Source organism: Wylensekiella montiformis (genome assembly GCF_009697385.1).
Taxonomy (GTDB): domain Bacteria; phylum Bacillota; class Negativicutes; order Selenomonadales; family Selenomonadaceae; genus Selenomonas_A; species Selenomonas_A montiformis.
Genome location: NZ_VUNL01000006.1, coordinates 57,121 through 114,791, shown reverse-complemented (window position 1 = coordinate 114,791; position 57,671 = coordinate 57,121). Strand labels below are relative to the sequence as shown.

The 57,671-nt window shown below is 51.5% G+C and carries 41 protein-coding genes, 2 tRNA genes and 1 other RNA gene (2 of these 44 only partly in view); 37 read left to right on the top strand and 7 right to left on the bottom strand.

Annotated features, from left to right (window positions below; translation table 11 throughout):
• From FYJ78_RS06805 to addA, 7 genes are all read left to right on the top strand, one after another.
• On the top strand, nucleotides 1-36 hold the final stretch of the coding sequence (locus tag FYJ78_RS06805) for an Hsp20/alpha crystallin family protein (protein ID WP_328597666.1). It extends 423 nt beyond the left edge of the window; only the last 36 of its 459 coding nucleotides appear in the window; its start codon lies off the left edge, out of view; the stop codon is at nucleotides 34-36.
• A gap of 219 nt (nucleotides 37-255) precedes the next feature.
• Complete coding sequence (locus FYJ78_RS06800; protein ID WP_154620644.1) at nucleotides 256-1,044, top strand: CheR family methyltransferase; 789 nt, start codon at nucleotides 256-258, stop codon at nucleotides 1,042-1,044.
• A gap of 59 nt (nucleotides 1,045-1,103) precedes the next feature.
• Nucleotides 1,104-2,054, top strand: coding sequence for a phenylacetate--CoA ligase family protein (locus FYJ78_RS06795; RefSeq protein ID WP_235899915.1), 951 nt, complete (start codon nucleotides 1,104-1,106; stop codon nucleotides 2,052-2,054).
• Between the two features lie 116 nt (nucleotides 2,055-2,170).
• On the top strand, nucleotides 2,171-3,325 hold the full coding sequence (locus FYJ78_RS06790) for an exonuclease SbcCD subunit D (protein WP_154620642.1): 1,155 nt from the start codon (nucleotides 2,171-2,173) through the stop codon (nucleotides 3,323-3,325).
• Entirely contained in the window at nucleotides 3,322-6,390 is a 3,069-nt protein-coding gene (locus tag FYJ78_RS06785) for an SbcC/MukB-like Walker B domain-containing protein (RefSeq protein WP_154620641.1), read from the top strand. The genes FYJ78_RS06790 and FYJ78_RS06785 overlap by 4 nt, the downstream gene beginning before the upstream one ends.
• Nucleotides 6,365-9,970, top strand: coding sequence for a helicase-exonuclease AddAB subunit AddB (gene addB, locus FYJ78_RS06780; protein ID WP_235899913.1), 3,606 nt, complete (start codon nucleotides 6,365-6,367; stop codon nucleotides 9,968-9,970). Before FYJ78_RS06785 ends, addB begins: the two co-directional genes overlap by 26 nt.
• 1 nt (nucleotide 9,971) lies before the next feature.
• Entirely contained in the window at nucleotides 9,972-13,814 is a 3,843-nt protein-coding gene (gene addA / locus FYJ78_RS06775; RefSeq protein WP_154620639.1) for a helicase-exonuclease AddAB subunit AddA, read from the top strand.
• A 165-nt stretch (nucleotides 13,815-13,979) separates the two neighbouring features.
• Here addA and ssrA read toward each other — a convergent pair.
• Nucleotides 13,980-14,332: a transfer-messenger RNA gene (gene ssrA, locus FYJ78_RS06770) on the bottom strand.
• A 278-nt stretch (nucleotides 14,333-14,610) separates the two neighbouring features.
• On the opposite strand from ssrA, the gene FYJ78_RS13080 reads away from it, so the two are divergent.
• The 8 genes from FYJ78_RS13080 (at nucleotide 14,611) to ftsY (ending at nucleotide 23,375) form a co-directional block, all read left to right on the top strand.
• Entirely contained in the window at nucleotides 14,611-14,742 is a 132-nt protein-coding gene (locus tag FYJ78_RS13080) for a hypothetical protein (protein ID WP_268878431.1), read from the top strand.
• Nucleotides 14,726-15,679: a magnesium transporter CorA family protein gene (locus FYJ78_RS06765; protein ID WP_328597665.1), complete on the top strand. Its 954-nt coding sequence runs from the start codon at nucleotides 14,726-14,728 to the stop codon at nucleotides 15,677-15,679. Before FYJ78_RS13080 ends, FYJ78_RS06765 begins: the two co-directional genes overlap by 17 nt.
• Nucleotides 15,680-15,697: 18 nt before the next feature.
• On the top strand, nucleotides 15,698-15,922 hold the full coding sequence (locus FYJ78_RS06760; RefSeq protein ID WP_154620637.1) for a hypothetical protein: 225 nt from the start codon (nucleotides 15,698-15,700) through the stop codon (nucleotides 15,920-15,922).
• 71 nt (nucleotides 15,923-15,993) lie between these two features.
• Nucleotides 15,994-16,449 (top strand): Rrf2 family transcriptional regulator, encoded by a 456-nt coding sequence (locus FYJ78_RS06755; RefSeq protein ID WP_154620636.1) that lies wholly within the window; start codon nucleotides 15,994-15,996, stop codon nucleotides 16,447-16,449.
• A 112-nt stretch (nucleotides 16,450-16,561) separates the two neighbouring features.
• Nucleotides 16,562-17,746 (top strand): pyridoxal phosphate-dependent aminotransferase, encoded by a 1,185-nt coding sequence (locus FYJ78_RS06750; RefSeq protein ID WP_154620635.1) that lies wholly within the window; start codon nucleotides 16,562-16,564, stop codon nucleotides 17,744-17,746.
• A 210-nt stretch (nucleotides 17,747-17,956) separates the two neighbouring features.
• A complete protein-coding gene (locus tag FYJ78_RS06745) occupies nucleotides 17,957-18,865 on the top strand; it encodes a LysR family transcriptional regulator (protein ID WP_154620634.1) in 909 nt (302 codons plus the stop codon).
• Nucleotides 18,866-18,881: 16 nt separating this feature from the next.
• Nucleotides 18,882-22,427 (top strand): chromosome segregation protein SMC, encoded by a 3,546-nt coding sequence (gene smc, locus FYJ78_RS06740; protein ID WP_328597664.1) that lies wholly within the window; start codon nucleotides 18,882-18,884, stop codon nucleotides 22,425-22,427.
• A gap of 36 nt (nucleotides 22,428-22,463) precedes the next feature.
• A complete protein-coding gene (gene ftsY / locus FYJ78_RS06735; protein WP_154620633.1) occupies nucleotides 22,464-23,375 on the top strand; it encodes a signal recognition particle-docking protein FtsY in 912 nt (303 codons plus the stop codon).
• A gap of 148 nt (nucleotides 23,376-23,523) precedes the next feature.
• On the opposite strand, the gene FYJ78_RS13130 is transcribed toward ftsY, so the two are convergent.
• On the bottom strand, nucleotides 23,524-25,611 hold the full coding sequence (locus tag FYJ78_RS13130) for a methyl-accepting chemotaxis protein (RefSeq protein WP_154620632.1): 2,088 nt from the start codon (nucleotides 25,609-25,611) through the stop codon (nucleotides 23,524-23,526).
• Nucleotides 25,612-25,762: 151 nt separating this feature from the next.
• A complete protein-coding gene (gene mutY / locus FYJ78_RS06725; RefSeq protein ID WP_154620631.1) occupies nucleotides 25,763-26,881 on the bottom strand; it encodes an A/G-specific adenine glycosylase in 1,119 nt (372 codons plus the stop codon).
• Between the two features lie 354 nt (nucleotides 26,882-27,235).
• Here mutY and ilvN point away from each other — a divergent pair, with 354 nt between their 5' ends.
• From ilvN to rfbB, 9 genes are all read left to right on the top strand, one after another.
• A complete protein-coding gene (ilvN, locus tag FYJ78_RS06720; protein WP_154620630.1) occupies nucleotides 27,236-27,766 on the top strand; it encodes an acetolactate synthase small subunit in 531 nt (176 codons plus the stop codon).
• Nucleotides 27,747-28,763: a ketol-acid reductoisomerase gene (gene ilvC, locus FYJ78_RS06715; RefSeq protein WP_154620629.1), complete on the top strand. Its 1,017-nt coding sequence runs from the start codon at nucleotides 27,747-27,749 to the stop codon at nucleotides 28,761-28,763. The genes ilvN and ilvC overlap by 20 nt, the downstream gene beginning before the upstream one ends.
• Before the next feature lie 152 nt (nucleotides 28,764-28,915).
• Nucleotides 28,916-30,178 (top strand): 3-isopropylmalate dehydratase large subunit, encoded by a 1,263-nt coding sequence (gene leuC / locus FYJ78_RS06710; RefSeq protein WP_154620628.1) that lies wholly within the window; start codon nucleotides 28,916-28,918, stop codon nucleotides 30,176-30,178.
• 1 nt (nucleotide 30,179) lies between these two features.
• Nucleotides 30,180-30,668, top strand: a complete 489-nt coding sequence (locus FYJ78_RS06705) for a 3-isopropylmalate dehydratase small subunit (protein ID WP_154620627.1) — start codon at nucleotides 30,180-30,182, stop codon at nucleotides 30,666-30,668.
• 15 nt (nucleotides 30,669-30,683) lie between these two features.
• A complete protein-coding gene (gene leuB, locus FYJ78_RS06700; protein WP_154620626.1) occupies nucleotides 30,684-31,751 on the top strand; it encodes a 3-isopropylmalate dehydrogenase in 1,068 nt (355 codons plus the stop codon).
• A gap of 38 nt (nucleotides 31,752-31,789) precedes the next feature.
• Nucleotides 31,790-33,454: a biosynthetic-type acetolactate synthase large subunit gene (gene ilvB, locus FYJ78_RS06695; RefSeq protein ID WP_328597663.1), complete on the top strand. Its 1,665-nt coding sequence runs from the start codon at nucleotides 31,790-31,792 to the stop codon at nucleotides 33,452-33,454.
• Nucleotides 33,455-33,641: 187 nt separating this feature from the next.
• Nucleotides 33,642-34,514, top strand: a complete 873-nt coding sequence (gene rfbA / locus FYJ78_RS06690) for a glucose-1-phosphate thymidylyltransferase RfbA (protein WP_154620625.1) — start codon at nucleotides 33,642-33,644, stop codon at nucleotides 34,512-34,514.
• Nucleotides 34,515-34,530: 16 nt separating this feature from the next.
• Nucleotides 34,531-35,091, top strand: coding sequence for a dTDP-4-dehydrorhamnose 3,5-epimerase (gene rfbC, locus FYJ78_RS06685; RefSeq protein ID WP_154620624.1), 561 nt, complete (start codon nucleotides 34,531-34,533; stop codon nucleotides 35,089-35,091).
• Nucleotides 35,092-35,122: 31 nt separating this feature from the next.
• Nucleotides 35,123-36,166 (top strand): dTDP-glucose 4,6-dehydratase, encoded by a 1,044-nt coding sequence (gene rfbB, locus FYJ78_RS06680; RefSeq protein ID WP_154620623.1) that lies wholly within the window; start codon nucleotides 35,123-35,125, stop codon nucleotides 36,164-36,166.
• 115 nt (nucleotides 36,167-36,281) lie between these two features.
• Here the strand turns inward: rfbB and FYJ78_RS06675 are convergent.
• Nucleotides 36,282-36,357: transfer RNA gene (locus FYJ78_RS06675), tRNA-Ala, on the bottom strand.
• A gap of 259 nt (nucleotides 36,358-36,616) precedes the next feature.
• Between FYJ78_RS06675 and FYJ78_RS06670 the strand changes: the two genes are divergently transcribed.
• The 4 genes from FYJ78_RS06670 (at nucleotide 36,617) to FYJ78_RS06655 (ending at nucleotide 40,939) form a co-directional block, all read left to right on the top strand.
• Nucleotides 36,617-38,125 (top strand): IMP dehydrogenase, encoded by a 1,509-nt coding sequence (locus FYJ78_RS06670; protein ID WP_154620622.1) that lies wholly within the window; start codon nucleotides 36,617-36,619, stop codon nucleotides 38,123-38,125.
• Nucleotides 38,126-38,322: 197 nt separating this feature from the next.
• Nucleotides 38,323-39,000: a response regulator transcription factor gene (locus tag FYJ78_RS06665; RefSeq protein ID WP_154620621.1), complete on the top strand. Its 678-nt coding sequence runs from the start codon at nucleotides 38,323-38,325 to the stop codon at nucleotides 38,998-39,000.
• Entirely contained in the window at nucleotides 39,000-40,325 is a 1,326-nt protein-coding gene (locus tag FYJ78_RS06660) for a sensor histidine kinase (protein ID WP_154620620.1), read from the top strand. The genes FYJ78_RS06665 and FYJ78_RS06660 overlap by 1 nt, the downstream gene beginning before the upstream one ends.
• Before the next feature lie 173 nt (nucleotides 40,326-40,498).
• Nucleotides 40,499-40,939: a hypothetical protein gene (locus FYJ78_RS06655; RefSeq protein ID WP_154620619.1), complete on the top strand. Its 441-nt coding sequence runs from the start codon at nucleotides 40,499-40,501 to the stop codon at nucleotides 40,937-40,939.
• 155 nt (nucleotides 40,940-41,094) lie between these two features.
• Here FYJ78_RS06655 and FYJ78_RS06650 read toward each other — a convergent pair whose 3' ends face one another.
• Nucleotides 41,095-42,255, bottom strand: a complete 1,161-nt coding sequence (locus FYJ78_RS06650) for an FprA family A-type flavoprotein (protein ID WP_154620618.1) — start codon at nucleotides 42,253-42,255, stop codon at nucleotides 41,095-41,097.
• 220 nt (nucleotides 42,256-42,475) lie between these two features.
• Between FYJ78_RS06650 and FYJ78_RS06645 the strand changes: the two genes are divergently transcribed.
• The 4 genes from FYJ78_RS06645 to nifJ all read left to right on the top strand — a co-directional run bounded on the left by FYJ78_RS06645 (nucleotide 42,476) and on the right by nifJ (nucleotide 51,057).
• The gene (locus tag FYJ78_RS06645; RefSeq protein WP_154620617.1) at nucleotides 42,476-43,732 is read left to right on the top strand and encodes an efflux RND transporter periplasmic adaptor subunit; all 1,257 of its coding nucleotides are present in this window, start codon (nucleotides 42,476-42,478) and stop codon (nucleotides 43,730-43,732) included.
• Nucleotides 43,729-46,821, top strand: a complete 3,093-nt coding sequence (locus FYJ78_RS06640) for an efflux RND transporter permease subunit (RefSeq protein WP_154620616.1) — start codon at nucleotides 43,729-43,731, stop codon at nucleotides 46,819-46,821. Before FYJ78_RS06645 ends, FYJ78_RS06640 begins: the two co-directional genes overlap by 4 nt.
• A 48-nt stretch (nucleotides 46,822-46,869) precedes the next feature.
• Nucleotides 46,870-46,946 (top strand) — tRNA-Pro (locus tag FYJ78_RS06635).
• Between the two features lie 586 nt (nucleotides 46,947-47,532).
• Nucleotides 47,533-51,057 (top strand): pyruvate:ferredoxin (flavodoxin) oxidoreductase, encoded by a 3,525-nt coding sequence (nifJ, locus tag FYJ78_RS06630; protein WP_154620615.1) that lies wholly within the window; start codon nucleotides 47,533-47,535, stop codon nucleotides 51,055-51,057.
• Between the two features lie 111 nt (nucleotides 51,058-51,168).
• Here nifJ and FYJ78_RS06625 read toward each other — a convergent pair whose 3' ends face one another.
• Both FYJ78_RS06625 and FYJ78_RS06620 read right to left on the bottom strand, forming a co-directional pair.
• Nucleotides 51,169-52,473, bottom strand: coding sequence for a hemolysin family protein (locus tag FYJ78_RS06625; RefSeq protein WP_195847897.1), 1,305 nt, complete (start codon nucleotides 52,471-52,473; stop codon nucleotides 51,169-51,171).
• A 91-nt stretch (nucleotides 52,474-52,564) separates the two neighbouring features.
• Nucleotides 52,565-53,158 carry a BsuPI-related putative proteinase inhibitor gene (locus FYJ78_RS06620; RefSeq protein WP_154620613.1) on the bottom strand — a complete coding sequence of 198 codons (594 nt, stop codon included), beginning with the start codon at nucleotides 53,156-53,158 and terminating at the stop codon, nucleotides 52,565-52,567.
• 271 nt (nucleotides 53,159-53,429) lie between these two features.
• On the opposite strand from FYJ78_RS06620, the gene FYJ78_RS06615 reads away from it, so the two are divergent.
• The 5 genes from FYJ78_RS06615 to FYJ78_RS06595 all read left to right on the top strand — a co-directional run.
• Nucleotides 53,430-54,059: a lactate utilization protein gene (locus FYJ78_RS06615; RefSeq protein ID WP_154620612.1), complete on the top strand. Its 630-nt coding sequence runs from the start codon at nucleotides 53,430-53,432 to the stop codon at nucleotides 54,057-54,059.
• A gap of 185 nt (nucleotides 54,060-54,244) precedes the next feature.
• Nucleotides 54,245-55,135: a pyridoxal 5'-phosphate synthase lyase subunit PdxS gene (pdxS, locus tag FYJ78_RS06610; RefSeq protein ID WP_154620611.1), complete on the top strand. Its 891-nt coding sequence runs from the start codon at nucleotides 54,245-54,247 to the stop codon at nucleotides 55,133-55,135.
• A 10-nt stretch (nucleotides 55,136-55,145) separates the two neighbouring features.
• Nucleotides 55,146-55,736, top strand: coding sequence for a pyridoxal 5'-phosphate synthase glutaminase subunit PdxT (gene pdxT / locus FYJ78_RS06605; RefSeq protein ID WP_154620610.1), 591 nt, complete (start codon nucleotides 55,146-55,148; stop codon nucleotides 55,734-55,736).
• 103 nt (nucleotides 55,737-55,839) lie between these two features.
• A complete protein-coding gene (locus FYJ78_RS06600) occupies nucleotides 55,840-57,387 on the top strand; it encodes a purple acid phosphatase family protein (RefSeq protein ID WP_154620609.1) in 1,548 nt (515 codons plus the stop codon).
• A gap of 79 nt (nucleotides 57,388-57,466) precedes the next feature.
• Nucleotides 57,467-57,671: the 5' portion of a YibE/F family protein gene (locus FYJ78_RS06595; RefSeq protein WP_154620608.1), read on the top strand. The gene runs 560 nt beyond the window's last position; only the first 205 of its 765 coding nucleotides appear in the window; it begins with the start codon at nucleotides 57,467-57,469; the stop codon falls past the right edge of the window.

Sequence of the window (57,671 nt, the reverse complement as noted above, 5' to 3'; positions counted from 1 at the left end):
GAGAAGGACAATCGGACGGTGTTTACGATCGAATGAACACATATCCGGCTCCTGCCGGAAGGATTTATGGCTGTCGGCGGCCTTTTCGGGCTGTGCGGCAGCCTGTTTTTCTTCTTTTTATCAGGAGGGTCGGGCGAAACTCTTGATTTTCGGTCCTTTTTGCAGGACTTTTTGTATCGTGTCGGGAATATTATTCTATAGCATATTTATCGGCCTGCTGGTTTTTGAGCAGGAAAGAGCAGGAGGGAAATGGTCATGACGGAGGATAAGGACTGGATTGCTTTCAAACAAAAATTGAAACGGAAAACGGAAATTGATCTGGATCTCTACAAGGAACCGCAGATGAAGCGGCGCATTGGCAATCTGGTAAATCGCGCAGGGATGAATTCTTATAGTGCGTATTTTGACCGGGTGGTCGGGGATAAAGATGCCTTTGCATCTTTTATTGAATATCTGACCATTAACGTATCGGAATTTTTCCGTACGCCAGAGAAATTCGGCAAGCTGGAAACGGATGTCATTCCCGATCTTTTGCGGCGGACGCCTAAGCTGAATATTTGGAGCGCGGGCTGTTCCATCGGCGCTGAGCCTTATTCTTTGGCCATCATATTAAAGGAGATGACGCCCCGGGTTCGCCATCGTATTTTGGCTACGGATCTGGATGTCGAGATTCTGGCCAAGGCAAAGTGCGGGGTTTATACGGAAAATGAACTGAAGGCGATGACTCCGGAGCGGCGGGCACGCTATTTCGATAAAACAGACGGAGAGAAGTATGCCGTTAAACAGGAGATTAAGGACTGTATTGAGTTTCGCCGGCACAATCTGCTTAAAGATCCGTTTGAAACCGGTTTTGATCTGATTCTTTGCCGGAATGTGGTGATTTATTTCACGGAAGAGGCAAAGGATCAGCTTTATGCTCATTTCTTTCAGGCGCTGAAGCCGGGCGGGATCTTATTTGTCGGCGCGACGGAAGCCATTTTGAATTTCCGCAAACTTGGTTATACGAGTTTTCAGCCCTTTTTTTACCAGAAGCCTTTCGAATAGAAAAACAGGCAGTGAATGGAGTCAGAAAATAGATGTATGCAAATCCGCAGATTGAACAAATGAACAGGTCTTCGCTACAGCGGCTTCAGCTGGAACGGTTGAAGAAACAGGTGAAGTGGGCGCAGGAGAAAAGCCGTTTTTATCAGGAGCGCTTTCGGTCCGTCGGAGTATCGTATACGGATATTCATACGCTGGAGGATATTTCCCGTCTTCCGCTGACCGAACGCAGTATGCTGGCGCGGACGCATTTTATGGACTGGATGACCATGCCGCTGTCCGGCGTCTTGCGTGTTCAGGCTTTGCCTGAGGAGGGAGAGAGCCTGACCAGAGCTTATACCAATGGCGATATCGCTCATAACGTGGAGATGATGACCCGCTGTCTGACAGCCGCAGGGGTTATGAACGCCTCTCTGGTCGCAGTGCAGGGGGACCTTTCGGACAGCCGCCTGCTCGATATTCAGTATGCGCTGGAGATCCTTGGCGCAGCCGTCGTACCTATGGGTACGGATTATCATCAATGGCTACGGATGCTGGATATGGTTGGCGCAGATACGCTGGTCAGTACGCCGCATTTGGTCCTGCAGCTGGTCATCCAACTGCAGACAGCCGGGCGCAATATCGTCGATTCTCCTCTGAAGCGCATCCTCTGCTGGAGCAGGCAGGGCGTTCAGGATCCTTTGCGCCGTCATATACAGGAGCGCACGCAGGCGCGGCTTTATGACCTCTATGGACCGGCCGAGCTGGGAACGGCCGGTATTCTGTATCAATGTGAAGCGCATAACGGCTATCATATTCAGGAGGATTATTATTATCCGGAGATTGTTGATTTTCATAGTGACCATGTGATTCATGAACCGCAGCATATGGGTGAACTGGTGCTGACGTCGCTTGCCGCAGAAGCCATGCCGCTGATCCGGTATCGTACCGGGCAGGCTGCCATGCTGGAAGAAGAGCCGTGCTCCTGCGGGCGGACGCTGCGCCGGATTATTACGCCGCTCTCCGCCGTGTGACGGAGCCGTGGCGATAGGGTTCAGATTGTTGCTGACAAGGATAAGCCTCCTCTTTTCAGGAGGCTTATTTTCTGGGAACAGGTCGGAAAGACAACAAGGGGAAAGGACGACAAGGTATGCGATTTATCCATACAGCAGACTGGCATTTGGGCAGATATTTTCATGGCATGCATCTCACGGAAGAGCAGCGCGTTCTGCTGATGCAGGAGTTTCTTCCTTTAGTCCGGGATGAAAAGGTGCAGGCGGTCGTCATTGCCGGCGATATTTACGACCGCGGTATTCCACCTGTGGAAGCCGTGGATTTGTTTGATGAGATTCTTACCCGCTTGACGGAAGAGAAGGTACAGGTTCTCTTTATTGCCGGAAATCATGACAGTGCCCGCAGGCTGGACTTTGGACGCCGGCTTTTGAGAAATGCGGGTGTATTTGTGCGCGGTGAGCCGGAGGCGGAAATGGAACCGGTTGTTTTGCAAGATGAATATGGCCCTATTGCTTTCCAGCTTTATCCGTATGTGGAACCGGCGGAGATCCGCACGCTCTTTGGTGAGACGGAATCTATGGACTTCGATCAGGCAACTGCCCGGCTTATCGAGGCCGGTCGGGTTCGTATACCGGACAGAATGCGCGCTGTGGCCGTGGCGCATGCTTTTCTGGCAGGCGGAAGTGGTTCGGATTCCGAGCGCCCGCTGGCGGCAGGCGGGGCTGGGAATGTGTCGCCGTCCCGTTTCCGTGATTTCCAGTATACCTGTATGGGACATCTTCATAATCCGCAGCAGGCCGGCAGCGCGAATATTCGTTACAGCGGTTCTCTGATGAAATACTCCTTTGATGAAGCGGAGCAGCATAAGGGCGTGAATATTGTCGAAATCGATGGGACGGGGCGTGCAGCACAGCGGTTTCAGGAACTGAAACCGCGTCATGACGTGCGGCGCATCCGCGGGATGTTCGAGGCGATTCAAAGGGATGAAACGGCTTATCCGCCCAGTGATGATTTTATCGAGGTAGATTTATTGGATAAAAAACCGGTACTTGATGCGTTTAATCAGCTGAAGCTGCGCTATCCGAATCTCATGCAGATTCTGCGACCGAATATCATGGTGCAGCAGGATCATTGGCAGCTTCAGGGGCAGGAGGCTATGCAGAAAAGCAGACAGGATCTGTTTGAGCAGTATTATCAGCAGATGAAGGGGGAAGGGATGAGCCCGGAACAGCAGGCTGTTTTGTCGGAATGTATCAGGGAAATCGATCGTGAGGAGGCAGAACGATCATGAGACCGCTTCGTTTGGAATTCTGTGCATTTTGCCCTTATGAAAACAGGCAGGTGCTGGACTTTTCTTGTTTGAAAGGGCAGTCGTTTTTTTTGATTCACGGAGCCACAGGGGCGGGAAAGACAAGTGTTTTTGACGCCATTTGCTATGCACTGTACGGAGAAGCGGCAGATGAATCGCGGCGCCCGGGAATGCTTCGGAATCGGGAAGCGGCACCTGACGTGCCGACGTACGTGGATTTTATTTTTGCTCTGCGGGAGGAAGTGTGGCATATCCGCCGCAATCCGGAATATACGCGCAAGGCCAAGCGTGGGACGGGAACGGCCAGAGAAATGGCCTCTGTGATTTTGGAGCGCATAAAAGACGGGGAGCCGGTGGAGCGATGGAAAAACGACGGCGAGGTGCGGAGAAAAATTTATTCGCTTATCGGCTTTGAGTGCCGCCAGTTCCGGCAAGTCGTTCTGCTGCCGCAGGGCGAGTTTCGGCGGTTCCTAATGGCTGATACGGCAGAACGCAAGGAAATCATGCGGGTGCTGTTCAATACGGATGTGTATCAGGAGATGGAGGAACGCCTGAAGCGGAAGGCCGCAGATCTGGCGGCACGCTATGAAAAAATCCGGGCCAGACAGGAGTTCTTTCTGCAGGATGCGGAGATGCCGGATATTCAATCTCTGCAGGAGGCGGTCGAAAGCTGCAGAACGGAAACGGAACTGCTGCGCCGGGAGGCCGGAACGCGGGAAGAGCTGTACCGCAAATCGCTGCAGGAAAAAGAGGCCGGCCGCGCTGTTTCTGAAAAATTTCAGGCTCTGGAGCAGGCGCTCCGGCGCGAAGCAAAGGAACGGCAGCAACAGGAACGGGATAAAGAGACAAAAAAATTATGGGAACAGGCTGAGCGGGCGGCCGCTCTGACGGATCTGAACGCCCAATGGGAACGCGACAAAGCGAATGCCCGGCAAAAAGCAGCTGATTTAAAGTCTCTTTACGCGAAAGGAAAACAGGCCGCGGCAGACGAGCAAAAGGCAAGGGAAATATGGCGCGGAATAAAGGACGGGGAAAGCGGACAGAAACAGCGTCAGGAGGAGCTGGGGCATCTCCGTAGTCTGCTCGGTACGGCGGATTCGCTGGCGGAGAGTATTCGGGCGGCGGAGCAGTGCCGCAGGGAAGAAGAGGCCAGCCGGAAACAGGCAGAGGCCCTGAAACAGACGCTGGAGCGCGGAAGAACGGAATATAAGGCTTGTCAGGAGTGCATAGAAGTCTTGCGGAACAAGGCTGCTGATGCCAAAGCGGTCGGACTTCGTGTGAAAACACTGGAACAGGAAGCTGAAACGGTCCGCAGGATTGCCTTGCTGCAGCAGGAAATTGCCGGGGCAGAAGAGCAGTTCCGCAAGCAGAAAGAAGAGGCGGAGCTTAGCCGGAGAACATGGCAGCAGGCTGACCAGAAGCTGCGGAATATGCGGGAGCTGGCTGGTCAGGCTCAGGCCGCTCTGCTGGCCGGGAAGCTGGCAGAAGGCGATCCCTGCCCCGTTTGCGGTTCCCCCCATCATCCGCGGCTGGCGCAAATGGTAGGGCGATGCCTGACGGAAGAAGATTTGGAAAAAAATCAGAAGAAAACCGACCAATATCATCAGCATTGGGAAGAACTGCAGGAAAAAGCGGCTGCAGCGGAACGCGCCTGGCAGGAAAAGTGTGCGGCCAGAGACGCTTTGGCCGGTTCTGCGCAGGAATGGCGTCCGCAGATTGATATACAGAACGAACTGAATGTGTATCGCCGCAGGCTGCAGGAGGATCAAAAGGCTTGCGCGGAGCTTTCTGAACAGGAAGCGCGTTCCGGCCGGCTGGAAAAACAAATGGAAGAATGGGAGAACAAGCGCAGCCGTCAGCAGGAACTGAGCCGTCAGGCCGCTGTTTCTGCTGCTGCCGCCCAGAAATCCGTTGAGGAGAAAAAAAGCCATTTGCCGGAGACCTTTTGGGAGCCGGATCAGATGCGTGGGCATATTGCCCGGTTGGAAGCGGAGATCCGGGAATGGGAGAAAAGATCTGATCAGGCTGAGAAACGTTTTCGGGAAGCCGTGACATGCTATGGAAATTTGAAGGGGAGCTGGTCCTCTTGTCTGCAGGAGTGCCGGCAGCTGAGCCGACGGGCTTTTGACAGCCGGGAGCTTTTTATGCAACGGTGCCGGGAAGCTGGTTTTCTGGACCGAAACGATTATGAGCGGGCGATTGCCGGCCAATGGGCAGATTCTTCGTATCGTGCGTCGGTATGCCGTCAGCTTGAAGAGCATGCGGCTAATTTTCAAGCGGTACAGGTGGAAATACGAAAAGCCAGAATGGAGACGGAAGGAAAAGTACAGCCGGATCTGCCTGCTTTGGAACAGGCAGAACAGCATGCCATGGCAGAATGGAAAACGGTTCATGAACGATGGGCTGCCAGTCAGGAACGATGGAAAAAACTGCAGAAGAGCAGGAAAAACTGGCAGGAATTGGAGGAACAGGGCGGCAGGGCAGCTGCACGGTATGCGCAGCTGGCTGATCTGGCTGACCTGGCCAGCGGGAAGAGCGGAAGCAGAGTGTCGTTTCAGACCTATGTGCTGCACTCCCTGTTGGAGGATGTCATGGAAGCCGCGAATCAGCGGCTGCTCGTCATGAGCCGTGGTCAATATCAGCTTCAGTCGGGAGAACGGCTTAACGGAAATAAACAAGGCGGACTGGATATGGAAGTATTTGATAACTATTCCGGCTATTCTCGTCCCATGGCGACATTGTCAGGAGGAGAATCCTTTTTGGCCTCGCTGTCTCTGGCGCTGGGACTGTCTGATGTGGTGCAGAGCTATGCCGGAGGGACGCGGTTGGATACCATGTTCATTGATGAAGGATTCGGTACATTGGACAGCGAGACGCTCGATGTGGCGCTGAAAGCTTTATTTTCGCTGCAGCGCAGCGGGCGCCTGATCGGGATTATTTCTCATGTGGAAGAGCTGAGATCCAGAATTCCTGCCCGTCTGGAAGTGAAAAAGTCGAGATCTGGCGGAAGCAGAGCAGAGTTTGTCATTGGTACGACAGAAAGTTGAGCAGGAGGATATGACAGCAAAACTGGATTTTCTTATCGGCCGCGCAGGATCGGGCAAGACTCAGGCCTGTCTGTCGGCCATGCAAAAAAAAATGGAAGCGGAACCGGTCGGTCCGGCGCTCATTCTTCTGGTGCCGGAGTATATGACGTATAAGGCAGAGCGTCAGCTTGCGGCTTCCATGACCGGTCAGGGTGGATTTTTACGCGCCTATGTTTTCGGCTTTCGCCGGTTTGCCCGACAGATTCTATTGGAAACCGGCGGCGCCGATATTCCCCGTATCAGTGAGATCGGCCGGCGTCTGATGCTTCGCAACTTGCTCAGCCGCCATCAGCGTGAAAATGATTTGACGATTTTTGCCCGGCAGGTGAAGCAGCGCGGGTTTACCGGAAACCTGTCGGAAGCCATTCGTGAAATGAAACGATACCGGCTTCCCGCAGGAGTCCTGCGGCAGGCGGCACAATATATGAATGCTGCGGACAGCCGCCTGATCGGCAAGGTTCGGGAACTGGCCGGGCTGGCCGATGAATTTGAGGCGGCGATGTCCGGGCGGGCGAACGATGCAGAAGATATGATGGAGCTTTTGGCCGATCACCTTTCGCAGGCCGATATGATCCGCGGGGCGGAAATCTGGCTGGATGGCTTTACGTTTTTTAATCCGCAGGAAATGCGGGTCATTGCGTCATTGTTGCAATGTGCTGCCGCTGTCCACGTCACCTTGCCTATGGCAGGACGCCGTTTGCCCGGCGGGCAGCTGGAACTCAATCTTCCGGAAAACGTAAGGGAAACCGGTCTGTTTTATCGGCCTTATCAGACGATGATGCGGATTCGTCTGATGCAGGCGGATGAGATGGGCAGTGGGAACGTGGGGAAAGACTGCTCTGTCACTTTGATGACGGGAAATTTTCGCGCGAAGAAAAAAGCGCTCACGCATCTGGAGCAGGATCTGTTCCAGACTGCCGCTGTGCTGCCTGATGCAACGGAAGCAGACGGACTTCAGCTGGCCGAGGCGGCGAATCGCCGTCTGGAGGCTGAGGCGGCGGCATCGGATATCCGGCGCCTGACCCGGGAGCAGGGATATCGTTACCGTGATATTGGGATATTGATTCGCGATGAAGAAAGTTATCGCGAAATACTTGGTCTGGTCCTGCAGGATTATGGTATTCCGTTTTTTCAGGATGGGAAACGGCCGGCTGTGCATCATCCTCTGGCCGAATTGATGCGTTCTGCTTTGGATGTGGTCATGGGCGGATGGCGTTACGAGCCGGTCTTTCGCTGTCTGCGCACCGGCTTTTTTCCGTTGGTGCGCGATGATGTGGATAAACTGGAAAACTATGTGCTGGCTTTTGGTATTTATGGACGTAAACGCTGGACTCAGTCTGAAAACTGGGACTGGTATCGGCGGTATTCGCTGGAAGAAGATGAGCAGCCCGGGGATAACGTGAGTGACGTATTGGCGGAGATGGATAGTCTGCGCCGACAGGCTGCAGATCCTTTGAATGTATTTGAACAAAACATTCGTGCGTCGTCTTCTGTTCAGGATATGGTGAAGGCTGTTTATACCCTGCTGGTTCAGCTGGATGTGCCGCTTCGTTTGCAGGAATGGACAAAGCTGGCAGAACAGGAAGGCCGGCTGGCCGATGCGGCCGAGCATCGGCAGATCTGGACGGACATCATCGCTTTGCTCGATCAGCTGGTTGAGATCAGCGGCAAGGAAGCTATGCCGCTGTCAAATTTTGTCGCTGTTCTCGGCGATGGATTGGATGCGATGCAGGTTGCGCTGATCCCGCCGGGGCTTGATTATGTGACGGTAGCCTCTTTTGACCAGAACAGTCTGGAAAACACGCGGGCTGTTTACATTCTGGGAGCGAATGCCGGTATCATGCCGCGGCGAAGTGCCGTGCAGGGAATCTTTACGGATGCGGATCGGCTGCATCTGGAACAGGCGCTCAAAGATCTGGCCGGCAAGAAAGGCGAACTGGCGCCTGAGGTGTTTCACGGCAGCAGGGAGCGCAGTTTTAGTGAATCTTTTCTGTTGTATCATGGCTTTAATGAGGCGAGGGATTATTTGTGGATTTCGTATGCACTGGCTGATGCGGAAGGAAACGGGCTTCAGCCTTCGCCGCTGGTTCAGCGTCTGCTGGCTCTTTTTCCCGGGGCGAAAGAACGCTTCCTGTCGATTCCGCTGGAATCTCTGGGGCGTCATGATCTTTTGCAGCTGGCGGCAGCCGGCCCCGCCCTTTCCGGGCTGGCCGGGGCATTGCGCGGGCGCCGGGAGCAGGGGAAAATGGAGCCGTTTTGGCAGGATGTTTATAATTGGACACTGGCCCAGCCCGCGCTGCGCCGTCCCCTGAACATGGCTCTTTCCGGATTGTTTGCCAGAGCGGATGAAGGGCGGATCTCTCCGGAACTGGCAAAGGCCTTGTATTTGAACGGAAAGGTATTGCGGGGAAGCGTGACCCGGTTTGAGAAGTTCCGCCAGTGCCCTTTTGCTCATTTTGCCGGTTATGGATTAAAATTGCAGGAACGTCAGGAGTATCGGTTTCGTCAGAAGGATCTGGGACAGATGCTTCATGCCGTGCTTAAGGAATATGGAGAGTTGGTGCGTCAGGAGTATGAGGGACGATGGCAGGATGTACCGCAGAAGCGTCGTCTGTTGATTTGCCGCAGTCTGGTGGAAAAGCTTGCTCCGCGCCTGCAAAGTGAGATTTTGATGAGCAGGCCGGATTATCTCCATCTCTTGTCGCGTATTGCCGGGACGGCGCTTCGGTCGGTGAACCACCTCTCGGCCTGGGCCGCTGTGTCTGAGTTCCAGCCTGCGTACTTTGAAGAGGCTTTCGGCCATCAGGGCGATGAAATTCGATTGAAGCCGCTTCCGCTGGACCGCGGATATTCTCTTTCGTTCCGCGGACAAATCGACCGGCTGGATGTCCATACAGGCCAGCCATATTTTCTGCTTATCGATTATAAGACCGGTCGCGCCGCGATGAATCTGTTTGAAGTGTATTATGGCCTGCGCCTGCAGCTGCTGGTCTATCTTTTAGTTAGCCGGCAGTTTTTCCGGCAGCGGGGAGAAGAACGAATCCCTGCGGGGATACTCTATGCCTTTCTGCGCGACCCATTGATTTCTTCACCGCGCCGCCTTTCGGAGGAAGAGATCCGGAGCAGGCTGGACAGCAGTCTGCGCATGCCGGGCTGGGTTCTGGCTGATGCAGAACTGGTGAAGCAGATCGATCCGGACAGCCGTTATATCAAAGCGGGTCTGAAAAAAGACGGCGAGTTTGATGCCCGCACGAAGGAGAAACACTATGTGCGGACAGGCGAAGAATTTGATCTACTGCTCAGTTATGTGGGCTGGCTTTTGGAGGAAACCGGCAATGAAATTTTGGAAGGGGATATCCGGATCCGCCCGTACCGTATGAAGGCAAAGAAAGAAAACAATGCCTGTCTTTACTGTGTGTATAAAGAGGTATGCGGCTTTGATCCAGGCATTCCCGGTTATGAATTCCGGGATCTTGCCGAGGAGAGCGAGGAAGAATTGAAGCACCGGATGGTCCGTCAGATCGGAAAGGAGTCGGGATGAGATGAACTACACAGAAGATCAGCAGAAAGCCATTAAAGAGCGGGGGCGGAATATCCTCGTTGCTGCTGCTGCCGGTTCGGGAAAGACCCGCGTGCTGGTTGAGCGGATCATCCGTCAGCTGATCGATGGTGAGTGTGATGTCGATGAGATGCTGATTGTCACCTTTACGAATGCGGCAGCGGCCGAGATGCGTGAGCGCATCGAGCAGGCTCTGCAGCAGATGCTTCAGGATGCTGACGACAGTGCGCTGGCTTCCCGATTAGAGCGGCAGGTCGTTCTTCTGACCGGGGCAGATATCTGCACGTTCCATTCGTTTTGTCAAAAGATCATTCGGCAGTATATTGACCGGATTGATGTAGATCCGCAGTTCCGGCTGGCAAACGAGCAGGAGATGGTTTTGTTGGAACGCGATACGCTGGAGAGCGTTATGGAACAGGCGTATGAACGACCGTCGGACGAGGAAAGTCTGCCGGATTGGCGGGCGTTTCTTTCTTTTGTCGATGATTATGGCGATGAGCAGGGAGATGAATCGATTTTTGAAGCAGTGGAGAAGCTGTATCATTTCTGCCAGAGCCAGCCGTGTCCCGAAGACTGGCTGCGCCGTCAGCAGGAAGCCTATGCGTCGCGGGGTTCTTTTTGGCGTACAGGGTGGGGCAAGAGCCTGCTGACGGAAATCCGGCGGGCGCTGGATGATATCATTCGCGATTATGAGGCGGCTGCACCCGCTCTGAAAGAGGAGGGCGGGGCGGCCATCGGTGAGGCATGGAAACCATATGCGAAGCTGATGCGGCAGGATTTGGAACAGCTGGAGGAGATTCGTTCCCTGCTGCAGGGCTTTCAGCAAGAACCGGCGGAAGGGCAATGGGATGCGCTGTGCCGCCAGACTGAAACAATGAGCTGGACGGCTATGCGCAAAAAGGAATATAAAGAGCTGAAAGAATCGTTTCCTGCTGTCTGGAATGCCTTTATCGCGCAGCGTAAAGCAGTGAAAAACAGGTATCAGGAAAAGTTTCGGGATAAGTACTTCCGGGATTCAGAAGAGGATATTGCCTGTCAGCAGGCGGAAAGCGGGAAGACCGTCTGTGCTTATATCCGCCTGACGCTGGCGTTTATGGATGCCCTGCGCAGGGCGAAGCGGGAACGGAATATCCTTGATTTCAGCGATTTGGAACATGGCGCACTGGCTGTGCTTTGTGCAGATATTGGAAAGCTGCAGCAGGATACTCCATCTTATGTGCCGGCTGAGCCGGCTCTGGAACTCCGGCAGCAGTTCAAAACCATCATGGTCGATGAGTATCAGGATACCAACAGTGTTCAGGAAGCGATATTGAGCTTAATTGCCCGCCCGGCCAACCGGTTTACCGTTGGTGACGTTAAGCAGAGCATTTACCGGTTCAGGCTGGCAGACCCGCATTTGTTTCAGGAAAAGTATGACCGGTTTCCCGAACAGCCGTCACCGGAAGATCGGAATTTGCTGATTACCATGAAACAGAATTTTCGCAGTCGGGCAGAAGTCCTGGCTCCGATTAATTTTCTTTTCGATCAGATTATGACCCGGGAAGCTGCAGAGATAGAATATGATGTGCGGAGCCGTCTGTATCCCGGCGCCGTTTATCCGGAACATGATCATACCCTGCAGGGACCTGCGGAGCTGGACATCATTTTGAGCGGAGCATCCTCTGATGATGATGCTCCGGAGGATAAGCAGGAGGACAACGAGGAGGAATCCCTGGAGGGGTTCCGTTTGGAAGCACAGCATATCGCCGATCGGATTGGCTCGCTGATCGGCAGTCAGACTGTGGCTTATGATAAGGACAGCAATCAATATCGGCCTGTGCGGTATCGGGATATAGCCATTCTTCTCCGGGCTGTGCGCGGTAAAGCGAATATTCTTTTGGAAGTGCTGCGCAGCAACGGGATTCCGGCCTATGCTGATGTGGATGGCGGTTACTTTGAGGCGACAGAGGTTCGTCTGATCTTATCGCTGCTCTCTTTAATCGATAATGTTCGTCAGGATATTCCGCTGGCTGCTGTGCTGGCTTCGCCAATCGGCGGTTTTTCGATGGAAGATTTGGCCCGAATACGATTGGCGGCCGGAGATGGAATGCTTTATGACGGTTTGCTGGCGGCCTGCGATCTTTCCGCGCAGCTTCCCTCTGAACTTTCAGAGCGGGCGGCTGCTTTTCAGCAGGAGTTGTCGGGGTGGCGCAGATATGCCATGAGCCACAGTGTGCCGGAGCTGATCTGGCAGATTTATCGGGATACTGGATATTATGACTATGTGGCCGGTTTGAAGGGGGGGATTCTGCGGCAGGCCAATCTGCGCATGCTGACCGATCGGGCTGCGGATTATGAGCGTACCAATTATCGAGGGCTGTTTCGGTTCCTTCGTTTTATCGAGAATCTCAGAAAGCGCGATACGGATCTTTCGACAGCCCGCACATTGGGGGCCAGTGAAGATGTTGTGCGCATCATGAGTATCCACAAAAGCAAAGGATTGGAATTCCCGGTGGTTTTCGTGTCGGATATAGCGAAAGGATTCAATTTTCGCGAGGCAAAAGGAAATTTTTTGATGCATCAGGATCTGGGGATCGGGTTGAAACTGGCCGAGTGGACGGATGCTGGCCGGCAGATTTTTGCAACGATGCCATGGAAGGCCATTTCTTCAAAAATCACAGAGGAATCCAGAGCGGAAGAAATGCGCGTCCTTTATGTTGCTATGACCCGCGCCCGCGAAAAGCTGATTTTGACCGGGACGATCGCAGAGAATCGTATGCAGAATAAAGCGGCAGACTGGGGGCGGTGCGTTGACGGCGAGGAGCTGCAGCTTCCTACCGGATTTGTTCGCCGGGCCGGCAGCTATTTGGACTGGATTGTTCCGGCGATTGCGCGCCATCCGGACGGGGATGTCTTTTGTGAGTTTGCCGGTGTGACCCCATCCGGGGATGTCAGGGAGATCTGTCGGAAAGCGGAGCCGGATGCGCATTTTTCCGTCCGACTGCTCCGTCCGGCGGAGATTGGACGGCCGCAGGAGCACAGGGATGATGAGGATCCGCTGCTGATCGCCGCAGAGCACCTTGACCCAATGCCTGCGTCAGAGCGAAAAGAGCAGGTGGAATTTTGCCTGTCCTGGCAATATGATATGCGGGGATTGGAACATATTCCTGCCAAGGTGACGGTTACAGAAATCAAACACCGATTTGCCGAGAATGATTCCTTATCCCCGGAAGAGAGAAACGGGCAGTTCCTGCCGATGGCAGGGGATGGAGCTGCGGCCGGGGAAGCGGACTGGCCGAGGCCGCGTTTCCTGCAGGAAATGCCGAACCTGTTGTCTGCCGCCGAGCGAGGGACGATTATGCATATTGTTATGCAGCATTTAGACTTTCAGCGGCCGCTTACGTTTCAGGAGGTTCGGCGCCAGATACGGGTCATGGAAGAAAAACAGATTCTGCGTCCGGGATGGAAGGAGGCCGTTTATATTAAGGGAATTCTGCAGTTTGCTGGTTCGCCGGTCGGACAGCGTTTGAGACATTGTCAAAAGGTCTGGCGTGAACTTCCTTTCAGCCGGATGCTGCCTGCCTGCCGGTTTTTTCCGGAAGCAGAAGAGCAAACGGAACAGGTATTTCTTCAGGGAGTCATCGATCTGTTGTTTGAAGAAGAGGATGGAACACTGATTCTTGTCGATTATAAAACAGACCGCCATATCCGTCCGGAAGAAGCGAGACAGAAATATCGGGTTCAGATCGATTTGTATGGTGAATCCGTGGAAGCGATTTTGCATCGTCCTGTGGCTGAACGCTATGTGTACCTTCTGCAGGAGGGAGAGTTGATTTCGATGTCATAAACAAGGCGAAAGCATAAGGCGTTTGATTCGGTGAATACCGAAGCGGCGAAACGATCTGGAAACCAAAACAGCACGTGTTGGAGTGAGCTTCATCCAACACGTGCTGTTTTATTTATGAAGTCGGTTTATCGGCCAACAGGGGACGATACGACAGATATAGACAATTGGTGGAGATGAGGAGAATCGAACTCCTGTCCGAAAATACTGTTTCACAGAGTTCTCCGAGCGCAGTTTGTGTTTTTCTTTTAGAATGATGCCGTCCACAAACAAACAACATCCTTCCGATCCCGAAAAGGTTTCCTAGTCGGGCCTACGGGAAACGGCCCTCAAGTATCCCGCTGCTTGCCCCTTATCCATCTTCGCGGGAGAAAGACGGACAGGGGTTAGCCTTAAGCGGCTAAAGCGTAATCTTCGTTAGCTTTTATATTTAATAAAAGTTTTCACCTTACTGACGGGTTGATGACCCCCCGGCTCGCTGTCCATGGAACATATATCCCCGTCGAGACCATTACATCCCCACAAAGGTATTTTTGGCACATTGATACCAATATCCATGTTGCTATTATCAATATAGACCATCCGGGCAGGAATGTCAAGGACAGTCTATATTGATAGCGTGCGGGAGTTTTTCCAGTCACCTGCAGGAATAATTTACGGATTTGTGTATGGACAAGACGAGGACATTGGGAATATAATGAAATGCGGGAAATCAGCAGACAGGATCTGTTGAGAAATCGGTTGAGGATTAAAGAAAGGCTGGTGAGGAGAATGGACGATCACCCCGGTAATTCAAAGTATGAACGACGGAAAAAAAGATATGGGGAAAGACTGCCGTTTTTCGCCAGCTGTTTGGGCAGTGATTCTGGCGGGAAATGATGGTGTTTCCTCGAGTGGAAAGGAGACATCTGCCTGTGCTTCAGATTTTTAAATCGCTGGAGAGCGGTCCGCTGCAGGAGCTTACGCTGAAAACATTGGAAAAAGGTGCCTGGATTAATATCGTGGATCCGACTCCGTATGAGCTGAAAGTTGTCAGTAATTTGGCGGAAGTAGATCCTGATTTCCTGCGATCGGCACTGGATGATGAAGAACGCTCTCATACGGATATCGAGGACGATTCCGTCATGGTTTTGACCAATGTGGCTGTTTGCCGCGGGCAGGACAGTTATGATGCGCTGCCGTTAGCGATTATCATTACGGAGGAGTATATTATTACCGTTTGTTTGGAAGAGACGCCGGTTATGGCCGAGTTCAATGAACGGACGGCCAAGCTGTTCCGCACCTATAAAAAAACAAGATTTCTGTTTCAGATTTTGTATAAATCTTCAACGTTTTACCTGCGGTATCTGCGCCAGATCAGCAAGCTTTCGGATGAAATCGAGGATCAGCTTCGTCATGATATGAAAAACAGCGAGATTTTGCGACTGCTGGAACTGCAAAAAGGCCTGACCTATTTCAATGCGGCGATCCGGTCGAATGGAGCTGTGCTGGACAAATTGCTGCGCATGCGCAACAATGAGGCGCTGACACCGATATTGAAAGCGTATGATGAGGACGAGGATTTGCTGGAAGATGTCATCATCGAAAACAAGCAGGCAAGGGAAATGGTGGAGATGTACAGTAAGATTCTGGCCCGTATGGCGGATACGTTTACGTCCATTATTGCCAACAACCAGAATCTGGTCATGAAATTTTTGGCTGCAATGACGATCATCATCGCTATTCCTACGGTCGTATCCAGTTTCTTCGGCATGAATGTTCCTGTACCGTTTGAGGAGAATCATAACGGATTTTTGTATGTCATGCTTATAGCCTTTGGAATCAGTGTATCAGGAGCTTATGCGCTCTGGAAGAAAGATATGTTTTGACGGAAAGGAACATGCCCGATGATCATTGAATCAAAATTGAAGAGCGGCGTTATTTTCGGGGATAATGAGAATGGGGAATATGTTTATATGCCAGGCAGTGAGATCGGCGCAGTCCAGCCTCTCTGCGTGTTCGAATCAAGCCATGGGCGTGATGATGTAGATCTGCAGGAAGCGTTGCGTCTGATACGAGTCCTGAGCCTTCGCCCGTCTTGTCATCCCTTGCTGGGGTGGTCTTCCTGCTGAGTGTGAAGGAAGATTGCGCAGACTATAAAAATCTTGTATCATGACACTAATGAAATGAATGAGGTGACATCATGCAGATTTCAACGAAGTTTACGATTGCTGTGCATATCCTGACCGCTGTTGAGTATTTTTCGGGCAGCTATAAGGTGACCAGTGATTTTTTGGCGGGGAGTATTGGCTCCAATCCGGTTATTATTCGCAATATCATGTCGCAGCTCCGGGAGGCGGGCATCATTCATATTCGCCGCGGGCCGGGAGGGATTACGCTCGAACGGCCGCCGCAACAGATCACGTTTCTGGATATCTATAAAGCAGTGGAAACGAACAGCGGCGATGAATTGTTCCGCTTCCATGAAAATCCCAATCCTGCCTGCCCGGTCGGGCGAAATATTCATCAAGCCATGAATGCGGCACTCCGGCATATCCAGCAGCAGTTTGAAAACGAACTGAGCCGTCATAATCTGGCGGAGGTGTATGACCGGACGGAGAAGCGGATTGAGGAGGAAAAGGCGGATAAGATACGGTGAGGATGGATTTTTGCCAGCGGGATGATTCCTGCTGGCGCCTGTTTCTGTTATGTGTACCATGTAAACCGTATCAACGAAATAGATGATGTTGTTTGCAGATGAGGAGCTGGCTATGGTTAATCAGAAAATGTATGAGTTAGGAACAAAAAAATCAACGATTCGTACGATTTTTGAGTTCGGCCGCAGACGCGCTGCGGAGGTCGGAGAGGAAAATGTCTTTGATTTCAGTCTGGGAAATCCCAATGTGCCTACGCCGGAATTTATTAAGGAAGCGGCCGTAGATATACTGACATCGATGGAGCCCGCAGCGGTTCACGGCTATACGATTGCGCCGGGAAATCCTCAGGTTCGGGAGGCGTTGGCGGCCAGTGTGAATCGTCGTTTTGGCACGAACTTTTCGGCGGGGAATTTCTTTCTGACCTCCGGTGCGGCGGCAGCGATTACGATTTGCTTTAAGGCGCTGGCCCAGCCGGAGGATGAGTTTATTGCCTTTGCTCCGTTTTTCCCGGAGTACCGGGCTTTTGTCGAGTCTGTCGGCGGCCGTCTGGTCGTCGTTCCGCCCCAGCCAGAAGACTGGCAGATTGATTTTTCGTCATTTGAGCAACGGATTACGAATCATACGAAAGCGGTGATCGTGAATTCACCGAATAATCCGAGTGGTGCGGTTTATTCTGAGGCGACGATCCGCCGTCTGGCCGAGATTCTGAAGGCGAAGGAGGCGGAATACCATCATCCGATTTTCCTTATTTCAGATGAGCCGTATCGTGAAATCGCATTTGATGGGTATACGGTTCCCTATATCCCCAATTATTATGATAATACATTGGTCTGTTATTCTTACAGCAAATCGTTTTCTTTGCCGGGAGAGCGTATCGGCTATATTGTTGTTCCGAATGAGGTGGCGGATTTTGGCAAGGTATATGGCTCCATTGCTGGCGCTGGCCGTGTGCTGACGCATGTCAATGCGCCGTCGCTGTGGCAGCTGGTGATCGGGCGCTGTGCGGACAGACCTTCGGACATCCGCACCTATGTAAAAAATGGCCGGTTGCTCTATCAGGGGCTGACTGATGCGGGCTTTGAGTGCGTCAAGCCGCAGGGGGCGTTTTACCTCTTTCCCAAATGTCTGGAAGAAGACGATTATGCTTTCTGTGAACGGGCTAAACAATATGATCTGCTGTTGGTTCCGGGGACGGATTTCGGCTGTCCGGGATATTTCCGCGCGGCGTATTGCATCCGTACGGAAACGATTGAGCGTTCGCTTCCGCTGTTCCGTAAATTGGCGGCAGAATATCAATGACATCATGTTCATCGGTAAAGAGCTTTTCCTGCGAAAGGCTCTTTTTTGCTGGATAATAACTAAAAGGCATTGTATAATGGAAATGTGTTATATTGCACTGCAAATGAGAAATCGATAGACAGATAAAACGATTCGGCAGGGCACGATCTGAGTGAAATCGGCGAACGGTGTGTTGCATCATCGGGAAGCTTAATGTATGGGGGATTATGGATGGAATTTCGGCAGCTGGAATATTTCTGTACCATTAGTGAGTTGGAGAACTTTACGCGTACGGCGGAAGTGCTGCATGTTTCACAGCCGTCAGTGACAAAGGCAATCAAATCTTTGGAATCGGAGCTCGGTGTTACGCTGATTGATCGTCGGCAGAAGCACGTATGCCTGACGGAGCAGGGAAAGGTTTTTCTGATGCATGCGCAGCGGATTATGCAGGATGCGGCTTTTGCGCGAAAGGATATGATGCGGTATCGTGCAGATATGCAGGGGATGATTCATTTTGGGATGCCGCCGATGATTGAGGGGTATTTGTTTCCGGAGCTTTTTACGAAGTTTCAAGAGCATTTCCCGGAAATTACGCTGGATGTGCAGGAGTTCAGCGATTCGGATGAGGTACGTCTCCGCGCAGAAAAAGGCGATCTTGACTTCGGCATTGTACTTGGCGAAGCGGATGAGCAGCCGGAACATGAAATGATGATTATGCGGGATCGGATGATTCTCTGTCTGCCGCCCGACCATCCTCTGGCGGCGAAAGAAGAGGTTTCCTTTCATGATCTTCAGCATGAAAAATTCATCATGCAGCAGCCGAACACCTACCAATATCAGCAGATCATGAGCCGCTGCGGACAGTATGGATTTGTTCCGGATATTGTGCTGTGTACGTCCCAGCTTAAGACGATCAAGCAGCTTGTGGCTAACGGTGTGGGCCTTTCTGTTCTGCCGGATTTTGTTACGCGGATGGAGCAGATCTTTGTGCGCAGACCATTGAACCCACCTATGGAGCTGCGAATTTCGCTTTTCTGGGGCGGCGGCAAGGCGCTTTCTCACACGGATACGCGGTTTATGGATTTTATTCGGAATTACGCGGAGACGCCGGAATTTAAGCAGTCTTTCCGTCAGCATTGAACAGGCAGGTGAAATCGTGCAGTTAAAAAAATTGGAAGCGTATGGGTTCAAGTCCTTTGCGGATAAGATTGCCATAGATTTTGATCAGGGCATTACGGCGATTGTCGGTCCGAATGGGAGCGGAAAAAGCAATATTACCGACGCCATTCGCTGGGTGCTGGGGGAACAGAATGTGCGCAACCTGCGCGGTACGAAGGCAGAAGATATTATTTTTACCGGCTCTGCGTCCCGCAAAGCGCTGGGGGTTGCGGAGGTTTCTCTTTTTTTTGATAACGATGGGACATTGCCGGTTGATTTTCGTGAAGTGGCCGTGACCCGGCGCCTTTACCGCAGCGGCGAGAGCGAGTTTTATATCAATCGGTCGCGCTGCCGTCTAAAGGATATCTATAACCTTTTTGCGGATACGGGGATTGGTCATGACGGTATGAGCATCATCGGTCAGAATCGAATCGATGATATTCTCAACAGCAAACCGGAGGAACGCAGAGCCTTTTTCGAGGAAACAGCCGGCATTACCAAATATCGCAACCGTAAGCGTGAATCCGTTCGCAAATTGTCAGAGACAGAAGCCAATCTTGTCCGGGTGCAGGATATTATCCATGAAATCGAAAGCCAGCTGGAGCCATTGGCGCGTCATGCGGAAAAGACGCGAATCTACAATGAACGGCAGCAGGAATATCGGCAGTATCGGCTGGCCGGACTGGTGCGGGACTATGTGCAGGAGAGCGGGCGCAGTCAGGAGACCGAGAAAGAGCTCCGGCAAGCTCGGGACGCGGTTACGAAAGCTGAGACGCAGGAAAAATCCATGGTATCCCGCAAGGCGCAGCTGGATAAGGAAATTATTGATCTGGAGCAGGCGCTTCGAGGTCTGGCGGAAAAGAATGAAGGGCTTCGCCAGCAGATGGAAGCTGCATCCACGGAGATGGCTGCCTTACAAGAACGGCGAGATCAGAGTGACGCGGCGAAGGAACGCATTCGAAAACAGCGGGAAGCGTTTCGTCAGGAAATAGCTGCTGCAGAGGCGGACATGTTAAAGCTGTCTGAGCAGGAAAATCAGCAGAAGGACGATTTGACGCAAGCCGAAGCTTTGCTGGCAGGGGAACGGGAAAAAGCACGTCAGCTGGCACAGCGGATCCGCCTTCAGAAAAGAGCGGAGCAGGACGCACAGACGGGACGCGAAGAGAAACAGCAGGCTCTGGCGCAGAAAAAGCAGGAGCTGGCTGTTATCGATCGTGATATTGAAAACAGCAGCGATGATCAGGACAGTCGCCGTGCGATGCTGGATGAAGCCGGAGCAAGGCTTTCCAAACTGGAAGCCCAGCGGCAGGAGATGCGGCAGGCGGCACAGGAGCAGCAGAATCGGCTTGCCTGCTGTTCTGACGAACTGCATCAGGCAAGTCTTGTCGCCGATCAGGCGTCCAAAAAATTGGCGGGACTGCGTCATCGTTGTGATGAATCCGAACAGAAGATCCAGTCGATGCAGAGTAAGGAACAGTTTCTTCGCAGGATGCAGCAGGCTTACGAAGGGTTCGGCAGGGCGCCGCGCGCCGTGCTGCGGAGTCAGGCTCCGTGGCGTGCGGGAGTCGCCGGTGCTGTGGCGGAGTTGATTGAGGTGCCCAGAGACTATATCACGGCCGTGGAAACGGCTTTGGGCAGCAGCCTTCAGCATATTGTTACGGACGATACGGATACTGCAAAGGCGGCGATTGCTTTTTTGAAGCGGGAGCATCAGGGACGCGTCACCTTTCTGCCGCTGTCCACCATTACTGCCCGCAAGGCGCCGGATCTGGCGCTGAATCGTCAGGATGGTGTGATTGGCTGGGGAAGCGATCTGGTTAAAATACAGGAGAAATACCGGAAAATTGCAGAATATTTGTTGTCACGGACGCTGGTGGTGGATACCCTGGATCATGCACTGGCGCTGGCAAAACGACATGCTTATCGCCTGCGCATCGTCACGCTGGGCGGCGAATTACTGAATCCGGGCGGAGCTTTGTCGGGCGGAAGCAGCCGGCAGAAAGAGACCAGCTTTATTCACCGGAATGACGAAATCGAGCAGATTCGGGATACCCTGCGTCAGGAACGCGAAACGCACTCTCGTCTGACTGCAGACTGCACTGCTGCCCGTGAAGGACTGGACCGGGCGGAACAGAGACAGCAGGCGGCAACGGAGGAGCTGCATCAGGAAAATGTCCGGCGGGCAGAACTTCGCGTCAATCTGGAGCGGCTGAACGAAGCCTATGACGGACAAGTTCGCGTACGGGAAGAACTGATTCGGGAAGACGCTGCCCGGAAAGAGTCCTTTGCCCGCATTCAGAAAAAGCATAACCGGATTGCCAGAACAGTGGCGGAAGCGCAGCGGGACTTTGATGATGCGGTGAGAAAAGCCGACGAAGCGGCGGAGGAACTGGAGGATCTGGAACAGGACGCAGAAGATCTGTCCGCATATATTCAGAAGCAGGAAGTCAGCCGGGCTGTTTTGGAACAGGAAGCTTTGCGCAGCCGGGAGCATCTGCTGCTGCGGTCCCGGGATAAGGAACGCAGTGAGCAGGCGCTGCGGGAGAATGAAAAAGAGGAGAAATCCCTGCTGGAGGGGCTGGCCGAAAGCAGCATCCGTTTGAATGAATTGCAGGCCTGTCATGACGATTGGCGGCAGGCTTATACCAAGGGAAAGAATGAGCAGGATCATCTCTATGCGCAGCGTATGGACCGTCTGGCGGAAAATCGGCAGACAGATCAGGACGCGCACGAGGCTGCACATGCCCGGAATCAGGCGCAGGCCAAGGTTCACCAGCTGGAGCTTATCGCAGCGAAGATTCAAATGGCTCTGGATGAGCAGCAGGAAGCCATTTTATCCGAATATGGTCTGACACCAGAGCGTGCGATGGAAGAAGCGCCGGATATGGATCCGACAGAGCTTCGCGATCGGATGAAAGAACTGGAAAAGCAGATGAAAGACCTGGGCCCCGTTAATCCGAATGCACCGGAAGAATACGAAGAACAGAAAAAACGTCATGATTTTATGGCGGAACAGGCCAAAGATCTCATGGACGCCAAGGAAAATCTAGAGCATATCATAGCGGATATGGACGAAGCTATGACCAGGCAGTTCCGGGAGGCATTTCATGAAATACAGATCTATTTTAAGGATATTTTCGTCCGCCTGTTCGGCGGCGGAAAGGCAGAATTGAAACTGTTGGATGAAGATGATGTGCTGAATACCGGCATAGATATTCTGGTAACCTTACCGCAGAAAAAGAGGCAGAATCTGTCTGCACTGTCTGGTGGGGAACGGGCTTTGACGGTCATTGCGCTGCTCTTTGCCTTTTTGAAGTACCGTCCGTCTCCTTTTTCCGTTTTGGATGAGATCGATGCGCCGCTGGATGAGGCGAATGTTGTGCGTTTTGGGCATTTTCTGCGGGAATTTGCGGCGAGTACGCAGTTTATTGTAGTTACACATCGTAAGGGGACGATGGAAGCAGTGGATACCATGTACGGTGTTACGATTGAGGATGCCGGCGTATCGCGGATCCTTTCCGTCCGATTAGATGAAGAAAAATGAGACAGGATTTTATGCATTGCGTTGGAGGTTATGGATATGGGATTTTTTGACCAGTTGAAAAAAGGGCTGAACAAGACACGTGAAAACCTGACCGGAAAAATTGAAAAATTGATTATCGGTTATGCGGATATCGATGAAGATCTTTTAGAGGAACTGGAAGAAACGCTGATTATGGCTGATGTTGGTATCAAGACGACAGAAACCCTGATGGAGGCAGTACGCCGGGGAATCCGGAAGAAAGAAATCCGTACGCCGGAAGATCTCAGGCCGTTTCTGCAAAAGCAGATCGCAGAGATTCTTAATCGCGGCGAGGATGCGACCCGCGAGGCTGGCGAAGGTCCGACGGTTCTGCTGGTCATAGGAGTCAACGGAGCCGGAAAAACGACGACGATCGGCAAGCTCAGCGCTTATTACAAACATCAGGGGAAGTCTGTTATGCTGGCTGCGGCGGATACCTTTCGTGCGGCAGCCATCGACCAGCTGGAGGTATGGGGCCAGCGGACAGGAGCTCAGGTAATCCGTCATGAAGAGGGCTCCGATCCGGCATCTGTGGCCTTTGATGCGGTCCGGGCGGCAAAGGCCCGTCATATTGATATGCTCATTATCGATACGGCAGGGCGTCTGCAGACCAAATCAAATCTTATGCAGGAGCTGGAGAAGATCAATCGGGTTATCGGCCGCGAAATTCCCGGGGCACCCCATGAAACGCTGCTGGTTTTGGACGCAACGACTGGTCAGAACGCGATCAGTCAGGCTGAATTATTTACTAAGGCTGCTCCGATTTCTGGTGTTGTCCTGACGAAACTGGATGGTACGGCGAAAGGCGGCGTGGTCATTGGCATCAAAAACCAGCTCGCCATGCCGGTCAAATGGATTGGCGTCGGCGAAGGGGTAGAGGATCTGCGGCCCTTTTCGGCGGAGGATTTTGCCAAGGCTTTGTTCCAGTAAGCGGAGCCCGCTGGTTTACCATCATCCGCTGCGTCCGGTCAGGTGTCCTGTGATATCGTGACCCGGTGATGCAATTTTTGTTTTTTGACACGATAAAGCCCCTCTGCGGCAGCAGAGGGGCTTTATCTGTAACAGGCTTAAATCGTCGTCAGATGCCCATTTCAATATTATGAATGGCCGTCGTCAGCTTATCCATTTCCTGCCTGGTCTGCTCGTTGATTTTTTCCAGAGAGCGGATAGACTGTGTAGAATTCTGGATATGCTGGATTCCCTCACGCAGATTTTGGTGAAGAGTTTTCATCTGCAGATCGAAATGGGTATCGAATTCATTGATCTTTTCCTCGAAATTCTTGTTGTCGTCAAGGATTTTATCGATTTCAGCCACATCGCGGAGGAGGATGCTGATCGCTTCATCCGAGGTATGCAGGCTGGATTGCGTATTCTCAGACAGCTTGCGTACTTCCTGTGCGACAACGGAGAATCCGCGGCCGGCTTCCCCGGCGCGGGCTGCTTCGATGGCGGCGTTGAGTGCCAGAAGATTGGTCTGCGCTGCAATTTCGTTGATCATCTTCATGACATCGTCAATTTTTTGCGTGCTTTGCGACAGCATATCGAGTTTTGGCGTGATTTCACGGTTTCGCTTCATAAGCTGATTAAAAAGACCATTTTGTTCGTCGATTCCGTCAGAGATTTGATGGATCGCATCCTGAATCAGATCGACATCGTCAGACATGCGGGTAATGGTCTGGACGATACCGGGCATTTTTCCCTGATAATCCTGGAACATACGAATCAGATTATCTTTCAGCTGTTCCGTGTGTTTCTGCCGGTTGATAACGCGATGGAAGAAAAAGGCATTACAGTTGGCATAGCTGCGGGCAAAATTATCGATGTAAGCATCGGCAAAGGGGGCGCCCTCTTTGATATGATAGAAAAAGATGGCCGTTAATGTCTCATTGACATGCAGCCCTAAAATTTCACCAAAGCTGGAGAATCCTGCGACCGGAATATCCTTGAACAGATCAATGTGCTGAATGTCTTCCGGATACCCGAGACGCCGCAGAATGCAGTCGTTGAGAATGCCGCCGATCGGATGCGGCTTGCCTGCCCGGTAGGCGGCGATATCCCGCGCTAGGGATTGGTTCAGCGGTGTGCGCTTGAGAAGATAAAGTTTTTCTCCAGCAACGACATCGCAGAAGAAGCTGATGCGTCCGAGATTTTCGTCAATGCCGGAGATTGTGCGGATGAAATTATCACCCCGTATATCGGTGGCAAAGGTATAGCCCTGCAGCTTTTCCTGCAGTTCCTGGAGTGTGGAGACGCCCAGACGCTCTTTTAGCACGTCGATGAAGGGAACCGGTTCTCCATTGGGGCCTTCCACTGTTTCGATATAGCGCAGAGCGGTATTGGCGCCGCTGACGGTAAAGACATCGCCGGTGCGCTCAACGGCCTGTGTTTTCAGGATACCATATCGGTATGGCTTTTTCAGCCGGATCAGGGTAATGACCGCATGATTTTCCAGACATTGCTGATTATCATAGATGTAGGTGTGGTCGAAGGTCATATTTCCGGCAGCGCTTCCGCCGATAAAGGGGATGGGGAACATGCCGGATTCGAACATAGCCTGCAGGACGAAGGTTTCACAGCCGGACAGGCCGTCTACATAAACGAGAGCGAAAGCATGGCTTACGCTGAGACGGAACGAAACGGAATGCTTTTCGATTTCCGCACGAATCGCATCTACGCGGTCGCTGACGGACATTGAGACATTGCCGCTGCGAAGGTCCTCGCAGGGAAGGGGGATGCTCAGGATTTCTGATGATTCAATCATGCGGTTGGAAAAGGCCTGCAGCAGAATCTTTGCCCGGCCGTCCTGCGCGGAGCAATAGAGCGTCGAGCTTTTCTGCGGGCGGCAGAGCTCTCCGGCGGTCGTCATGAGAATGAGCTTGGCCGAGGACGGGAGAGACTGTTTTATCGTGCGGGCGATCTCGGAGACATCCAGATCGGGCGATACAAAACCCATCATCAGGGCACAGCCTTCTGCTACATCTGCCAGTGACTGGATCCGGTCGGGGGTCAGTTCATCGCGGCCAAGATATCCAGTACGAATGTCCTGCTGGCTGGATACAGCAGGCACTGGCCGATTGGCCGGGGCTGGTACTGGGTTTGCTTGTGTCGTTTGCGTCGAACCGGCCTCTTGTCCTTTTGGAGCCGGAGAAGAAAACATACGAAACATTTCAATACACCTCTTTTAATTCCTCGTGAAGAAAAACGGCAGGATCTCGTCGGAAAAGACAGATATCAGCGATCCATGGTTTTTCTATGATAATATTTCTTTAATGATAGAAAAAATCCTTCTGTGGGGGGGAAAGGAAAGAGGAAAATTTTTATTTCATGGACTTTGTTGTCGGATGATACAGATAGGGAAGGTAATGGCTGAATGCTGCCGGTACACTATATGTTTTAGCGATTTCCTGCGGGGTGACCCAGCGCAGAGGAAGGGAAGAGTCGGCAACGATGCAGCATGGGGCGGCGAGGCAGATGAGCCAGCCGCTCAATTTCCATTCGACATGAGAAAAAATATGACGGGCCTCAGGCAGAGGAACGAGCGAGTCGGCTGTCAGGCCGTATTGGCGCAGGTACTTGCGAATTTGCTGGCTGGCTGCTTTTCCGGGAAGATTCGGGAATTCCCAGAGACCGGCCAGCAGACCTTTTTTTGGTCTTTGGTGCAGGGCGTAGGTATTGCCCTGGCGGAGAAGCAGCACCGTGTATTGTTCAACACGCCGGGGCCGCGCCGCTTTCTTTACGGGGAAGTCCTGTTCACGGCCCGCTTCGTGAGCCAGGCAGAGTGCGGCAAGCGGGCAACGGGGGCAGTGTGGCGCTCCGTGCGGCAGGCATATCGTAGCGCCGAGGTCCATAAATGCCTGATTGAGCGCGCCGGCTGATGATCCGGAGGGATAGAGCGGCGACAGGGCGTCCGTAACGGCCCGGCGTGTGCGGGCTGAGGCAATATCGGCGGAGCTGGCCAGTACGCGCGATACGATGCGGAGTACGTTGCCGTCAACGGCTGGCCATGGCTTTCCCCAGGCGATTGCACCGATGGCGCCTGCCGTGTAAGGGCCGATTCCGGGAAGGTTTTGCAGAGCGGATTGATCCTGCGGAAGTTTCCCGTGATGACGATCCATGATGATGCGGGCGGCTTTCTGGAGATTGCGCGCGCGGGAGTAGTAGCCAAGCCCTTGCCATAGTTTCATGAGAAGCGTTTCGTCGGCAGCGGCAAGGGCGGGAATATCCGGCAGAGCATCCAAAAAGCGTTCATAATATGGGATTACAGCGGAAGCCCGCGTCTGCTGAAGCATGATTTCCGACAGCCAGGTATGATAGGGATTAGGAGATTCGCGCCATGGAAGCTGGCGGTTATCGGCTTGCGCCGGATACCATTGCAGCAGAGGGGGAAGAATGTCCGGAAGAATATCGGTATGAGAAAGCGGTAACGTCTGGTTCATATAAATCACCTTTTGCTTGAGAAAAGATTGTTTGTCATAACGCCGGTTAGGGCATGTGTCTTTTTATTATATAGGAACAAAAAAAGGATGAAAAGCCTGAAATAATTCAGAAAATAATGAGTACGCGATGGACAAATTCCGTCTGTCGGGGACAATATGGCGGAAATAACAGCATGGATGGGAAGTTTGTTTTTATATGAGAGAATGATGAATAAAAAATATTAAAAAAAGGGGAAATATGTTACATTCACCTATTGACAAAAATGTACTTGCGAGTAATAATGTATACATGCTTTACAACATTACACATTAAAGCGGCGCGGAGAGACCGTCATGAGTAGGAGGGCTGGTCACATGAAGCATGTTTTGTCTGTATTCGTTGAAAATCAGACAGGGGTACTGGTCCGGGTTGTAAGTATGTTTTCCAGACGCGAGTTCAATATCGACAGTTTGTCGGTAGGTGTGACAGAGCAGCCGGGGTATTCGCGCATTACTGTAGTGGTGCATGGCGATGAGAATCTGGTTGAACAGATGATCAAGCAGCTGGAGAAAATGCCGGTTGTTCGGGCAGTTCAGCGTTTGGATGAAAAAGTGGCTGTATGCCGCAGCATGACGTTGATCAAGGTACGGGCAGAGGATGCCAATCGTCTCGATGTCCTGAAAATGGCAGAGCTTTTCCGGGCTCATGTCGTGGACGTAGAATCTTCGACGCTTATTTTTGAGATAACGGGAAGCGATGACAAGGTTACAGCTTTTCTGAAGCTGGTCCGGCCTTACGGCATCGCGGAGGTCATCCGCACCGGGTTGATTGCGCTGGAGCGCGGTGAGCATACAATCTATGAACATTGTGAGGAGAGAGAGTACTATGGCAAAAACTTACTATGATCAGGATGCGAATTGGGAATTGATGAACGGCAAAACGATTGCCATTCTTGGCTATGGCAGTCAGGGCCATGCACATGCCCTGAATCTGAAGGACAGCGGCGCGAATGTCATCGTAGGTCTTTATGAAGGTTCCAAGTCCAAGAAAGTGGCCGAGGAGCATGGCCTTAAGGTTTACTCCGTCGCTGAAGCGGTCAAGCAGGCAGATATTACGACGGTCCTGATCCCGGATGAGAAACAGGCGGACGTTTATAAAAATGAGATCGCCCCGAATCTCAAATCCGGCAGCGCTCTGGTTTTTGCTCATGGATTCAATATCCATTATCAGCAGATTGTTCCTCCTGCTGATGTTGATGTATTCATGGTGGCGCCGAAAGGGCCGGGACATCTGGTTCGCCGTACGTTCACTGAAGGATCGGGCGTTCCGGCTGTATTTGCCGTTTATCAGGATGCTTCCGGGAAGTGCTTTGATCTGGCTCTTGCTTACGCGAAAGGGCTGGGCGCGCTGCGCTCTGGTGCTTTGCAGACGACGTTCCGCGACGAGACGGAAGAAGATCTTTTCGGCGAGCAGGCTGTTCTTTGCGGCGGCGTCTGCCAGTTGATGCAGACTGGTTTCGAGGTACTTGTCGAGGCAGGTTATCCGCCGGAAATGGCTTATTTTGAGTGCTTCCATGAAATGAAACTCATTGTGGATCTTTGCTACGAGGGCGGTTTCACGAAGATGCGCAAGTCGATTTCTGATACGGCTGAGTATGGCGATTATATGGTCGGCCCGCGTATCATTACGGAAGAGACGAAGAAAGAGATGAAAAAGGTACTCAAGGAAATCCAGGATGGCACGTTTGCACGCAACTGGCTGCTTGAGAACCGTTCGGCTGGCCGCGCGAATTTCCTTATGGAGCGCCGCCTCCATGCAGAGCATCCGATCGAAAAAGTGGGCAAGGAACTGCGTGCTATGATGCCGTGGCTTAAAGATGGTGCGGATCTGTCCAAGGACTGAGACGCGTGCGCCTTTTCTGAAAGGGCATTTTATAGAAGAAGGGATTCTGTTCCTTTCTGTTGAATAGACAGGAAGAGCGGTATAGGGCTGTCGCACTTGGCGTGTTGCTTGATGCGGCAGCCCTGTCTTCATTAAGGAGGGCAACAAGAATTATGGGAATGAATATGACGGAAAAGATTCTGGCTCGTCATGCGGGGCTGGAGTCTGTATCGGCAGGTCAGCTGATCACCTGCAAGCTGGATATGGTACTGGCTAATGATATTACAGCGCCTCCCTCAATAAAAAAATTCGAGGAAATTGGCCGTCCGGTATTTGATCCGGAAAAAATCGCATTGGTTCCCGATCACTTTCAGCCGTCGAAGGATATCAAGTCGGCGGAGCTGGCCAAGGCAGTGCGTGACTTTGCACATAAGTGGAAGATTGTTCATTATTTTGAGCAGGGCCGCGTAGGTATTGAGCATGTCATTTTGCCGGAACTGGGGATCGTCGGGCCAGGGATGCTGACCATCGGCGCCGATTCTCATACCTGTACATATGGAGCGGTCAACGGCTTTGCGACTGGGGTCGGCTCGACGGATCTCGGAGCTGCAATGGCTACGGGCGAGGCCTGGTTTAAGGTACCGGAGGCCATTAAGGTAGAGCTTACCGGCAAAAAACCGGCGGACATCAATGGAAAGGATGTCATTCTCACGCTCATTGGTATGATTGGTGTGGACGGTGCGCGCTATAAGTCTCTGGAATTTACCGGTCCGGGGGTTCGGGAACTCACGATGACCGACCGTCTGACCATTGCCAATATGGCTATCGAGGCCGGCGGGAAGAACGGGATTTTCCCCTTTGATGAAATCACTAAAGCATATGTAGACGGGCGGGTTAAAAAGCCGTATGAGCCGGTGGAAGCGGATCCGGATGCGAGCTATTGCCGCACGGTGAAGATTCATCTCAGCGACCTCAGGCCGGTGGTGGCTTTTCCACATCTCCCGGGCAATACGAAACGCGTGGAAGATATTCCTGAGCCGATTCGCATCGATCAGGTTATTATCGGCTCCTGCACAAACGGCCGTCTGGAGGATATGGAAATCGCAGCATCCATTCTCAAAGGACATAAGGTGGCAGATCATGTGCGCTGCATTGTGATCCCCGGCAGTCCTGCTGTCTATAAGGAGTCGATGCACCGGGGCTATATCGATGCGTTTATCGATGCGGGATGTGCCGTTTCTACGCCGACCTGCGGCCCATGTCTCGGTGGATATATGGGAATTATGGCAGCAGGTGAAAAATGCGTTTCGACGACGAACCGCAATTTCCGCGGCCGCATGGGTCATGTGGACAGTGAGGTTTATCTGGCTGGTCCGCATGTCGCGGCAGCCAGCGCGATTCTGGGACGCATCGCAACGCCGGAGGAGGTAAAGTGAGATGAAATTAGAAGGAAAAGTTTGGCGGTACGGGGACAATATTGATACGGATGTCATCATTCCTGCCCGATACCTGAATTCTTTTGATCCGAAGGAACTGGCCAGCCATTGTATGGTCGATATCGATGAAAGCTTTGCGCAGAATGTCAAGGCCGGAGACATCATGGTTGGCGGGCGTAATTTTGGCTGTGGCTCCTCCCGTGAACATGCTCCGGTGGCAATCAAGGCATCTGGCGTTCCCGTTGTTATTGCTGCGAGTTTTGCGCGTATTTTTTATCGCAATGGAATCAATATCGGTCTGCCTTTGCTGGAAATCGGCGATGATGTGGAAAAGATTAAGGCGGACGATCAGCTTCGCGTTGATACCTCTACCGGCGTGATTGAGGATCTTACGACGGGAGACGTTTTTCACGCACATCCGCTGCCGGGCTTTATTCAGGATATTGCAGCGGCAGGCGGGCTCATTGAATACATTAGGACGAAAAAATAAAGGCGGGAAGAGAACATGTCATATCAGATCACAGTGATTCCAGGCGATGGAATCGGTCGGGAAATCACGGATTCGGCCGTAGAAGTATTGAAAGCCGTGGATGGAAAATTTGGACTGGGCCTTTCCTATTCTTATCATGACGCGGGCGGCACAGCCTATGACAAATTCGGAACGCCTCTGCCTCAGGAAACACTCGATGCCTGCAGAAATTCCGATGGTGTTCTGTTTGGTGCAGTCGGCGGGGATAAATGGGATCATGTCGATCCGGCTTTGCGTCCGGAAAAAGCTATCCTCGGCTTGCGCAAGGGGCTCGGCCTTTATGCCAATCTGCGTCCGGTCAAGGTTGCGGACGCGCTGGTGGAATATTCTCCGTTAAAGCCGGAACTGGTTCGCGGTGTCGATCTCGTCATCGTGCGCGAACTCATCGGCGGGATTTACTTTGGTGAGAAATGTGAATCTGAACCGTATAACGGCACGGAACGGGCCTGGGATTTAGAAAATTATTCTGTGCCGGAGGTAGAGCGCATTGCCAAACTGGCCTTCGAGACGGCAAAGCTGCGCCGTGGCAAGGTTACCTCAGTGGATAAGGCGAATGTTCTGGCGACGTCCCGTCTGTGGCGCCGGACCGTGGAGTCGGTTGCCCAGGCATATCCGGAGATTGAGCTGAGCAGCCTTTATGTGGATAACTGTTCTATGCAGCTGGCCATTCGTCCGACACAGTTTGATGTCATTGTGACCGGCAATTTGTTCGGCGATATCCTTTCGGATGAAGCGGCGGTTATCGGCGGTTCGATTGGCATGATGCCGTCTGCTTCCATTGGTACGAGCACCAGCCTTTATGAGCCGATTCATGGCAGCGCACCGGATATTGCGGGCAAGGGGATTGCCAATCCGATGGGAACGATCCTTTCGGCGGCTATGCTTCTGCGGTATTCCCTGCATGAAGAAGAAGCTGCTGCAACTGTGGAAAAAGCCGTAGACCAAACGCTGGCTGACGGTTATCGCACGCCGGATCTTTGGAAAGAGGGATTCCGGAAGGCAGGCACGGAGGAGATTACCCGCATGATCTGTGATCGGATTTAAATCGTTATTGTCAGGCAGATTATTCAGGAGGTGGTTGTGTGAAGGGCGCACAAGCGGTGGCAGCCTGTCTTAAAGAGCAGGGTGTAGATACGGTTTTTGGTTATCCGGGCGGCATGATTCTTCCTCTGTATGATGCTTTTTATGACGATCGGGAGATTCGGCAGATTCTTGTTACGCATGAGCAGAATGCGGCTCACGCCGCAGATGGTTATGCGCGGGCTTCCGGCAAGGTAGGGGTCTGCATTGCTACTTCCGGTCCGGGGGCGACAAACCTCGTTACGGGACTGGCGACGGCATTTATGGATTCCATTCCGGTTGTAGCGATAACCGGGCAGGTTGATACAGCATTGCTGGGGAAAGATGCCTTTCAGGAAACGGATATTCTCGATGTCACCATGCCGGTTACGAAACACAATTACAAAGTAAAGGATGTCCGCCAGCTGGTTCCGACTATTCGTGAGGCTTTTGAGCTGGCTCGTGAAGGGCGGCCGGGGCCGGTTCTGGTGGATGTGCCGCGTGACCTGTTCCTGAAAGAGACGGAATATGACGCTCAGAAACCGGAGCCATGTACGCACGGCGTACCGGATGCGGACTTTTTGATCTGTGTGGCGGAAGCCGCCCATGAAATTGTCCGGGCCAAGCGTCCGGTAGTCATTGTCGGCGGCGGCGTGATTTCGGCGGGAGCCTCACGGGAAGTTTTGGCTTTCCTTGAGGCATTTCATCTTCCGGCAGTTCATACACTGATGGGGTTGGGGGCTATTCCGCGGTCGAATCCACATTCGCTTGGCTTCGCCGGCATGCATGGAGAAAAAGCAGCGAACCATGCCATTGCAGCGGCAGATCTGGTCATCGCGCTGGGCAGCCGCTTTGGCGATCGTCAGACAGGAAATATAAAAAAATATACACAGAATACCAAGTTTATTCATATTGATATCGATCCGGCGGAAATTGATAAGAATATCGGCAATTCGCTGGGACTGGCAGGGGATATGAAGGTCATCTTGTCCTTGCTGATGAAAAATGAAGGCGGATCGGCACATACGGATTGGTGGACGCAGATTCGCAAGTGGCAGGATGCATATGAATATGATTATCAGCAGAACCGGCTTACGGTTCCCTGGGCTATGCACCAGATCGCGGTGAGTACAAAGGGAAAACCGTATGCGTTTGCTACCGATGTCGGTCAGCATCAGATGTGGGCGGCTCTGCATCTTCGCGTTGAAGAGCCGAGAACCTGGCTGACTTCGGGCGGACTGGGTACGATGGGCTTTGGTCTGCCGGCAGCCATGGGAGCGCAGCTTTATTTCGGCAAAAGCCGCCGCGTGATTCATGTGGCCGGCGATGGCGGAATCAAGATGACGGGCAATGAATACTATACGATTGCCCGGCTGAATTTGCCTGTCCTGTCTTTGATCATCAACAATACCAGTCTTGGTATGATACGCCAGCTGCAGAAAGTCATGTACAAGGAACGATATATTGCCTGCGAATTCGATTATCCTATGGATTACGCGGCGTATGTCCAAAGTTTTGGCATTGCGGCTGAGACCGTATCGACGCAGGAGGAATTCGCAGAGGCATTGGCCCGGGCTCTGGAAGATCAGGACCATCCGCGTGTCATCGTGCTCAACGTATGGCGCAGCTTCGTCGAACCCATGATCAAAGGCGGCGCCCGTATTGATGAATTTGTAGAGTTCAAATGAAGACCGTCGCACTCCCTTGTAAATTAAGGGGTGAGACTTATTTTTGCCTGTAGTTTGTCAGCGTTGCATTTTGCCCGCAGCCCCTGCCTTTCGGGGGAAAGGAAGGACAAAAGAATAGAAAAAAAGGACAATCGCCTTGGTTTGTTGTATAATAATAAAGATAACAACATACGGAGGTGATTTTCTTTTGGTAAAAAAAGGAATCATTTTGGCCGGCGGATCGGGGACGCGTCTGTATCCGCTGACGAAGGTTGTGTCCAAGCAATTGATGCCGGTCTATGATAAACCCATGATTTATTATCCGCTCAGTACGCTGATGCTGGCCGGAATACGGGATGTTCTGATCATTACGACGCCGCCGGACCGCGAGCTCTTTGCCCGCCTGCTCGGAGACGGGAGCCAGTTTGGCATTCATATCTCTTACGCGGTTCAACCGAGTCCTGATGGATTGGCGCAGGCGTTCCTGATCGGTGAATCATTCATCGATGGACAGTCCTGTGCCTTGATTCTGGGCGATAACATTTTTTATGGATCGGATCTGGCGCAGGCGATGCAGCGCGCCGCTTCACAGGATGATGGCGCTACGGTTTTTGCCTATTATGTATCGGATCCTGAACGGTATGGCGTTGTGGAATTTGACGCACAGGGGAAGGCGCTCAGTTTGGAAGAGAAGCCGGTCTCCCCGCGTTCAAATTATGCTGTGACGGGATTGTATTTTTACGATCGGGATATTGTAGAAATTGCCCGGGATATCCGCCCAAGCGCACGAGGTGAGCTGGAGATTACCGATGTGAATAATGTCTATCTGGAACGAGGAAAGCTTCAGGTAGAAAAGATGCGCCGCGGTTATGCATGGCTGGATACCGGTACGCATGAGTCCCTGTTGGATGCTGCCTCCTTTGTTCGTACGATTCAGGCCAGACAGGGGCTGAAAATTGCCTGTCTGGAAGAGATCGCGTATCGCATGGGCTATATCAATGCTGCCAAAGTGGAAGAACTGGCGCAGCCGCTGCTCAAAAACGAATACGGACAGTATTTGATTCGCATGATCCGGGAGTGAAAGGGGAAAACAGAAGATGAAAGCAACAGAAACGGCGTTGAAAGGCGTCTATATACTGGAGCCGCAGGTGTTTGGCGATGCCCGCGGCTGGTTTATGGAGAGTTGGTCCAGGCGCAAGCTGGAGGAAGCCGGGATCTTTGTCGATTTCGTTCAGGATAATCAGTCCTTTTCCGCACAAAAGGGAACGCTGCGCGGCCTTCATTATCAGTTGAATCCCATGTGTCAGGCCAAGCTTTTGCGCTGTACGCGGGGCAGGATTTTTGATGTAGCTGTCGATATCCGGAGCGGATCTCCGCAGTATGCACAATGGGTCGGCGTAGAACTGTCTGCTGATAATAAAAAGCAGCTGTTTATTCCGCGTGGTTTTGCGCATGGCTTTATTACGCTGACCGACGAGGTGGAGGTGCAGTATAAGGCGGATAATTATTATGCGCCGGAATGTGATGGAAATATTCGCTGGGATGATCCGCAGATTCATATCGATTGGCCGATCCAGCCGACAGTCTTGTCGGATAAAGATAAAAAAGCTCCGCTGCTCAGGGAACGTACCAATCTGAATTTCATTTACGGGGAATGAGATCCGGAGCAAACACAAAGGGGGACTTTTTATGAATATTATCGTAACGGGGGGAGCCGGATTCATCGGTTCAAATTTCATCTATTATATGTTGAAAAAACATCCCGCAGATCGGATTATCTGCTATGATAAGCTGACCTATGCCGGTAATATGGAAACCTTGGAAAAGGCTTTGACAAAGGAGAATTTCAAATTTATCCGGGGAGATATCGCCGACCGTAAGGCAGTATACCGGATGTTTGAAATGGAAAAACCGGATGTCGTGGTCAATTTTGCTGCTGAGTCTCATGTAGACCGGTCCATTGAGAATCCGGAAGTTTTTTTGCAAACGAATGTAATTGGCACGAGCGTCCTACTGGATGCCTGCCGGAAATATGGTATTGACCGCTATCATCAGGTTTCCACCGATGAGGTATACGGAGATCTTCCGCTGGATCGTCCGGATCTCTTTTTTACGGAGAACACGAATCTGCATACGTCCAGCCCGTATTCTGCCTCAAAGGCGGGAGCAGACCTGCTGGTCATGGCTTATCACCGGACCTATAACATACCAATCACGATTTCCCGGTGTTCGAACAATTATGGGCCGTTCCATTTTCCGGAAAAACTCATCCCGCTGATGATTATCAATGCTTTGTCGGATAAAAAGCTTCCTGTTTACGGCGACGGGCGCAATGTCCGCGACTGGCTTTTCGTCGGGGATCACTGTGCCGCGATTGACCTGATTCTCCGAAAGGGCAGAGTCGGTGAGATTTATAATATCGGCGGGCATAATGAGCGGTCGAATCTGGATGTGGTTCGTACGATTCTGCAGGAGCTCGGCAAGAGCGAGGATCTGATTGAGTTTGTGACGGATCGCAAGGGGCATGACCGCCGCTATGCGATTGATCCTTCAAAGGTTCGTAATGAACTGGGCTGGGAGCCGGCTACCGCCTTTGAGGATGGAATTAAGGAGACGGTTCAGTGGTATTTGAATAATCGTGACTGGTGGATGGGAATTATCAGCGGGGATTATCAAACCTATTATGAACGTATGTATGATAACCGTTCCGCACTGGAGTTTTCGAAAATATAAACCAAGGGGAGAACTGTTTTTGTCAGTTCTCCCTTTTATGATGAGGATGGGGGTATCGATAAAAAGCATACAAAAAAACCAGACGCGAAAAATCGGTCTGGCTATCTATTTCTTATGGTGGAGACAAGGAGGATCGAACTCCTGACCTCTTGAATGCCATTCAAGCGCTCTCCCAGCTGAGCTATGCCCCCGTTGATTTGTTTCATCAACAGGTAATAGTATAGGGGATAATAGAAAAATTGTCAAGGAAAATTTTTTCCTGCGTTTGAAATTGTGATCGCCTGCAGAAGGAGGGATTTTATGGGCAGGGCATATTCCTTTATTACGGCAATCCACAGCAACTTACGGATTGACAGAGAATTGTTGATATATTACAATATATAACAATATCCATCAATGCTTTTTATTTGGCGTTTCCGTGTTGTATCATTCAAGAAAGAAGGGGTTACGTTGGCATTCTATTTTGAAGAACCATCACACACATTTGGCGAGTATTTGCTGGTACCGGGGTATTCCTCCGACCAGTGCATTCCGAATAATGTATCGCTTAGGACTCCGCTGGTGAAATTCCGGAGGGGAGAGGAGCCGAAGCTTTCGATGAACATACCGATGACTTCGGCGATTATGCAGGCGGTTTCTAATGATAAAATGGCCATTGCCCTGGCTAAAGAGGGCGGCGTATCCTTTATTTACGGATCACAGTCCGTGGAAGAAGAAGCAGCGATGGTAGCACGCGTCAAGAATTATAAATCCGGATTTGTGAGCAGTGATTCCAATATCAAGCCGACGACGACGCTGGGCGAGATTCTGGATCTTTTACAGAAAACGAGCCATTCTACCATGGCTGTTACAGAAGATGGGACAGCAGACGGAAAACTCCTTGGTATTGTGACAAGTCGGGATTATCGCGTCTCGCGTATGTCTCTGGACACGCCGGCAGCGGAGTTTATGACACCGTTTGAGAATCTGATTTATGCCAAGGCCGAAGAGGTTACGACGATTAATGAAGCCAATGACCTGATCTGGGAACACAAGCTCAATATGCTGCCGATTGTTGATAAGGATCAGCATCTTCGTTATATGGTATTCCGCAAGGATTATAATGACAATAAGGAACATGAACTTGAACTTATTGATTCCAACAAGCGTTACATCGTCGGCGCTGGCATCAATACGCGTGATTATGCGGAGCGCGTTCCGGCACTCTTGAAAGCAGGCGCCGATGTGCTTTGTATCGATTCTTCCGAAGGCTTTTCGGAATGGCAGCGTATTACCTTGAAGTATATTCATGAGAATTTTGGCGACGAGGTAAAAGTCGGTGCAGGCAATGTTGTTGATGGTGAGGGCTTCCGTTTTCTGGCGGAAGCGGGTGCGGATTTTATCAAGGTCGGCATTGGCGGAGGTTCTATCTGCATCACGCGCGAGACGAAAGGCATTGGCCGCGGGCAGGCTACGGCACTTATCGATGTGTGCCGCGAACGCGATAAATATTATGAGGAAACGGGCGTATATATTCCGGTTTGCTCGGATGGCGGCATTGTTCACGACTACCATATGACGCTGGCATTAGCTATGGGGGCGGATTTCCTTATGCTGGGACGCTATTTCTCCCGCTTTGATGAAAGTCCGACCGATAAGGTGAAAGTCAACGGTACTTATTACAAAGAATATTGGGGCGAAGGCTCTAATCGCGCCCGCAACTGGCAGCGTTACGATCTGGGCGGCGCACGCAAGCTTTCCTTTGAAGAAGGTGTCGATTCTTATGTACCGTATGCAGGACCTCTTAAAGATAACGTTCAGACTACCCTGGCTAAAATCCGCAGTACGATGTGCAACTGCGGAGCCCTGACCTTGCCGGAATTCCGCGATAAGGCAAAGCTGACGCGCGTTTCGGCAACGAGTATTGTCGAAGGCGGCTCTCATGACGTTATTTTGAAGGATCGTCTCGGCAGAGAATAAGTTTTTGCAAAAACGATCCGAATGAGATCACGGAAAGAAAACTCCTCCGGACAAGACAAAGGTCCGCCTTTGTCTGATCCGGGGGAGTTTTTTGCTGAGAGCAAAACAAGCCTTATATCGAACAGCTTTTCATAGGAATTTCAACTTTTATGGCGTATAATAAAATCAAGAGATTCTTGGAAAGTGGAGGTCGTTTTATGCGGGTACTTTTAGCTGAGGATGACAAGCGTCTGGGCAAGCTGATTCAATATATGCTGGAACAAAATGATATACAGGTTGAGTGGGTGACGAACGGCAGCGACATCTATGAATATGCGAAATATACGGATTATGATATTCTGATTTTGGACTGGATGATGCCGGGGGAGACAGGAGTAGATGCCTGCAGCCGCCTGCGGAAGGATGGATATGAAAAAGCCATTCTGATGCTGACCGCACGTGATTCGGTGGAAGATCGTGTAACGGGACTGGATGCCGGCGCTGATGACTACCTTGTAAAGCCGTTTGAATTTGCGGAGCTTTTGGCGCGGTTGCGTGCTCTGGGACGGCGCAGTACGCAGAAAATTCAGCAGGATGTGATTGAAGTAGGTGAGTTTTCGCTGAATCGGACATCCAAGGTTTTGAAGAAAAAAGATCAGGTCATTCAACTTTCTCCCCGGGAGTTTCAGATTTTTGACCTGCTGGCCCAGAATATTGGCATTGTTGTGCCGAGGGATATTATTCTGGATCGTATCTGGGGGCTGGAGTCGGATGTCAGTTCCAATAATATTGATTCTTACATGAAGATTTTGCGTAAGAAGCTGGATCTGGGAGATGGAGAAACCGCTATCCGCACGGTCCGCGGCGTCGGCTACAAATTGGAGGCTCACAAGTAATGACGGAGAATCTTTTCGGCAAGAGCCGCCGAAAATTGACGATGCTGTATTCTTTTGTCATGATTATTTTTCTGGCCGTGCTGATTTTTGCCATGCATCAGTCGATGGAATGGTCCATTCGCTCAGAGCAGGCCAGAGAGCTTTGGGATACGGCGGATAATGTGGCTGAAGCTCAGAAATATCTGAATCAGCATCCGGAACTGGTCATTGATGATACGGTGGCCTATAAGAGTACCAATGACCGGCTGTTCTTTTATGTATTCGATGAGGACGGCCGGCTGCTGAACTTCGCGCGCGCCTCTTTTCGCATTGAGCCTTTTATTCTGGATGTCATGTCGCAGTGGTCCTCGCAGCCCGGCGATGTGGTCGTGGTGACGAAGCCGCGCAGCAATGGAAATAAGACCAAGATCATGCTGACCATGCAAAAGGTACAGGATCCGGGGATGCCGGTTCAGACGGTTTATGTCGGCAAGGATGTCACAGCGCTTTATAATGGAATGGAGAAGGCGACGATAATCATGGCGGGCATGGGGCTTCTGGCTTTGCTTATTGCGACGATTGTGGGGCATATCCTTTCTGGCAAAGCGATGGTCCCGCTTAAAGCAGCTTATGAAAAACAGCGTCAGTTTGCGGCTGATGCCAGTCACGAGCTGCGGACGCCGCTGGCTGTTGTCATGGCATCGGCGGATCTGCTGCAGAACGATCCGTCCATTCAATCGCCGTTTCTCAAGCAGGTGATTGAAGATGTGCGCGATGAAGTCAAGAAAATGACGAAATTAGTCAGTGATCTGTTGGTTGTAGCACGCAGTGACAATAAGGCGCTCAAGATTAAGCCGTCGAAATTCGATTTTGGCGCGGTAGTCGCTCAGACGGCAAGGCTGATGCAGCCGCTGGCCGACCAAAAGGGGGTTGCGCTGAACGCAGAGGGGCTTCCTAAAGTAATCATTCAGGCAGATGAGCAGAAAATCCGCCAGCTGGTTTTAATTTTGGTGGACAATGCGGTGAAATATACGCCGTCCGGCGGCCATGTGACGGTGGAATTTCGCAAGGCAGAAAAAGGGAAAGTATGTCTTGCTGTATCGGATACGGGAATCGGTATTTCCAAAGAGGATCAGGAGAAGGTTTTTGATCGCTTTTACCGTGTGGATAAGGCTCGTTCCCGGGAGATGGGAGGAAACGGATTGGGGCTTGCCATCGCTCAGGAAATCGTCAATCTGCATCAGGGCACCATACGGATTGACAGCGAACTGGGTAAGGGGACGACCTTTTTGGTCACATTGAGAACAAGAAGAAAGACAAAGGGAAATCCTTTAAATCTGTTTTGATTCAGCAGCCTGCTGCTCCGGACTCATTCGGGCAGCGGGCTTTTTTTCGTAGTTGGGCGCAGATGGTTAGATTAAGCAGGATTTTTTTTGCGAAAAGAGAATAATTGTAGAAGATAGAAATATGAGTAAAGAATAAGAAAATTTTTTCGCAATGGATGGAAGAGGGTGCGAGGATGAAGCAGGGCCGTTTCGATGAACGTCTGGATGAGATTATGGTCCGGGCGGCTATGCGCCTGCAGGAAAGGATGAGGCTGGCCTATTTCCGGGGGAATTTGACCGGCTATCTGGAGCGGATCGGGCTGGCTGGTGAGATTGAGCCGGAGCGGCTGAAACGCGGTAGCCTGCTGGAACTGCAGGATGAAGCGGCAATCATCATGGCGGCAAAAATTCGGCAGGCGCGCAGCAAGGGATATTTGAAGGAATGGATGAAAACGTTGAATATGCAGGAGCTTTTAGTCAGATATCCAGACTCTCCGCACGGCAGCAGTGCCGCGGTGAAATCAAAAAATCAGCCATCCTGCCCGCTGAAGATGGTAAAAGGAAAACATGGTCCTGAAACGGGCAGTAGCGCAGGACGAAAGACATCCAAGCCGCAGTTTACCCTGATCCAGTGAAGAAAGCAGGGGAAATTGTATATTGCCCCCAGAGATGTTTATTTTATTTTTCCGGGATTATAAATTGAGAAGGCGTATGGTCGAACCATAAAAAACATCCGGTTCTCTTCATATATGAGGAGAGCCGGATGTTTTTTATAGAGGGGATAAATCCGTCAGAGAGACTGGACCGCAGCGGTAATTTCCTTTAACTGTTCGGACGTCGGAACGTTGGGGATGCGAATTTTGTCCAGGATAATTTCGCATCCTGCCGCTTTGAGTTCTTCTTCTACCTGACCGATGCTTTGTCCTCCCCAGCCATAGGATCCGAAGGCGAATGCCTTGTGATTCCGGGGAGCCAGTCCCTTAAGATAGCAGAGGAATGCGGCGATGGTGGGCATCATCTGGTTGTTGATTGTCGGCGAGCCGACGGCCAGATATTTGCTGTCCAGAATTTTTGTTACGATATCGGACATATGATTTTCTTTGATGTCGTAGAATGAGACGGGAATTCCTTTTTGTGTAAAGGCTTCGGTAATGGTTTTCGCGATGGTCTCCGTGGAGTGCCACATGCTGTCGAAGACGACGACAGCCCGGTCGTTGACTTCACAGGATGACCATTTCTGATAAGCGGAAAGAATTTCTGCAACATGACTGCGCCAGATCAGGCCGTGGCCGGTAGCGATCATGGCAATGTCCAGTCCGTTTACTGCTTTGAGGGCAGTTTGCGCCTGACGCCCGTAAAGCATGAGGATATTTGCGTAATACTTTTTGGCTTCCCATAGAACCGTAGGAAGGTCATTTTCATCATCAAATCGTTTGCTGGAAGCAAAATGCTGACCGAAGGCATCGTTGGAGAATAAGATTTTTTCTTCCGGGCAATAGGTCACCATGCTGTCCGGCCAGTGGAGCATCGGCGTCGGTACAAACTGCAGCCGGCGATGTCCGATGCAGAGCTCATCCCCGGCTTTTACGCCTTCATAAGGCAGCTCGCCGTAGCGGGCTTTCAATCCTTTTAGTCCATTTGGCAGACTGGTGATGATTTTTGCATTGGGGCAGAGTTGGGCAATCCGGGGAATCGAACCCGAGTGATCCGGCTCGACATGGCTGGAGATAATATAGTCGATTCTGGCTGGATCAATAACGGAGGAAATACGGGCAAGGAGCTCATCCGCAAAGGAATCCTTGACCGTGTCGATCAGGGTGATTTTTTCGTCGAGAATGAGATAGGCATTGTATGTAGAGCCGCGGCCTGTCTGGTAGCCATGGAAGCTGCGCATGGACCAGTCGATCGCACCGACCCAGTAGATGTCTTTACAGATTTTTACTGCTTGCATAGGATAAAGCCTCGCTTTCCGATAGAGAGATACATGACAACCTTATAACAGGATTCAACAAGGTATACCGATTTCCCTGCCGGAGGAAGAAAAACTTTTGGAAGCGGGAAAGGGTTCTTCAGATTTTATTGAGATGTTTATCGTTTCGTGATGGAAATCGACGATATTGCGTGATAAAATAAATACGAACTGAGAGTAAATCGTATGAGGAGAATGGATTATGCGTCACAAATTTCGGGAAATGAATCGACGGGAACGGTTTATAGCTGGAGGCTGTTGTCTTCTGCTTCTCATGACGGCCTGCTATTTTTATTTTGGGCAGGACAGAACGATCAAAAAAAAGATTCGGCGGGACTTGCCGCTGGTTAAGGTGCAGACGATTGTGCGTCAGGATATGATGCGGCATATCTCTTTGTCCGGTCAGACGGTAGCTGATGCCAATATTCCGTTGGCACCGAAATATACCGGCCGCATTATGGCGGTCCATGTTCAGCTGGGCGATGAAGTAAAGGCCGGACAGGTTCTTTTGGTACAGGATACCGGCGATCTGGATATCTCGATCGATCAGAATGCGGCGGCGGCGAATGCGGCGCGTGCCGATGCCCGTGAGGCGGCTGCTTCGTACGATGCGAATTATATTAAGGCACAGAATGCCTATGTACTCGAAAAGGGAAAATACGAGCGGAATCAATATTTGTATTCGATCGGTGCGATTTCACAGGATACACTCGATTCGGTTCAGCAGGAATACATGGCGAGCAAGGCCGCTTACGAGGTGCTGGCCAATCAGGCACAGGACGGCGATGCCGCGAGTGTCCAGTCCAAGCAGTTTACTGCGGAGAAACAGGAATATGCTACGGATGCGTTGATCCGTCAGCGCGGAGATATGATTTTGCGCGCTCCCCGCGACGGTATCATTGGTTATCGCAATGCGGAGGTTGGAGCGATTGTCACGGCGGGCACCAAGGTACTGTCTCTGGTCGATAACAGTCATATCAATGTGGACTGTACGTTGTCAGAGGGGGACGCGGCGATCCTGCAGTCGGGGATGCCGGTTCAGGTTACGATCGATGCGCTCGGCCAGGATTTTGACGGACAGATCGTTTATGTCAGTCCGGCGATGGATGACAGTTCGAAGACCTATCAGGTGCGCATCGAACTGTCGGAGAATGATCAGGATATCAAAGCAGGTCTGTTTGCCCATACGTCGATTGATATTTTGCAGCGCAGGGATGCGTTGTTCGTTCCCAAAGAGGCCGTTTTGTCCAGAAACGGACGGCAGACCTTGTTTGTTCTTCTGACGGACGGGACCGTGGAGGAACGGGAAGTGAAAATCGGACTGATCAATGATACGTCCGAAGAGATTCTCGATGGTCTGCAGGATGGAGAAACGGTAGTGCTGACCAATCAGGATAAGCTGAAGAATGGCGCCAGAGTCGAGGTGGCAGAAGAGGACATGGAGGCGGATGGAGAATGAATCTGACCCGTTTATCGATTTCCCGTCCGGTAGGCATTTCCATGGTCGTCGCATTTTTTGTTGTGCTGGGCCTGTACAGCTATTATCGGATTGGTGTGGAGCTGCTGCCTGCTTTAAATACACCGTATGTTACCGTTTCTGTTAAATATCCGGGCGCCAGTGCGGAATCTGTGGAACAGGAGATTGTAAAACCCGTCGAGGATGCACTTTCCTCTGTGGCCGAAGTCAAAAAAATCACATCAACGGCCAGCTATGAACGCGCACGCGTCATGCTGGAGCTGAATTTCGATGCCAATGCGGATACCGCTGCGATTGATGCGTCCAAGAAAGTCGAAGCGATCAAGAATAAATTGCCAGATGAAGCGGATTCCCCCGTGGTCATCAAGCGCGATATCAATGCGAAGCCCATCGTCGAACTGGCCGTGATGAGCCAGCACAGTCTGGCAGAAACGTACACCATGACCGATCGTGTTTTTCAGGAAACGCTGCAGCAGGCCGGCGGCGTTTCGGAGATTGAACTGCATGGCGGGCGGGATAAGGAAGTTGCGGTTGAAGTAGATCGTGATAAGATGGCGGCGTATAAGCTGACTTTGGCCAGGATTGCTGCGGCAATCCGCAATGAAAATCAGCTGCTTCCTTCCGGGGCGGTCTATACGGAAACGACAAAATCGGATGTCCGTGTCATTGCCCAGTATAAAAAAGTACAAGATATTGAAAAGGTGCAGGTTCAGAATACGGACGGGAAAATGATCCCGCTGACTGCTGTTGCGTCGATTCGCGAGCAGGATGCCAGAACGGACCGGTATGGACGCTTGAACGGACAGGATGCAATCAATGTTCTGGTTTATAAAAACAGCGACGCGAATGTGGTAGAAACAGCGGCAAATATCATGCAGGCTGTCCGGAAACTGCAAAAAGCATATCCGGATTATCAGTTTGTCGTGGTGTCTAATGATGCAGACTATGTTCAGGATTCGCTTCACAATACGCTGGGGACTTTGATCGAAGGGCTGTTTACGACAGGATTGGTCTTGTTCCTGTTCCTGCGCGGCTGGCGTTCTACGGCTGCGGTTATGATTGCCATTCCTACCTCATTGGTTTCCACGTTTTTTGTCATGTATTTGGCCGGGTTTACCTTTAATATGATGTCGCTGATGGGGATGACCTTATGTGTCGGCATACTGGTTGATGATTCCATCGTTGTTTTGGAAAACATCACGCGGCATTTGAAAATGGGAGAGGCGCCGGCTAAAGCTGCGGAGAATGGGCGGACGGAAATCGGCATGGCCGCCATTGCTATCACCCTATGTGATGCGGCTGTATTTATGCCGATTGCCTTCATGAACGGCATGACCGGTCAGTATTTCCGTCAGTTTGGCCTGACCATTGTCTTTGCGGGATTTTTCTCGCTCTTTGTGTCGTTTACGTTGACGCCGATGCTGGCTTCCCGATTTTTCCGGAACGGGTATCATCCGGCAAAAAAGCGTTTGTGGTCATTTATGGATCGTGTGGAGTCAGCCGCTGTGAACTGTTACGAGCGAATTTTACGCTGGAGCCTCGGCCATCAAAAAAAGCTGCTGGCTGTCATTTCACTGTGTTTCCTCGGTGTGATGGCCATGGTGCCGCTGGGCCTTGTCGGAGCAGAATATATGCCGCAGACGGATGAGTCGAGCTTTACCGTAAATATTCAGGGACAGGTGGGATCTTCGGCGGAGGAGACGAACCGGGTGGCCCGTCAGATTGAAGAAAAACTGGCTGAGATACCTGAAGTGCGTTATTATATGACGCAGGCTGGCGGCTCGACTGCATATGAAGGCCGGATTAAAGTGCAGCTCACGGATCGCAGAGACAGATCCCGCTCTGTTTGGGAGATTGCCAATGAAGTACGCGAAGAGGCGGCCAAGATACGCAATGCGGATATTCGTGTTTCGGAAACGCAGTCGAACGTAGCCGGGATATCTGGCGGAGGCGGTGCGAAAAATGGCGGCGGCGCCCTGCAGATTGAACTGCGCGGAAACAGCAGTCAGCTTAATGATGCGGCGGAAAAAGTCATGAATATCCTGCAAAATGAAGTGACGGGCGTCACCGATGTGAACAGCTCCTATACGGAAGGCATGCCGGAGCTGCAGCTGACGGTTAACCGGGATAAATTGAAAACATACGGTACCTCGCTGGCTGATGTGGATACGGCATTTGCCTCCGCTATTTCCGGCCTGTCGGCAGGGGAGCTTAAAAACGATGAGAGAAACGGGGGGCAGGATACGAATATCAAGGTGCGGTTTAAAGGGGCGGATGGATATAAGCCGTCGGATGTATCCCATGTTCCGATTTCCGCCAACGGGCATCTCATTTATCTGGGGGATGTAGCTGAAATACGCAACGGCCGGGGGCCTGTCAGCATTCGCCGTGTGGACAAGCAGCGTTCCATTGCGATTGGTGCCAATCTGACTGGCCGACCAATCGGTGATGTGACCAAAGATGTGAAGAAAGCATTGGATAAAGCCGGCCTTGGTGATGGTATCACCTATCAATTCAAGGGACAGGCCACCCGGATGAATGATACGTTCAAGGATCTGCTGAGTGCGCTTCTGCTGGCAATGGTTTTGATCTATATGCTGCTGGCTGTACTTTATGAGTCGGTGCTCACTCCGTTTATCCGTATGTTTTCTCTTCCTCTGGGCCTTATTGGCTCCATTCTGCTTTTGTTTCTGACGCATAATACGCTGAATCTCTATTCGATGATCGGTATTTTGGTCATGGATGGGATTGTGGCAAAAAACGGTACGCTGCTTATTGATTATACCCTGACACTGATGGATCGAGGCAGGTCTGCACTGGATGCGGTTATTGAGGCAGGATGCGTTCGCCTCAAGCCGATTTTTATGACGACCATTACGATGATGACGGGCATGCTGCCGACTGCGCTGGCTATGACTGCGGGGTCGGAGACGCGGTCATCGATGGCCTGGGTGATTATTGGCGGCCTTTTGACTTCTACGGTATTTACCTTGGTGATTATTCCAATTATTTTTCTTCACTTTTATCAGCGCAAAGAGCCGCGGGAAAGCAAAAAAATCGGTATCGGATAAAAAATCCTTGCATTGTTCCCTGAGTTGAGGTATAATGATTTCTGTTGTCGGGATGTGGCACAGTTTGGTAGCGCGCTTCGTTCGGGACGAAGAGGCCGCAGGTTCGAATCCTGTCATCCCGACCATTTTTTGGAAATGAACCAGCAGAGGGATCTGCTGGTTTTTTTTTATTTCCTTTGTGGAGGAAAAAATAAAATTATTTATCTTATCATTATTTTTTATTATAAAAAGACATAGAGCTGACGGCAGCAGTTCTGCGAGGGTTTAGAACGCCTGCAGCGCAGGCCGGCAGAAGAGGTGATCGGTGCTGCAGGCTTTGCAGGGAGGAAGCTTTTTCTGCGGTGTCGGAAATAGAATACAAAACAATAATAAACCGATTCCTTTTCGATTGTATAAAAATTTACCCATAAATTTTATATGCGAATGGATTCATTTATGGAAACAATAAGCAGAAACTATAACGGAATATGCGTGAAAAAAGGCGCAAACCCTGTTTTTACGCAAAAAGACATTCTTTCGAGTTTACAATCGTTTTTTGACGGTGTATAATAGGACTGTATAAAAGCGCACGGAAGAGGTTCCGCTCATGGTGATATATTATGCATAATAGATGAATTTTTATGCAATCTTATTTTACATTGACCGGTTTACCTTTGAAGTGCGTTCAAGCGTATTCTCTTGTATTTCATTTAGAGGGGAGCAAAACAAAACATGAGCAAAAAGATGAAAACCATGGACGGCAATACCGCTGCCGCCTATATCTCCTATGCTTTTACGGATGTCGCGGCTATTTATCCGATTACGCCGTCTTCGCCGATGGCTGAGCATGTGGATGAGATGGCGGCACATGGACAGAAAAACCTCTTCGGCCAGAAGGTCCGCGTGATCGAGATGGAATCTGAAGCAGGTGCTGCAGGAGCTGTACATGGTTCGCTGCAGGCAGGAGCCCTCACCACGACGTACACGGCATCGCAGGGCTTCCTGCTGATGATTCCGAATCTTTACAAGGTGGCCGGCGAACTGCTTCCGGGCGTGTTCCATGTCAGCGCCCGTGCTCTGGCTGCGAACTCCCTGAATATTTTTGGCGATCATCAGGATGTTATGGCTGCGCGGCAGGCAGGCTGCGCAATGCTGGCGGAAGCAAGCGTTCAGGAAGTTATGGATCTTGCGGCCGTAGCGCATCTTGTCGCTATTAAAGGCCGCGTTCCGTTCATTAATTTCTTTGATGGATTCCGCACGTCGCATGAAATCCAGAAAATCGAAATGGTGGACTATGAGGATCTTTCGAAGATTCTTGACTGGGATGCTGTTAAGGAGTTCCGCCGCCGCGCACTGAACCCGGATCATCCGGTCATCCGTGGTACGGCTCAGAATCCGGATGTGTATTTCCAGGAGCGCGAGGCATCCAATAAGTATTACCATGCGCTGCCCGAGCTGGTGGAAGAGGCAATGGCGCAGATGGCAAAAATCACCGGCCGCGAGCACCATTTGTTTGATTATTATGGTGCCAAGGATGCGGACCGCATCATCATTGCGATGGGATCGGTCTGCCAGGCGGTTCAGGAGACGGTGGATTATCTGAATAAGAACGGCGAGAAAGTCGGCCTGCTGTCCGTACATCTTTATCGTCCGTTCTCCTTGGAGCATTTCTTCAAGTACCTGCCGAAGACAGTACGCAAGGTCGCTGTCCTCGATCATACGAAAGAACCCGGCGCGCTCGGAGAACCGTTGTATCTCGATGTCAAGGCTGCGTTCTACAGCTCGGATCTCAATCCGGTCATTGTCGGCGGACGTTTCGGCCTTGGCGGTAAGGATACTACGCCGGATCAGATTTTTGCCGTCTTTGAGGAACTCAAGAAGGATGCACCGAAGGATGGGTTTACGATCGGAATTGACGATGACGTAACCAACACGAGCCTGGCGCCTGTTATGAGCGATGTAGACCTGACGCCGGAAGGCACGACGGCCTGCAAGTTCTGGGGCCTTGGTTCAGATGGTACGGTCGGCGCAAATAAGAGTGCCATTAAAATCATCGGCGATAAGACGGACATGTATGCTCAGGCTTATTTTGCCTATGATTCGAAGAAATCCGGCGGCATCACGATGTCGCATCTCCGATTTGGCAAACAGCCGATCACAAGCCCGTATCTTATCAATAAGGCGGACTTCATTTCCTGTTCGCAGCAGTCTTATGTGTACAAATACGATCTGCTGGCAGGTCTGAAGAAGGGCGGAAAGTTCCTGCTCAATACGGTTTGGACGGATGAAGATCTTACGAAGCATCTGCCGGCTTACATGAAACGGTATATTGCTAAGAATGACATTGAATTCTATACGGTAAACGCTGTAGAAATTGCCAAGGAACTTGGTCTGGGCGGCCGTTTCAATATGGTCATGCAGTCGGCGTTCTTCAAGATCGCGAATATTATCCCCATCGATACGGCTGTCAAGTATCTGAAAGATGCAGTGGTCACTTCTTATGGCAAGAAGGGACAGAACGTGGTGGATATGAATAACGGGGCGATCGACAAGGGAATCGATGCCTTGCACCGTGTGGCTGTCCCGGCAGATTGGGCGAATGCTGCTGACGAAGAGGTGTCGAAGAAAGGTGTCCCTGCGTTCATCACGGAAATTCAGGATGTGATGAATCGTCAGGAAGGCGATAAGCTGGCCGTTTCCAAATTTGCTGATGGGATGGAAGACGGTACGTTCCCGGTAGGCGGTGCTGCCTATGAAAAACGCGGCACGGCGATCAATGTGCCGGTCTGGAACGCGGAAAAATGTATCGGATGCAATAAGTGTTCTTATGTCTGCCCGCATGCTACGATTCGCCCCATTCTTACTACGGATGAGGAACTGGCGGCAGCTCCGGAGGGGTTCCCGTCCAAACAGGTCAAGACCGTCAAGGATTATCATTTCACGGTAGCTGTTTCCACGATGGACTGCCTCGGCTGCGGAAACTGTGCGCAGGTATGCCCGGTCAAGGCGCTGGATATGAGCCCGCTGGATGATAACCGCAAGGCGGCGCAGGTCTACTTTGATTACGGGGTGGATCCTGCAAAGGTCGCGCCGAAGAAGAATCCGATGAAGAAGGAGACGGTTATCGGTTCCCAGTTCGAACAGCCACTCTTCGAATTCTCCGGTGCCTGCGCCGGCTGCGGCGAGACGCCGTATGCAAAACTTCTCACTCAGCTTTTCGGCGACCGCATGATGGTAGCCAATGCAACAGGATGCTCGTCGATTTGGGGCGGCAGTGCGCCGGCTATGCCGTATACGACGAATCATGCAGGTCATGGACCGGCTTGGGCAAATTCCCTGTTTGAGGACAATGCGGAGTTCGGTCTTGGTATGTTCCTCGGTACGAAAGCCGTTCGCGACAGCCTCGCAGCAGATGCCCAGTCCGCGATTGAAGCCGGCAAAGGCAGTGCAGATCTGCAGGCCGCTTTGAAGGACTGGGTAGAGAATCTGGACAATGGCGCTGGCACGCGCGATCGCGCGGATCGTCTTTCTTCGCTGCTGGAGGCGGAGAAGGGCAGTGACGAGACGCTGAACAAACTCTATGAGAACAAAGACTACTTCGTTAAACGTTCTCAGTGGATCTTCGGCGGTGATGGCTGGGCTTATGATATCGGCTATGGCGGTGTAGACCATGTCCTTGCCTCTGGTGAGGATGTCAATGTCTTCGTATTTGATACGGAAGTATATTCCAATACGGGCGGGCAGGCTTCCAAGGCAACGCCGGCCGCTGCCATCGCTCAGTTTGCTGCATCCGGCAAACGGACGAAGAAAAAAGATCTCGGCTTGATGGCGAAGTCCTACGGATATGTTTATGTCGCTCAGGTGGCTATGGGAGCGGATCAGAATCAGCTGCTCAAAGCCATTACGGAGGCCGAGGCATATCATGGCCCATCGCTCATCATTGCTTATGCGCCGTGCATCAATCATGGTATTCGCAAAGGCATGGGCTGCAGCCAGCTGGAAGAAAAGCTTGCTGTTGAGTGCGGTTACTGGGCAAATTACCGGTATAACCCGGAACTGTCCGGCACGGATAAAAACCCGTTCAGTCTGGATTCCAAGGAACCGGATTTTGGCAAGTTCCAGGAATTCCTCATGGGAGAAAACCGCTACATCAACCTCAAGCGTTCTTTCCCGGAGGCAGCGGAGGCTCTCTTCGAAAAGACGCAGCGTGATGCGCAGACTCGTTATGAAACCTATAAGAAATTGGCGGGTAAATAAGAATATCAATCCCTGAAACACCTTCTGCCTTCCCTTTGGGGAAGGCAGAAGGTGCTTTGTATGCAGTAAAAAGGCGGATCCGGATGAAAATCTGGATCCGCCTTTTGGGTGTTATTTTTGCAAAGGGCTCGCTTGCGTCTGAGAACGTGTAATCATGATCTTGTCGATACGGGCGCGATCCATGTCCACTACCTCAAAGATCAGACCGTTCCATTCTTTTCGCTCGCCTGCCTTGGGGATATAGCCGAAGTATGAAGTCAGGAAGCCGCCCATGGTCTGATAATGGTCGTGATCTTCGTCGGGGAGTTCGTCGATATCGAATCGTTCCTTGAAATCATCGATGGATAAAAGTCCGTCGACCAGCCAGGAGTTTTCGTCCCGCTGCGTGATCTGTGCCGGCTCCGGTTCATTGGCTCCATGGGAATCTCCAATAATTTCCTGTACGATGTCATCCAGTGTCAGAAAACCAATGACGCCGCCGTATTCATCGAGGACCATGGCTTCGTGAGTCCCGGTCTGACGGAATTTTTCCAAGACACGGAATGTTTCCATTGAACGCGGGACGAACAGCGGTTTTCGGATATACTGTGAAAGTTCCAGCGGCCGCCGCTCAAGCGAGGCGTTCAGCAGGTCCTTGGCATACAGTACCCCGCAGAAGTCATCCAGACTGTCGCGGCCGACAGGAAAGATATCCTGTGGCGTTTCGCGGATCAGGCGCAGGTTATGCTTCAGTGGATCGGAAAGATCAAGCCAAAGCATCTGGGTTCGCGGCGTCATCAGAGAATAAGCCGTCTGATCACTCATATGAAAAATGCGGTCGACCATGTTCTGTTCCGTCTTTTCAAAGGTTCCGTCTTCCGTTCCCTGCTCGATCAAATCCTTGACTTCATCCTCTGTGACGGTATCTTCAATATTGGGGTTGATGCCGATCAGCAACAGAATCAGGTTTGCGGACCGGGAACAAAGCGAAAGAAGCGGCTGCATGAACTTTGCCAGACGGTTCAGGCTGCGGTGATGATTCAGCAGGAACTGCTCCGGGTTCTGCAGCGCCGTCTTTTTGGGGAGGAATTCACTGAACAGAAGCGTCACATAAGTGACGACAAGAATGCTGACCATAAGGGAAAGAAGATAGGCATGAGGAATGAAGTGGATGAACCGGGCTAAAACAGGAGCGAGAAACGCTCCCGTCAGCAGGCCGGTCAAAATGCTGGATAAGGTGATCCCCGCCTGGGCAAGCGGCAGCATCCGATCCGGATTCTCCAGTATAATCAGTGCAGGCGCTGCGTCCGGGTGACCTTCCTCCTGTAATTTTTCCAGTCGTCCCCGGTGGCTTTCAGCCATGGCGATTTCTGCCATAGAGAAAAAGCCGTTGATACTGAGAAACAGAATCAATAGAATCAGCAGTAAAGCAGCCATAGAATTGTCCAAGTGCAGTTCATCCTTTTCCGTAAACTTAAATTTCGTCAATCATACATAACACTTTTATTATATCACAAATACTGCATGATCAAAACGGCGCGATATGGTCATGATCCCAGTTTCCGTTACCGAGAATGATTCCTCCGTGGATCACGACCGGCACGCGGCCGCTTTCGGATGAAGACGGGATGCGCGAAGAAAGGACGTAAGGAGTATCCGTGAGCCAGGCGGAGACAACCACAGCATCTTCTTTGATTTTTCGGTAATCGCGGGCGGAAATCTCAGCAGTGTAAACGCTGCTTTGGTGTGCCGGGATGGTGGATGAGGCGATCGCCTGTGTGAAAGACATGGTATCGGACCAGCGGTAGAGCGTTTTTCCGTTTTTGTCCAGCAGAGCAAAATCAAAGCATTGGCCGCTGCGGTGTTCTACCGTATAAGGCTGGTCGCTCCCGTTGGTGACTTTCAGTTCCATGCGCAGCTTTCCGTGCCGTTCTGAGACGGTCAGTTCCTCAGCGATCTTGTCGAAGCTGAAGGCGGCATAAGTATCTGACGGCCCAGAGAAATGGGAGCCGGAAGCAGGAAAGGAAATGCCGATGCCTGTTCCGATCCCGGCCTCAGCGGTTGCGGCGGCCGTCAGAATCATCAGAGCAGCTGCTGCGCTGAACAGTTTCTGTTTGTACATGATAAGACCTCCTGACTAGAGAGCAAAAAGGTGTGTCATTTCTTTATCGTATTTTTCTCGTATGAGATATTTTATCGTAAAGATCAGATGGTGTAAAGGATGGCATGATTTCTTATCGTTGCTTCAACTAAGAAGGAAAGGATATTGGATTCATTCAGCCAGAGTCAGGGGCGTCTAAAACTCTCCCCTGACCAGGTTCCATTTTATCCGGCAGGAAGCTTGTGTTACAATGTAAGCAGGATCTGTAATCATTGGCATAAGGAGGAGAACGATGGACAAGAACATTGAGAAACGCAATGAACTTTTGGCGCAGACGGTCATCAAGGGACTGCAGTCGCGCAATATGGAAGGGTTTTATGCTGCGGGACGAAAAGAAGCGCTGGATCTGGCACTGAACCTGATCCCCGAAGGGAGTACGGTTACCATGGGCGGGGGAATGAGCGTCCATGAGATCGGTCTGCCTGAGGCGCTGGCGGCTGGAAACTATCATTTTATCGACAGGGACAAAATGGAGGATAAGCGGCAGGCCATGCTGGCCGCCTACGATGCGGATGTTTTTCTTTCCAGTGCCAATGCGATAACCAGGGATGGGATCATGGTCAACATTGACGGCAATGCCAATCGCGTGTCGGCGATTGCTCAGGGCCCGAAAAAAGTCCTCTTTATTGTGGGAATGAATAAGGTCTGCGGCGATCTCGATGGGGCGATGAAGCGGGCGCGCAATATCGCTGCGCCGATTAATGCGCAGCGGTTTCACTTGAATACGCCATGCGCCAAAACCGGTGCGTGCTTTGACTGCAAATCACCGGATACGATCTGCTGCCAGTTTCTGATCACGCGGTATTCGCTGCATAAAGGGCGCATACAGGTCATTCTGGTCAATGATGATCTGGGCTTCTGATCATTGACCATACGGATCCGCCTAACAAAATAGGCCAAAGAATAGGTCAGTTCCTCGTGTAAAAAAAGGAACTGACCTTATTTTTATGTCAAAAATTGAATCTTTTAATTGGTTCAGTATGCGGTATGATAAAAAGGCATGAGCGATCAGAATCAACTTGTTGTTTTCGGAAAGGAAGGAATATCATGGAGAAACCGAACCGCGCGGAAGAACAATATCGATTGAACAAAGAGCTGGCGCAGATGCTTAAAGGTGGTGTCATCATGGATGTCACGACACCGGAACAGGCAAAGATTGCCGAAGATGCCGGTGCCTGCGCAGTCATGGCGTTGGAGCGTATTCCAGCGGATATCCGGGCTGCCGGCGGAGTGGCGCGGATGAGCGATCCGGCGATGATCAAGGGCATTCAGCAGGCCGTATCCATTCCCGTTATGGCGAAATGTCGGATTGGTCACATTGCCGAAGCGCAGGTGCTGCAGGCGATTGAAATCGATTATATCGACGAAAGTGAAGTGTTGTCGCCGGCGGATGATGTCTATCATATCGATAAGCATAACTTTCAGGTACCATTTGTCTGCGGAGCGAAGGATCTGGGGGAAGCGCTGCGCCGCATCAGCGAAGGTGCAGCTATGATTCGGACTAAGGGAGAGCCGGGCACTGGCGATGTGGTACAGGCCGTGCATCATATAAGGAAAATCAACCGGGAGATTGCCGCTTTGTCTGCTTTGCGCGAAGATGAGTTGTTTGAAGCGGCTAAGACGTATCAGGTTCCCCTTGAGTTGGTGAGGTATGTACATGAGCATCACCAGCTTCCGGTTGTCAATTTTGCAGCTGGCGGCGTGGCGACGCCGGCGGATGCGGCGCTGATGATGCAGCTTGGTGCCGAAGGGGTATTTGTCGGGTCGGGGATCTTCAAATCCGGGAATCCGGCCAAACGCGCTGCTGCGATCGTACAGGCTGTCACGAATTATCAGGATCCGAAACAAATTGCCAGACTGTCGGAAAATCTTGGCGAAGCCATGGTGGGAATCAATGCGGATGAGATACAGCTCTTGATGGCTGAGCGTGGAAAGTGAGGGGAGAAGAATGAGCGGAGAAAAGCCTTGGATTGGAGTGCTGGCCTTGCAGGGAGCCTTTGCGGAGCATGAATCTATGCTGCGTGAGATGGGGGCAGACTGCCGGGAAATCCGCAATAAGCAGGATCTGACGGAGAATATGGCCGGTTTGATCCTGCCGGGTGGTGAGAGCAGCGTTCAGGGAAAACTGCTGCGGGATACGGGCTTGTATGACCCGCTGCGGCGGCGGATTGAATCCGGCATGCCGGTATTGGCTACCTGTGCCGGGCTGATTCTGCTGGCCCGGGAAATCAGCAACGATGATCGCAGAGGCTTTTCCACTTTGCCCGTGCGGGTAAAGCGGAATGCTTATGGCCGGCAGCTGGGCAGTTTTACAGCTTTGGATGATTTTGCCGGTGAAGGTCTTGTGGCGATGCGTTTTATCCGTGCGCCCTATATCGAATCGGTACTGGATGATCAGGTGCATATTCTGAGTCGTCATGAGGGAAAAATTACCGGCGTACAGTACCGCAACCAGCTGGCTCTTGCCTTTCATCCGGAGTTGGGAAACGATAGCCGGATTCACCGTCGTTTTCTGGAAATGGTCCGGTGTGCAGGGTGAGCAAAAGGATTTACGGATTCGTAACATCGCCATAACATATACAGCCCCTTCTCATGATACAGTGAAAGTGTCGTTGAACGGTATTTATGGGAAGGGGTTTGTCATGAAATTTTTTCGGAATAAGAAGCGTCTTACCACTTATGTCCTGACTGCATTATGTCTGGCTTCTACGGCGTATGCAGCTACATCACACTGGAATGATGCGTCGGCTGTACCGGACGCTGTGGTGTCCACACAGGCTGGCGATCAGAACTGGTCGCAGTGGAAGGAGAGCTGGGAGACCATCAAGGGAGACTATGAGCAGGTCTCCATGGCGCCGGGCAAAAACGCTTCGCAGATGAATTTTGCCTGGTATTCCCGACAGCAGGCAGAGCAGTCTGAGGTTCGGCTGTCGACGCATGCCGACATGTCCGAATCCTCCGTCTGGCGGGGAACGTCGAAAACAGGCACCGTGGTCGACGGCACACAGTATTATGCCAATAAGGTGACGGTGCGCGGACTTAAGCCGGAGACGACGTATTATTATCAGGTCAGATGCAATGGCAGCTGGAAAGAGGTTCAGTCGTTTAAGACGGGGAATCCGGATGATTTTTCCTTCATGTACGTCGGCGATCCGCAGATCGGCGCGTCCAAGGGGCAGACGTCTGCCGAAGGGAACAAACAGGATGGGGAACTGGCGGCACGCAATGATGCGTATAATTGGAATAAGACGCTCAATAGCGCGCTGTCTCAGCATCCGGAGATTAATTTCCTTGTTTCTCCCGGTGATCAGATTAATGAACCGGCTGAGGATCAGTCGTCGGCCAAGATCAAATTGCAGGAAATACAGTATGCGGGATATTTGTCTGCCAAGGCTTTGCGCAGCCTGCCGGAGGCAGCCAGCATCGGCAATCATGACAGTATGACGATCGGTTATCAGAATCATTTCCATGTTCCCAATCCCTTTACCGAAGAGGCCACGCCGACTGTGGCCGGACACGGGTATTTTTATACCTATGGAAATGCGCTGTTCATTGTCATTAATGCGAATAATTACAATGCGGCAGATCATGAAGCATTGATCAAAAAAGCCATCAAGGCAAATCCGGATGTGAAATGGCGGATCGTCGTGATGCATCAGGACATTTACGGAAGTGGTCTGGATCATTCGGATTCGGATGGCATTCTTCTGCGCACGCAGCTCACGCCGATTTATGATGCCAATAAAATTGACGTTGTTCTGCAAGGGCATGATCATACCTATGCGCGTACGTATCAGCTCTCTAGCGACGGCCGGCAGCATGCGGACTTTGCGGAATACAGGCAGCATGGGCAGTCCGGCCAGCACCACAATCTGCTCGGCGCGGCACTGAAAAACAGCGACAAAAAGGCAGAATTTGTAAAACAGAATCTCTGCTATACCATTGCGGATATGAGACAGGGAACCCTGGTCAATCCAAAGGGCGTGTTTTACATGTCCTCGAATTCTGCGACGGGCTCGAAATTTTATGAGCTGATTCCGCAGCAGCAGGACTATATCGCAGCCCGCAGCCAGAGCTGGCGCCCGACGTATTCGGTCATTCACATTACGAAAGACACGTTCCAGATCGACACCTATGATGCGGAATCGGGAGCGCCGATTGATCAGACGTACCAGATCATCAAAAAATGAATCGCTGCAGCAAGTGAGAGCGATCAAACCTCCCGGAATCCCTGTGGGATCGACGGGAGGTTTTTCAGGAGGAACAAGCATGAAACATATAGGAAAACGGCTGGGCCTTTTGCTCATACTCTGCCTGACGGCCGCTGCCTTATGGTCGTTGAACAGCGGTATCGATAAGCCGGCGCTGGTCAATACTGAAGGGCGGAGCTTTGAACGGGCGGAGGTGGTGCAGGTCCTGCGTGACAATCGACAGGAGAACGGAAGCCGCATAGGAGATCAGATCGTTCTGCTGC

Excerpts from the sequence above, each read along its gene's own strand:
- FYJ78_RS13080 (WP_268878431.1), top strand. The coding sequence starts at position 14,611 with ATGAACGACGGAAAAAAAGATATGGGGAAAGACTGCCGTTTTTCGCCA.
- FYJ78_RS06665 (WP_154620621.1), top strand. The coding sequence starts at position 38,323 with ATGCGGGTACTTTTAGCTGAGGATGACAAGCGTCTGGGCAAGCTGATT.
- FYJ78_RS06790 (WP_154620642.1), top strand. The coding sequence starts at position 2,171 with ATGCGATTTATCCATACAGCAGACTGGCATTTGGGCAGATATTTTCAT.
- FYJ78_RS06785 (WP_154620641.1), top strand. The coding sequence starts at position 3,322 with ATGAGACCGCTTCGTTTGGAATTCTGTGCATTTTGCCCTTATGAAAAC.
- leuB (WP_154620626.1), top strand. The coding sequence starts at position 30,684 with ATGTCATATCAGATCACAGTGATTCCAGGCGATGGAATCGGTCGGGAA.
- FYJ78_RS06795 (WP_235899915.1), top strand. The coding sequence starts at position 1,104 with ATGAACAGGTCTTCGCTACAGCGGCTTCAGCTGGAACGGTTGAAGAAA.
- ftsY (WP_154620633.1), top strand. The coding sequence starts at position 22,464 with ATGGGATTTTTTGACCAGTTGAAAAAAGGGCTGAACAAGACACGTGAA.
- pdxT (WP_154620610.1), top strand. The coding sequence starts at position 55,146 with ATGAGCGGAGAAAAGCCTTGGATTGGAGTGCTGGCCTTGCAGGGAGCC.
- FYJ78_RS06600 (WP_154620609.1), top strand. The coding sequence starts at position 55,840 with ATGAAATTTTTTCGGAATAAGAAGCGTCTTACCACTTATGTCCTGACT.
- FYJ78_RS13130 (WP_154620632.1), bottom strand. The coding sequence starts at position 25,611 with ATGTTTCGTATGTTTTCTTCTCCGGCTCCAAAAGGACAAGAGGCCGGT.
- FYJ78_RS06625 (WP_195847897.1), bottom strand. The coding sequence starts at position 52,473 with ATGGCTGCTTTACTGCTGATTCTATTGATTCTGTTTCTCAGTATCAAC.
- FYJ78_RS06655 (WP_154620619.1), top strand. The coding sequence starts at position 40,499 with ATGAAGCAGGGCCGTTTCGATGAACGTCTGGATGAGATTATGGTCCGG.
- FYJ78_RS06800 (WP_154620644.1), top strand. The coding sequence starts at position 256 with ATGACGGAGGATAAGGACTGGATTGCTTTCAAACAAAAATTGAAACGG.
- FYJ78_RS06760 (WP_154620637.1), top strand. The coding sequence starts at position 15,698 with ATGATCATTGAATCAAAATTGAAGAGCGGCGTTATTTTCGGGGATAAT.
- FYJ78_RS06705 (WP_154620627.1), top strand. The coding sequence starts at position 30,180 with ATGAAATTAGAAGGAAAAGTTTGGCGGTACGGGGACAATATTGATACG.
- FYJ78_RS06745 (WP_154620634.1), top strand. The coding sequence starts at position 17,957 with ATGGAATTTCGGCAGCTGGAATATTTCTGTACCATTAGTGAGTTGGAG.
- pdxS (WP_154620611.1), top strand. The coding sequence starts at position 54,245 with ATGGAGAAACCGAACCGCGCGGAAGAACAATATCGATTGAACAAAGAG.
- FYJ78_RS06660 (WP_154620620.1), top strand. The coding sequence starts at position 39,000 with ATGACGGAGAATCTTTTCGGCAAGAGCCGCCGAAAATTGACGATGCTG.
- ilvN (WP_154620630.1), top strand. The coding sequence starts at position 27,236 with ATGAAGCATGTTTTGTCTGTATTCGTTGAAAATCAGACAGGGGTACTG.
- FYJ78_RS06750 (WP_154620635.1), top strand. The coding sequence starts at position 16,562 with ATGGTTAATCAGAAAATGTATGAGTTAGGAACAAAAAAATCAACGATT.
- FYJ78_RS06645 (WP_154620617.1), top strand. The coding sequence starts at position 42,476 with ATGCGTCACAAATTTCGGGAAATGAATCGACGGGAACGGTTTATAGCT.
- nifJ (WP_154620615.1), top strand. The coding sequence starts at position 47,533 with ATGAGCAAAAAGATGAAAACCATGGACGGCAATACCGCTGCCGCCTAT.
- addA (WP_154620639.1), top strand. The coding sequence starts at position 9,972 with ATGAACTACACAGAAGATCAGCAGAAAGCCATTAAAGAGCGGGGGCGG.
- leuC (WP_154620628.1), top strand. The coding sequence starts at position 28,916 with ATGGGAATGAATATGACGGAAAAGATTCTGGCTCGTCATGCGGGGCTG.
- FYJ78_RS06620 (WP_154620613.1), bottom strand. The coding sequence starts at position 53,158 with ATGTACAAACAGAAACTGTTCAGCGCAGCAGCTGCTCTGATGATTCTG.
- ilvC (WP_154620629.1), top strand. The coding sequence starts at position 27,747 with ATGGCAAAAACTTACTATGATCAGGATGCGAATTGGGAATTGATGAAC.
- rfbB (WP_154620623.1), top strand. The coding sequence starts at position 35,123 with ATGAATATTATCGTAACGGGGGGAGCCGGATTCATCGGTTCAAATTTC.
- FYJ78_RS06650 (WP_154620618.1), bottom strand. The coding sequence starts at position 42,255 with ATGCAAGCAGTAAAAATCTGTAAAGACATCTACTGGGTCGGTGCGATC.
- FYJ78_RS06755 (WP_154620636.1), top strand. The coding sequence starts at position 15,994 with ATGCAGATTTCAACGAAGTTTACGATTGCTGTGCATATCCTGACCGCT.
- FYJ78_RS06615 (WP_154620612.1), top strand. The coding sequence starts at position 53,430 with ATGGACAAGAACATTGAGAAACGCAATGAACTTTTGGCGCAGACGGTC.
- FYJ78_RS06640 (WP_154620616.1), top strand. The coding sequence starts at position 43,729 with ATGAATCTGACCCGTTTATCGATTTCCCGTCCGGTAGGCATTTCCATG.
- rfbC (WP_154620624.1), top strand. The coding sequence starts at position 34,531 with ATGAAAGCAACAGAAACGGCGTTGAAAGGCGTCTATATACTGGAGCCG.
- mutY (WP_154620631.1), bottom strand. The coding sequence starts at position 26,881 with ATGAACCAGACGTTACCGCTTTCTCATACCGATATTCTTCCGGACATT.